The organism is Pseudogemmobacter faecipullorum (genome assembly GCF_020539525.1).
Taxonomy (GTDB): Bacteria; Pseudomonadota; Alphaproteobacteria; order Rhodobacterales; family Rhodobacteraceae; genus Pseudogemmobacter; species Pseudogemmobacter faecipullorum.
Genome location: NZ_JACDXX010000007.1, coordinates 1 through 56,303, shown reverse-complemented (window position 1 = coordinate 56,303; position 56,303 = coordinate 1). Strand labels below are relative to the sequence as shown.

Annotated in this window: 51 protein-coding genes and 2 tRNA genes (1 of these 53 running past the window's edge); 22 read left to right on the top strand and 31 right to left on the bottom strand. The window is 63.4% G+C overall.

Annotated elements, in window-relative coordinates; translation table 11 throughout:
- The 3 genes in view from H0485_RS09070 to soxZ are tightly spaced (at most 13 nt apart) and all read left to right on the top strand, a layout consistent with a single transcriptional unit that may run on beyond the window.
- Positions 1-802, top strand: the 3' portion of a protein-coding gene (locus H0485_RS09070; RefSeq protein WP_226935055.1) for an FAD-dependent oxidoreductase. 557 nt of this gene lie to the left of the window's left edge; the window shows 802 of its 1,359 coding nt (coding positions 558-1,359); its start codon lies off the left edge, out of view; its stop codon occupies positions 800-802.
- Positions 786-1,274, top strand: coding sequence for a thiosulfate oxidation carrier protein SoxY (locus tag H0485_RS09065; protein ID WP_226935054.1), 489 nt, complete (start codon positions 786-788; stop codon positions 1,272-1,274). The genes H0485_RS09070 and H0485_RS09065 overlap by 17 nt, the downstream gene beginning before the upstream one ends.
- A gap of 13 nt (positions 1,275-1,287) precedes the next feature.
- The gene (soxZ, locus tag H0485_RS09060; RefSeq protein WP_226935053.1) at positions 1,288-1,614 is read left to right on the top strand and encodes a thiosulfate oxidation carrier complex protein SoxZ; all 327 of its coding nucleotides are present in this window, start codon (positions 1,288-1,290) and stop codon (positions 1,612-1,614) included.
- Between the two features lie 130 nt (positions 1,615-1,744).
- Here soxZ and H0485_RS09055 read toward each other — a convergent pair whose 3' ends face one another.
- Both H0485_RS09055 and H0485_RS09050 read right to left on the bottom strand, forming a co-directional pair.
- Positions 1,745-2,116 (bottom strand): HIT domain-containing protein, encoded by a 372-nt coding sequence (locus H0485_RS09055; RefSeq protein WP_226935052.1) that lies wholly within the window; start codon positions 2,114-2,116, stop codon positions 1,745-1,747.
- Positions 2,117-2,153: 37 nt separating this feature from the next.
- A complete protein-coding gene (locus H0485_RS09050; protein WP_226935051.1) occupies positions 2,154-3,731 on the bottom strand; it encodes a DUF5928 domain-containing protein in 1,578 nt (525 codons plus the stop codon).
- Between the two features lie 240 nt (positions 3,732-3,971).
- On the opposite strand from H0485_RS09050, the gene H0485_RS09045 reads away from it, so the two are divergent.
- Together H0485_RS09045 and ssuD are read left to right on the top strand one after the other, a co-directional pair.
- Entirely contained in the window at positions 3,972-4,790 is an 819-nt protein-coding gene (locus H0485_RS09045) for a sulfotransferase family protein (protein ID WP_226935050.1), read from the top strand.
- A 263-nt stretch (positions 4,791-5,053) separates the two neighbouring features.
- Positions 5,054-6,205, top strand: coding sequence for an FMNH2-dependent alkanesulfonate monooxygenase (gene ssuD / locus H0485_RS09040; RefSeq protein ID WP_226935049.1), 1,152 nt, complete (start codon positions 5,054-5,056; stop codon positions 6,203-6,205).
- Between the two features lie 108 nt (positions 6,206-6,313).
- Here the strand turns inward: ssuD and H0485_RS09035 are convergent, their stop codons facing one another.
- The 3 genes from H0485_RS09035 to ptsP form a co-directional block, all read right to left on the bottom strand.
- Positions 6,314-7,801, bottom strand: a complete 1,488-nt coding sequence (locus tag H0485_RS09035; protein ID WP_226935048.1) for a carboxypeptidase M32 — start codon at positions 7,799-7,801, stop codon at positions 6,314-6,316.
- The gene (gene ctaA, locus H0485_RS09030) at positions 7,801-8,970 is read right to left on the bottom strand and encodes a heme A synthase (protein ID WP_226935047.1); all 1,170 of its coding nucleotides are present in this window, start codon (positions 8,968-8,970) and stop codon (positions 7,801-7,803) included. Before ctaA ends, H0485_RS09035 begins: the two co-directional genes overlap by 1 nt.
- A gap of 242 nt (positions 8,971-9,212) precedes the next feature.
- A complete protein-coding gene (gene ptsP / locus H0485_RS09025; RefSeq protein ID WP_226935046.1) occupies positions 9,213-11,456 on the bottom strand; it encodes a phosphoenolpyruvate--protein phosphotransferase in 2,244 nt (747 codons plus the stop codon).
- A 219-nt stretch (positions 11,457-11,675) separates the two neighbouring features.
- Here ptsP and H0485_RS09020 point away from each other — a divergent pair, with 219 nt between their 5' ends.
- Positions 11,676-12,371, top strand: coding sequence for a hypothetical protein (locus H0485_RS09020; RefSeq protein WP_226935045.1), 696 nt, complete (start codon positions 11,676-11,678; stop codon positions 12,369-12,371).
- Positions 12,372-12,448: 77 nt separating this feature from the next.
- Here H0485_RS09020 and H0485_RS09015 read toward each other — a convergent pair whose 3' ends face one another.
- Positions 12,449-13,708 carry an aspartate kinase gene (locus tag H0485_RS09015; RefSeq protein ID WP_226935044.1) on the bottom strand — a complete coding sequence of 420 codons (1,260 nt, stop codon included), beginning with the start codon at positions 13,706-13,708 and terminating at the stop codon, positions 12,449-12,451.
- Positions 13,709-13,987: 279 nt separating this feature from the next.
- Here H0485_RS09015 and H0485_RS09010 point away from each other — a divergent pair, with 279 nt between their 5' ends.
- Together H0485_RS09010 and H0485_RS09005 are read left to right on the top strand one after the other, a co-directional pair.
- A complete protein-coding gene (locus H0485_RS09010) occupies positions 13,988-14,854 on the top strand; it encodes an S-methyl-5'-thioadenosine phosphorylase (protein WP_226935043.1) in 867 nt (288 codons plus the stop codon).
- A 13-nt stretch (positions 14,855-14,867) separates the two neighbouring features.
- Entirely contained in the window at positions 14,868-15,407 is a 540-nt protein-coding gene (locus H0485_RS09005; protein WP_226935042.1) for an adenine phosphoribosyltransferase, read from the top strand.
- A gap of 45 nt (positions 15,408-15,452) precedes the next feature.
- On the opposite strand, the gene H0485_RS09000 is transcribed toward H0485_RS09005, so the two are convergent.
- The 10 genes from H0485_RS09000 to coxB all read right to left on the bottom strand — a co-directional run bounded on the left by H0485_RS09000 (position 15,453) and on the right by coxB (position 24,715).
- Complete coding sequence (locus H0485_RS09000) at positions 15,453-16,868, bottom strand: FAD-binding oxidoreductase (protein ID WP_435531490.1); 1,416 nt, start codon at positions 16,866-16,868, stop codon at positions 15,453-15,455.
- Positions 16,869-16,908: 40 nt separating this feature from the next.
- Positions 16,909-17,499, bottom strand: a complete 591-nt coding sequence (locus H0485_RS08995) for a GNAT family N-acetyltransferase (RefSeq protein ID WP_226935041.1) — start codon at positions 17,497-17,499, stop codon at positions 16,909-16,911.
- Entirely contained in the window at positions 17,499-18,758 is a 1,260-nt protein-coding gene (locus H0485_RS08990) for a M16 family metallopeptidase (protein WP_226935040.1), read from the bottom strand. The genes H0485_RS08995 and H0485_RS08990 overlap by 1 nt, the downstream gene beginning before the upstream one ends.
- Before the next feature lie 190 nt (positions 18,759-18,948).
- Positions 18,949-20,337 (bottom strand): threonine synthase, encoded by a 1,389-nt coding sequence (gene thrC / locus H0485_RS08985; protein ID WP_226935039.1) that lies wholly within the window; start codon positions 20,335-20,337, stop codon positions 18,949-18,951.
- A gap of 11 nt (positions 20,338-20,348) precedes the next feature.
- A complete protein-coding gene (locus H0485_RS08980; protein ID WP_226935038.1) occupies positions 20,349-21,014 on the bottom strand; it encodes an SURF1 family protein in 666 nt (221 codons plus the stop codon).
- Positions 21,015-21,086: 72 nt separating this feature from the next.
- Positions 21,087-21,944: a cytochrome c oxidase subunit 3 gene (locus H0485_RS08975; RefSeq protein ID WP_226935037.1), complete on the bottom strand. Its 858-nt coding sequence runs from the start codon at positions 21,942-21,944 to the stop codon at positions 21,087-21,089.
- Between the two features lie 43 nt (positions 21,945-21,987).
- The gene (locus tag H0485_RS08970) at positions 21,988-22,602 is read right to left on the bottom strand and encodes a cytochrome c oxidase assembly protein (protein WP_226935036.1); all 615 of its coding nucleotides are present in this window, start codon (positions 22,600-22,602) and stop codon (positions 21,988-21,990) included.
- A complete protein-coding gene (locus H0485_RS08965) occupies positions 22,599-22,796 on the bottom strand; it encodes a cytochrome c oxidase system small membrane protein (RefSeq protein ID WP_226935035.1) in 198 nt (65 codons plus the stop codon). Before H0485_RS08965 ends, H0485_RS08970 begins: the two co-directional genes overlap by 4 nt.
- 2 nt (positions 22,797-22,798) lie before the next feature.
- Entirely contained in the window at positions 22,799-23,743 is a 945-nt protein-coding gene (gene cyoE / locus H0485_RS08960) for a heme o synthase (RefSeq protein WP_226935034.1), read from the bottom strand.
- Between the two features lie 75 nt (positions 23,744-23,818).
- Positions 23,819-24,715, bottom strand: a complete 897-nt coding sequence (gene coxB, locus H0485_RS08955) for a cytochrome c oxidase subunit II (RefSeq protein ID WP_226935033.1) — start codon at positions 24,713-24,715, stop codon at positions 23,819-23,821.
- A 195-nt stretch (positions 24,716-24,910) separates the two neighbouring features.
- Here coxB and tldD point away from each other — a divergent pair, with 195 nt between their 5' ends.
- Entirely contained in the window at positions 24,911-26,335 is a 1,425-nt protein-coding gene (gene tldD / locus H0485_RS08950; RefSeq protein ID WP_226935032.1) for a metalloprotease TldD, read from the top strand.
- 52 nt (positions 26,336-26,387) lie between these two features.
- Here tldD and murD read toward each other — a convergent pair whose 3' ends face one another.
- On the bottom strand, positions 26,388-27,800 hold the full coding sequence (murD, locus tag H0485_RS08945; protein WP_226935031.1) for a UDP-N-acetylmuramoyl-L-alanine--D-glutamate ligase: 1,413 nt from the start codon (positions 27,798-27,800) through the stop codon (positions 26,388-26,390).
- Positions 27,801-28,011: 211 nt separating this feature from the next.
- Between murD and H0485_RS08940 the strand changes: the two genes are divergently transcribed.
- Together H0485_RS08940 and H0485_RS08935 are read left to right on the top strand one after the other, a co-directional pair.
- Positions 28,012-28,620 (top strand): OmpW/AlkL family protein, encoded by a 609-nt coding sequence (locus H0485_RS08940; RefSeq protein ID WP_226935030.1) that lies wholly within the window; start codon positions 28,012-28,014, stop codon positions 28,618-28,620.
- A 160-nt stretch (positions 28,621-28,780) separates the two neighbouring features.
- Positions 28,781-29,263 carry a hypothetical protein gene (locus H0485_RS08935; RefSeq protein WP_226935029.1) on the top strand — a complete coding sequence of 161 codons (483 nt, stop codon included), beginning with the start codon at positions 28,781-28,783 and terminating at the stop codon, positions 29,261-29,263.
- Positions 29,264-29,355: 92 nt separating this feature from the next.
- Here H0485_RS08935 and mraY read toward each other — a convergent pair whose 3' ends face one another.
- The 7 genes from mraY to mraZ form a co-directional block, all read right to left on the bottom strand.
- Complete coding sequence (gene mraY / locus H0485_RS08930; protein WP_226935028.1) at positions 29,356-30,438, bottom strand: phospho-N-acetylmuramoyl-pentapeptide-transferase; 1,083 nt, start codon at positions 30,436-30,438, stop codon at positions 29,356-29,358.
- A 20-nt stretch (positions 30,439-30,458) separates the two neighbouring features.
- Positions 30,459-31,880: a UDP-N-acetylmuramoyl-tripeptide--D-alanyl-D-alanine ligase gene (locus tag H0485_RS08925; RefSeq protein WP_226935027.1), complete on the bottom strand. Its 1,422-nt coding sequence runs from the start codon at positions 31,878-31,880 to the stop codon at positions 30,459-30,461.
- Between the two features lie 117 nt (positions 31,881-31,997).
- Complete coding sequence (locus H0485_RS08920) at positions 31,998-33,497, bottom strand: UDP-N-acetylmuramoyl-L-alanyl-D-glutamate--2,6-diaminopimelate ligase (protein ID WP_226935026.1); 1,500 nt, start codon at positions 33,495-33,497, stop codon at positions 31,998-32,000.
- 14 nt (positions 33,498-33,511) lie between these two features.
- A complete protein-coding gene (locus H0485_RS08915; RefSeq protein ID WP_226935025.1) occupies positions 33,512-35,302 on the bottom strand; it encodes a peptidoglycan D,D-transpeptidase FtsI family protein in 1,791 nt (596 codons plus the stop codon).
- Positions 35,303-35,305: 3 nt separating this feature from the next.
- Entirely contained in the window at positions 35,306-35,674 is a 369-nt protein-coding gene (ftsL, locus tag H0485_RS08910; protein ID WP_226935024.1) for a cell division protein FtsL, read from the bottom strand.
- Between the two features lies 1 nt (position 35,675).
- Positions 35,676-36,659, bottom strand: a complete 984-nt coding sequence (gene rsmH, locus H0485_RS08905; RefSeq protein ID WP_226935023.1) for a 16S rRNA (cytosine(1402)-N(4))-methyltransferase RsmH — start codon at positions 36,657-36,659, stop codon at positions 35,676-35,678.
- A 3-nt stretch (positions 36,660-36,662) separates the two neighbouring features.
- On the bottom strand, positions 36,663-37,166 hold the full coding sequence (mraZ, locus tag H0485_RS08900; protein ID WP_226935022.1) for a division/cell wall cluster transcriptional repressor MraZ: 504 nt from the start codon (positions 37,164-37,166) through the stop codon (positions 36,663-36,665).
- Between the two features lie 798 nt (positions 37,167-37,964).
- On the opposite strand from mraZ, the gene chrA reads away from it, so the two are divergent.
- On the top strand, positions 37,965-39,212 hold the full coding sequence (chrA, locus tag H0485_RS08895; RefSeq protein WP_226935021.1) for a chromate efflux transporter: 1,248 nt from the start codon (positions 37,965-37,967) through the stop codon (positions 39,210-39,212).
- 21 nt (positions 39,213-39,233) lie between these two features.
- Here the strand turns inward: chrA and H0485_RS08890 are convergent, their stop codons facing one another.
- Positions 39,234-40,355 carry an Mrp/NBP35 family ATP-binding protein gene (locus tag H0485_RS08890; RefSeq protein ID WP_226935020.1) on the bottom strand — a complete coding sequence of 374 codons (1,122 nt, stop codon included), beginning with the start codon at positions 40,353-40,355 and terminating at the stop codon, positions 39,234-39,236.
- Positions 40,356-40,659: 304 nt separating this feature from the next.
- Here H0485_RS08890 and H0485_RS08885 point away from each other — a divergent pair, with 304 nt between their 5' ends.
- Together H0485_RS08885 and H0485_RS08880 are read left to right on the top strand one after the other, a co-directional pair.
- A complete protein-coding gene (locus H0485_RS08885; RefSeq protein ID WP_226935019.1) occupies positions 40,660-40,869 on the top strand; it encodes a DUF1127 domain-containing protein in 210 nt (69 codons plus the stop codon).
- A gap of 699 nt (positions 40,870-41,568) precedes the next feature.
- Positions 41,569-42,726, top strand: a complete 1,158-nt coding sequence (locus H0485_RS08880) for a benzoate/H(+) symporter BenE family transporter (protein ID WP_226935018.1) — start codon at positions 41,569-41,571, stop codon at positions 42,724-42,726.
- Positions 42,727-42,779: 53 nt separating this feature from the next.
- On the opposite strand, the gene H0485_RS08875 is transcribed toward H0485_RS08880, so the two are convergent.
- Positions 42,780-45,251 (bottom strand): ATP-dependent helicase, encoded by a 2,472-nt coding sequence (locus tag H0485_RS08875; RefSeq protein ID WP_226935017.1) that lies wholly within the window; start codon positions 45,249-45,251, stop codon positions 42,780-42,782.
- 51 nt (positions 45,252-45,302) lie between these two features.
- Entirely contained in the window at positions 45,303-46,100 is a 798-nt protein-coding gene (locus H0485_RS08870; protein ID WP_226935016.1) for a pyrroline-5-carboxylate reductase family protein, read from the bottom strand.
- A gap of 209 nt (positions 46,101-46,309) precedes the next feature.
- Between H0485_RS08870 and H0485_RS08865 the strand changes: the two genes are divergently transcribed.
- From H0485_RS08865 to hisH, 4 genes are all read left to right on the top strand, one after another.
- On the top strand, positions 46,310-49,753 hold the full coding sequence (locus tag H0485_RS08865) for a pyruvate carboxylase (RefSeq protein ID WP_226935015.1): 3,444 nt from the start codon (positions 46,310-46,312) through the stop codon (positions 49,751-49,753).
- Between the two features lie 230 nt (positions 49,754-49,983).
- Positions 49,984-50,058: transfer RNA gene (locus H0485_RS08860), tRNA-Gly, on the top strand.
- A 118-nt stretch (positions 50,059-50,176) separates the two neighbouring features.
- Positions 50,177-50,764, top strand: a complete 588-nt coding sequence (gene hisB / locus H0485_RS08855) for an imidazoleglycerol-phosphate dehydratase HisB (RefSeq protein WP_226935014.1) — start codon at positions 50,177-50,179, stop codon at positions 50,762-50,764.
- Positions 50,764-51,405, top strand: a complete 642-nt coding sequence (gene hisH / locus H0485_RS08850) for an imidazole glycerol phosphate synthase subunit HisH (RefSeq protein ID WP_226935013.1) — start codon at positions 50,764-50,766, stop codon at positions 51,403-51,405. Before hisB ends, hisH begins: the two co-directional genes overlap by 1 nt.
- Before the next feature lie 40 nt (positions 51,406-51,445).
- Here hisH and H0485_RS08845 read toward each other — a convergent pair whose 3' ends face one another.
- On the bottom strand, positions 51,446-51,838 hold the full coding sequence (locus H0485_RS08845; protein ID WP_226935012.1) for a DUF2147 domain-containing protein: 393 nt from the start codon (positions 51,836-51,838) through the stop codon (positions 51,446-51,448).
- Between the two features lie 160 nt (positions 51,839-51,998).
- On the opposite strand from H0485_RS08845, the gene hisA reads away from it, so the two are divergent.
- The 3 genes from hisA to H0485_RS08830 all read left to right on the top strand — a co-directional run bounded on the left by hisA (position 51,999) and on the right by H0485_RS08830 (position 53,881).
- Positions 51,999-52,718: a 1-(5-phosphoribosyl)-5-[(5-phosphoribosylamino)methylideneamino]imidazole-4-carboxamide isomerase gene (gene hisA / locus H0485_RS08840; RefSeq protein ID WP_226935011.1), complete on the top strand. Its 720-nt coding sequence runs from the start codon at positions 51,999-52,001 to the stop codon at positions 52,716-52,718.
- 93 nt (positions 52,719-52,811) lie between these two features.
- On the top strand, positions 52,812-53,573 hold the full coding sequence (gene hisF, locus H0485_RS08835) for an imidazole glycerol phosphate synthase subunit HisF (RefSeq protein ID WP_226935010.1): 762 nt from the start codon (positions 52,812-52,814) through the stop codon (positions 53,571-53,573).
- Positions 53,570-53,881: a phosphoribosyl-ATP diphosphatase gene (locus H0485_RS08830; protein WP_226935009.1), complete on the top strand. Its 312-nt coding sequence runs from the start codon at positions 53,570-53,572 to the stop codon at positions 53,879-53,881. The genes hisF and H0485_RS08830 overlap by 4 nt, the downstream gene beginning before the upstream one ends.
- Positions 53,882-53,984: 103 nt before the next feature.
- Here H0485_RS08830 and H0485_RS08825 read toward each other — a convergent pair whose 3' ends face one another.
- Complete coding sequence (locus tag H0485_RS08825; protein WP_226935008.1) at positions 53,985-54,404, bottom strand: CoA-binding protein; 420 nt, start codon at positions 54,402-54,404, stop codon at positions 53,985-53,987.
- A 190-nt stretch (positions 54,405-54,594) separates the two neighbouring features.
- Positions 54,595-55,374, bottom strand: a complete 780-nt coding sequence (gene rlmB, locus H0485_RS08820) for a 23S rRNA (guanosine(2251)-2'-O)-methyltransferase RlmB (RefSeq protein ID WP_226935007.1) — start codon at positions 55,372-55,374, stop codon at positions 54,595-54,597.
- A gap of 133 nt (positions 55,375-55,507) precedes the next feature.
- On the opposite strand from rlmB, the gene H0485_RS08815 reads away from it, so the two are divergent.
- Positions 55,508-55,591, top strand: a tRNA-Tyr gene (locus H0485_RS08815).
- Positions 55,592-56,208: 617 nt separating this feature from the next.
- Here H0485_RS08815 and H0485_RS08810 read toward each other — a convergent pair.
- The coding region (locus tag H0485_RS08810; protein ID WP_226935189.1) for an EF-Tu C-terminal domain-related protein at positions 56,209-56,303 on the bottom strand (95 nt) is incomplete at its 5' end.

Below are 56,303 nucleotides of genomic sequence, written 5' to 3'. Positions count from 1 at the left end.
TTCCGAACATATCGCGCTGAAAAATAAGATCCATAATTTCAAAGGCGGCACCATTGTGATGACGCTGCCGCCGCCGCCGCATCGCTGCCCGCCCTCGCCCTATGAGCGCGCCTGCGTCATGGCCTGGCACTTCAAGACCCATAAAATTCCGGCAAAGATCATCATTCTTGATCCCAAGCCGCAGATCGGGCCGATCGGCCAGGGCTACCGCCAGGCCTTTGAAGAGCTTTATCCCGATATCATCACCCATGTGCCCAATGCGAAGGTGAAAGAGGTCGATCCCTGGAATAAGAAGATCTCGACCGAGGCCGGGGATTTCAGCTTTGACGATGCGGTCTTCATGCCGCCGCATCAGGCCGCCGATATGGTCTGGTATGCCGATCTGATCGGCAGAACCGATGAGGGCAGGCCGACCGGCTGGGCCGATATGGACCCGCGCTATTTCACCGCCCGTGAGGATGAGGATGTCTATATCATCGGCGACAGCATGGGGGCGATCAGCCCGCATTTCGGCCATTATCCGAAATCGGCCCATGTGGCGAATTACATCGGCAAAATCGTCTCGCGCAACCTCGCCCAGAGGGTGCGCGGCGAAGAGGTGCTGGCCGAGCTGCCGGATAATCTGTGCTATATGCTGGTGAACGGCGCGCCGCGCGAAGCGATCTCGGTGCAGTTCACCTACGCGCTTGGTCAGGACAATCAGGTGCATCAGACGCAGATTGATGTCGATGTGCGCACCCCCGATTTGCTGGCCGAGGATTTTGTCTGGGTAGATGGGATGTTCAATGACTTCTTACGCTGATCTGAACCGGCGCCAGCTGCTGGGCAGCGGGGCTGCGCTCGGCGCGGCCGCGCTGCTGGGCGCCCCCCCTGCCCTCGCCCAGACCTCAACCGCCACAGCCCGGGCCGATACAACGGAATCGGACCGGATCGCCCTCGAATTTCTGGCCGGAACCACTGCCGCGCCGGGCGGGCTTGCGCTCGATCTGCCCGCGCTTGGCGATAACCCTGCCGCGGTGCCGGTCCGGGCCTATCTGACCGGAGAGCTGAGCGATGATCTGTGGTGCGAGGAGCTGATCGTGCTGGCCGAGCGCAATCCGATGCCGCTGGCCTGCCGCTTTCGCTTTACCCCTCTGACAGGTACCGCCGATGTCGCGGTGCGGCTGCGGCTGATCGGGAGCATGCATATCCGCGCGCTCGCCCGGATGAGCGACGGGCGCTGCTTTGACATCCGTCAGGAAATCACCGTCGCCGCCGGCGGCTGCGGCCTCTGAAGGGAGAGAGAGAATGGCAAATCCCCCCCGGATCTGGCTGTCAAATGAGGCCCCGGCAAAAGATGAGATCGTCCGGGTCCGCGCCCAGATCACCCATATCATGGAAAGCGGCCTGCGCATTGATGCCGCTGGCCAGAGCATCGCGCGCGATATCCTGACCGCCTTCGAGGCGCATCTGGGCGATGATCTGATCCTCAGCTGGCAGCCCGAGACCGCGATTTCGCAAAATCCCTATCTCGAATTTACCTTCCAAGCGCGCCAGAGCGGCCGGCTGAGCATGGTCTGGTCCGATGCCAGCGGCATCGTGGCCGAGGTCACGCGTGAGATTATCCTGAGCTGATCATGCCGCCTTGCGGCATCCGCAGAGGGGAAAGCCCGGGCGCAAGGCCCGGGCTTTTGCGGTCTTGCCGCAGCCGCTGCAAAGCGCGGCGCGGGGCAGCCGTGCCGTGAAGCCGGGGCCGCTGCGGCACTCAGGCCTTATCGACCAGACGGCCCAGCACCCGGCCGCCCAGAATATGCAGATGGTAATGCGGCACTTCCTGCATGCCCGAGGTGCCGGCATTGGTAATGGCGCGGTAGCCCTCGGGGCCGGACAGGCCCAGATCGGCAATCACTTTGGCCGTGGTGCGGTGGAAATCTACGATCTCGGCCTCCGAGGCCTCAGCCGCGAAATGATCGTAATTCACATAGGCGCCCTTCGGGATCGCCAGCACATGCACCGGCGCATGTGGCGCGATGTCATGGAACACCAGGGTATGCGCGGTCTCGGCCACGGTCTTATTCGGGATCTCGCCGCGCAGGATGCGGGCGAAGATATTCTGCGGGTCGTAAGTCCAGGCCATGGTCGGCTCCTGTCAGATCTGCGACGCGGGGCGCGCGTCAGTCGGTAAAAAGATGGCTTGTCGAGACGATGTTCAGCGCCTGGCCAAGCGGAATGTCGAGGAAATCCGCGAGCGCGCGCGCATTGGCAGCCTCAGACTGTCGCTCTGACATCCGGGTGTAGCCAGGAAAATCACATTCGCGGATCTGCTCGCTTTCAAAGGCCAGATCATAGCGGATGGTCTGCAGCAGCTGATCCATCACCTCGGGTGCCGTGGCGTGACCGGCAAGGCCGGTGCGCCGGGCATGGCCGATCAGATCCTGATCGCTGAAGGCGCATTCAATCTCCAGCAGCCGCACCTCGGCTTTATCCTTGTAGAAATCCTGCATCAGCTCGACCGAGGCCGGATCAATGCAGAACAGCATCCGATCGGTCTGCCAGTAATCATAGAGCATCCTGACCAGGGCCCGGCGATGCCGGGTACGCTTTTCCAGCGTGGTCTGAATGCCGCCCAGATCGGGCAGCGCGGTCTGGTCTTCATTGAACAGATAATCGACGCAATGCAGCCCGGTCACATTGCGGATGCGCGCGCTCAGCCGTTTGGCGACATGCCATTTGCGGCAGGTCACCATCAGCAGCAGCCGCTCCCGCCCGAGGCTGGCATCATTCTCCCAGAAGCGCGGCGCATAGCGCCGGCCGATCCGCCCCCGCCCGGTGACAAAGCGAAACAGATTGCGCCCCTCATCCGAAATCTGAAACCGCTGACCGCGTCGCGTGTAAAGCTCGCCCAGCCGCTGTTTCAGGCTGAGTGCATCGGGGCTGATCTTACGGGCAAAGAGGTAATCCTGGCCCAAAAGCAGCGCGTAATGATCATTATGGAAGCTCACCGGCATGCCGTAATCAGTGAAGATCAGGAAGGTCAGCGTGCGCGAGCGGATTTCGCTGTCAGGCACCAGATGGCGGATCAGGGTCTGGAAAAAGGTCTCATCCGGGATCCAGCTCCGGCGAAAAAAGCGCAGCACATCGCGGCGGCGCGCGATGAAGTCGAGCAGGCTTTCCACGCTGCGCCGGCGCAGGCACCACCACTGGCTGCCAATCTGCATCGCCAGATCCGCCGGCACTTTCCGCTTCAGCCCCAGCCGCTGCTGCCAGGCCAGCGAGCGGTAGAACCATTTCTTCTGGCTGCGCTCATTAAAGAAATGCCGGTAGATCAGCCGCTCTTCGCGAATACCGGTCCTGATCCAGTCCGAGCGGAAGAAATCAAAGCTTTCAATGTAATCAACATCTTCGCGCTCAACAAAGGCCCAGGCGTATTCTGCCGATTTGATCGGCATGCAGTCCCCGGACAGCATGTAAAAATGCGTGGCACGCGGGAAGGCCCCGACCGCGGCCTTCAGGGCCTCAAGCGTGGCCTCAACCAGGCTCCATTCGCCCCAGCCACATTTCTGTCGCCGCCTAGCGAAAACCACCGCAGGATTATCTTTCAGCGCCTCAAAGATCTGACGGTAATCTGCAGCACTGGCGCGGGCGTCAAAATGGATCGACAGGCAATCCCCGGCCGCCGTCAGGCGGTTTGCCTGGGCAATGATCCCCGCCGGATCTTTATGGCACAGCAGAATATAGGCAATTTTCGCCATGCTTTCCTTTCGTAGCCTGCGCTGATCCGGCTGTCATCCCGATGCCCGCCCCGGCCCTGCGGGCCGCCCCCTAAGGTATGGCAGATGAAAATGCCGCTCGCCAGTCCTGTCAGCGCCGGAAATGCCTGCCGGGAAAAGCCCCTGTGCCTCCTTGAAATAGCCGGATTTCTTTGCTTTTTTCGCCCGGTACAGCAATCTGGCCCGGGCAGATCCGGCCCGGCAGTGGTAAGGGGCGGCAGAATGGGATTTCCCGGCACCTGGATGACGGAAAGCGAAAGCGTGGTCTACCGCGTGGTGCCGAAATGTGCCTGCTCGACCATCGGTCAGATCCTGTATTATTCGGATCATGGCCGGTTTTTTGACGGCGATATTCATGACAGCACCGCAGGGCTGCATAAATGGGCCCAGGAGCAGAGCCAGCCGCTGATTGAGCGCAATGTGAAAGCGCATCAGAGCTATGCCTTCACCTGCGTGCGCAATCCCTATACCCGGATCCTGTCGTCATTCTTTGACAAAATCTGCGGCATCCAGCGCAATGGCCGGCGCTATCGCGGCAATCTGGTGCCGCTGCTGATCCAGAAATACGGCATTGAGGTCGGCGGCGAGGATGGCAGACAGGAATTTGACCAGATCCGCAGCTTCCGTCGCTTTCTGCTGTTCGCCCGCGATACCATCCGGTTCAAAAAACCGATGGAGCCGGATATTCACTGGTCGGCCATGTCGGGTCATATCTCGACCTTCATCGTCAATGGCGGGCGCTACGACCAGATCTTCTATACCGAAAAGTTCAATGAGGGGATGCAGAAGGTGCTCGACACTATCGAAGTCAGACATCCCGTCGATCTGAATACCATCCCGCGCTTTAACGAAAGCGAGGGGCATGGCCCGAAGCGGCTGCATCCGGTTGAGGATTATTTCGACGATCTGTCAAAGCATCTGGTCTGGGAAATCTACAAGCGTGATTTCCAGCTGTTTAAATACGACTTTGAAAACCCCGGTAATAAACTGCCAAAGGGCGAGGTGGATCTGGACGAGGTCCATGCCAGGCTGGGCGATTGAGGCAGCGGCTCAGCACAGGGGAAAAGCGCCCTGGCAGGGATGTTTCAGCCAGGGGAAGGCCGACAGAGCGCGCGGGCCGCAGGTGCGCAGAGAATGACATTCTCCCGCAGGGGCCCGCTCCGGTTGGGCTGATCCGCCCCGGCCCCTGGCTTTGGAATGGCCGCAGGCAGGGGCTCGGGGATAAACTTCTGGCTGAGAGGATGCGGGCATTCTGACCGCTTCCGCCAGCGCAGCCCCTGCGCATCTGCCTGAAAGTACAGCCGATGACTGCATCCGCCGACCTGCCCCCGCCCGAGATTTTCTGGTTCCTGCCCACCTCCGGCGATACCCGCTATCTGGGACAATCAGATTTTGCCCGCGCCCCCGATAATGACTATATCCGTCAGATCGCGGTGAATGCGGACCGGCTGGGCTATGACGGGTTGCTGATCCCGACCGGGGCCAGCTGCCAGGACCCATGGATCACCGCTGCCAGCCTGATCACCGAGACGAAACGCATCAGACTGCTGGTGGCTTTGCGGACCTCTATCATGGGGCCGACGGCTTCGGCGCGCCAGGCGGCAACGCTGGATCAGGCACTCGGCGGGCGGCTGTTGCTGAATGTGGTGCCGGGCGGCGATGCCACAGAACTGGCGGCGGATGGGGTCTTTTATACGCATGATCAGCGGTATGAGGCGGCAGATGAATTTCTGACCGTCTGGCGCCGGATCCTCGCCACCGGTGAGCCGGTCAGCTTTGAGGGCAAACATATCCGGGTTGAGGGAGCGAAAAATTATCATGCCCCGGTGCAGCGTCCCTATCCGCCGCTCTATTTCGGCGGCTCTTCTGCGGCGGCGCATGATCTGGCGGCAAAACATGTCGATGCCTATCTGACCTGGGGCGAACCGCCCGAGGCCGTGGGCAAAAAGATCGCAGATGTCCGGGCACGGGCCGCAGCCCTGGGCCGGAGCCTGCGCTTTGGTGTGCGTCTGCATGTGATTGCCCGCGAGACCGAGGCCGAGGCCTGGTCCGAGGCAGAGCGGCTGATCTCGCATCTGAGCGATGAGGATATTGCCGCGGGTCAGGCGCTGCAGGCAAAAATGGACAGCGTCGGCCAGGCGCGTATGGCCGCTTTGCATGGCGGGCGGCGTGACCGGCTGGTGGTCGGGCCGAACCTCTGGGCCGGTGTCGGCCTCGTGCGCGGCGGCGCGGGCACGGCACTGGTCGGCAATCCGGAACAGATCACCGAGCGGCTGCGCGAATATCAGGCGCTTGGTGTCGATACTTTCGTGCTGTCGGGCTATCCGCATCTCGAGGAATCGATCCGCTTTGCCGAGCTGGTCTTCCCGCTTCTGGGTCGCAAAGCCGTGACCGGGCGCAGCCATCAGACCGGCGGCGCCTTTGACATCCGCGCCGACCGGGCTGCGCCTCGCTGAGGCGCGGATCAGCCCCACCTGCGCGCTGAGACCATAGCACCGGATCAAAAAACAGGCGCCCGCTGCCGGGCGCCTGTTCAGCGCAGTCTGCTCTGGCCTGCCGCCGGATCAGAAGCCGTAAATGCCGCCGTATTTATTTTCGAGATAGCTCAGCAAAGGCTCGGCCGAAGGGGCAAAGCCGCAGGCCCGTTCGATGGTTTCGGCAGGCGCATAAAGACCGCCATGCCGGCGCAGCCCGTCGCGCAGCCAGTCATTGGCGCGGTTCAGATCGCCTGCCTGCAGATCCTGATCCAGATCGGGCAGATCGCGACGCAGCGCCTGATGCAGACAGCCGGCATAGAGATTGCCGAGGCTATAGGTCGGGAAATAGCCAAAGAGACCAATCGACCAGTGCACATCCTGCAAGACCCCGTTTGAGGGCCGGTCGACCTTCACCCCGAAATCGGCGGCAAAGCGGTCATTCCAGGCTGCCTCCAGATCGCCGACCGCCAGATCGCCGCGCATCAGCGCCCGCTCCAGATCAAAACGCAGCATGATATGCAGATTGTAATGCACCTCATCGGCTTCGGTGCGGATATAGCCCGGGGCGACGCGGTTCACCGTAGCATAGAAATGCTCGGCCTCGGCAATGCCGAATTCGCCAAAACTTTCGCGCATCTGGCCATGCAGCCAGGCGGTGAAGGCACGCGAGCGGCCAAGCTGATTCTCGCAGATCCGGCTCTGGCTCTCATGCACCCCCATCGAGACGCCGCCGCCGATCGGCGTCAGCAGATAATCGGGATCCACGCCCTGCTCATAGGCAGCATGGCCGGTCTCATGGATCACCGAATAGAAGCAGTTGAAGGGATCAGATTCGGTCACCCGGGTGGTGATGCGGACATCCTGGCCCGAGCCCGAGCAGAACGGATGCACCGCCAGATCCATCCGGCCGCGCTCAAAATCATAGCCGAATACCGCCGCCAGCCGGCGCGAGAGGCGCAGCTGGGTCTCGGCGGTAAACAGCCCCTCCAGCGGCGCAACCACGCGCGAGGAGCCGAGGATTTTCTCGCGCAAGGACACAAGGCGCGGCCGCAGCGCGGCGAACATGCCCTCAATCCCGGCGCCGGTCATACCGGGCTCGTAATCATCAAGCAGTGCATCATAGAGATCGCCGCCCGCGGCGAGGGCTGCCCCCTCCTCGCGTTTCAGCCGCACCACTTCGGCAAGGGTCGGCAGAAAGGCAGCCACATCGTCACGCGAGCGTGCCTCGGCCCAGATGCCCTGCGAGACCGAAGTCACCCGGGCGATCTCCTGGGCGAGGGCAGCGGGCACTTTCTGCGCCCGCTCATAGCCGCGCCGGATCTTTGCCAGCTGGGCCTTACCGGCTGCATCCTGCGGGTCTGCCGCATCCAGCCAGTCACCGAGGCGGGGATCGGTGCGGCGGGCGTGCAGCACGCCCTCCATAGCCGCCATTTCCTCGCCGCGCTGATGCGCCGCGCCGCGCGGCATCATGGTTTCCTGGTCCCAGCCCAGCCGGCCGGCGACCTGTTCCAGCGCCGCAGTCTCGCGGGCATGGCTCAAAAGGGCCTCACAGGCAGCAGCAGCAGTCTCAGTCATCAGGCGGTTCCTTTGCGGATAGAGCCAGCGATCGGATACTGGGAAAGATAGCGCGCGCGCAGGATCAGCACCCAGAGCAGAATTGCCCCGAGCTGATGGGTGATCGCCACATGCAGCTGCGCCAGCGTCAGCGCCGAATAGATACCGAGCAGCATCTGCAGCACCAGCATGATCATCACGGCATGGAAGGCCTGACGGGTTTCACGGTAGACCGATTTGCGGCCGCGCAACCAGACCACCAGCCCAAAACTGATCAGCAGATAGCCCGCCATACGGTGCATGAACTGGGTCATGCCCTGGCCTTCAAAGAAAGCATGCCAGGCTGGCAGCACATTGCCGTCCAGATCGGTAACGTAGAAAATATCCGAGGGGATGAAACTGCCGTTCATCAGCGGCCAGGTCGGGAAGGCCGTACCGGCATCCGTCCCCGCCACCAGGGCGCCAAGCAGGATCTGCAGGAAGGCGAAATGCATCAGCCCGGTCGACATCGAGAACAGCTTCGCCTCGCGGCCACGGCGCGCGGTCATCAGCTGCGCCTCGCTGCGCGAGAGCAGAAGAACATACCAGCCGAGGAAGCCAAGGATGATGAAAGCCAGGCCCAGATGCGTCGCCAGCCGATAGGGCGCGACCGAGATCCGCAGGCTGTCGACGCCGGAATAGACCATCCACCAGCCAATCGCCCCCTGCAGCCCCCCCAGCCCGCCGACCAGCAAGAGGCGTCCGGTCCAGCCTGCCGGAATCTGCCGGCGGATCAGGAAATAGACAAAGCCCAGTGCCCAGATCAGCCCGACCGCACGCCCCAGCTGACGATGACCCCATTCCCACCAGTAGATCAGTTTGAACTCTTCGACCGTCATCGTGGCATTGGTCAGCTGGAACTGGGCAATCTGCTGATATTTGGTGAATTCAGCCGCCCAGTCCGCCGCATTCATCGGCGGGATCGCCCCGGTGAGCGGGCGCCATTCGGTGATCGACAGGCCCGAGCCGGTCAGACGGGTGAGACCGCCGATGATGATCATCGCGGCCACCATCAGAAACAGCAGCGCCAGCCAGATCCGGATCGCGGGCCTTGCACCACGCGCGCCCTGCTCAATCATACCGCCTGCAGGCAGGGCCTGTTTCTGCGGCTGCGCCGCGACTTCTTCGAAAATGCTGCGTTTACCGGCCATCTCGCCTATCCTTCGTGACGCGGGCGACCCTAGGCCGGGCGAGCCGCCGCTTCAAGCCTGCCTGCCGCGGCCCGCCGCCGCAGCGATGCGCAAGCCTGCCTGCCGCGGCCCGCCGCCGCAGCGATGCGCAAGCCTGCCTGCCGCGGCCCGCCGCCGCAGCGATGCGGCCGGGGGCCGCGCAGTCAGGGCCTCCGGCGGGGATATTTAAGGACAGATGAAACCAGCCCGGGCCCGCGCGGCACCTATTCGGGCAGCTCTGCCAGATAGGCCATCAGCCGCGCCCGGGCGCTGTCCTCGCCCGCCGCCCGCGCCGCCTCGATCACACCGCGCACCGCCTCAAGATCAACGCGCCGGATCAGCGCTTTCACCGGACCGATCGAGGCCGGGCGCATCGAGAGCGTGTCAAAGCCCAGCGCGGCCAGAACCAGGGCCTCAATCGGGCGTCCGGCATCCTCTCCGCAGAAGGAGAGCTTTGTCCCGGCCCCGGCGCAGCGGGCCACGATCACCTCAAGGAAACTGAGGAAACTGAGGTTCAGCGTATCATAGCGCCGGCGCACCCGCTCATTCTCGCGGTCGGCGGCGAAGAAGAACTGTTTCAGATCATTGCCGCCAACCGAGATGAAATCCGTCGCCTCAAAAAAGGCCTGGGGCGCATAGGCGAGCGAGGGCGTCTCGCACATCGCCCCGATCTCGAGCTGCGACGGGATGGCATGGCCGAGCGATTTCTCGCGATGGATCTCGCGCAGCACCAGCGCCCGCGCCTCGATGAATTCGCGGTGCTCGGCGATGAAGGGGAACATGATGGTCAGCGGCCGGCCATTGGTGGCGCGCAGCAGGGCCTGGACCTGCATCCGCAGCACGCCCGGCTTGTCCAGCCCGACCCGGATCGCCCGCCAGCCCATCGCCGGGTTCGGCTCATCATTGGGCTTCATATAGGGCAGGACTTTATCCGAGCCGATATCAAGGGTGCGGAAGGCAACACGGCGGCCCTTTGCCGCTTCCATCACCCGGCTGTAAAGCGAGGCCAGCTCGGCCCGTTTCGGCATTTTATTGCGGATCAGAAACTGCAGCTCGGTGCGAAACAGCCCGACGCCCTCGGCCCCCGAGCCCTCGAGGCTGGGCAGATCCGCCATCAGCCCGGCATTCATATGCAAAGCGATGGTGCGGCCGCATTTCGACTGCGCCGGTAGCCCCTTCAGCGAGGCATAGCGCTTCTGAGCCTCGGCCTGCATGGCGATTTTATCGCGGAAAGCGCGGGCCACGGTTTCCTCGGGCCGCAGATGCACGATGCCCTGATCGCCATCGACCAGGATATGATCGCCGTTCAGCGCCTCAGAGGCGATGCGTTCGGTATGGATCACCAGCGGGATCGCCAGCGCCCGGGCCACAATCGCGGCATGGCTGCCAACCGAGCCCTCCTCCAGCACCACGCCCTTCAGGCGGCGGCCATATTCCAGCAGTTCCGCCGGGCCGATATTGCGCGCGATCAGAATCGGGTTCTCGGGCAGAGCCGAGCCGGTATCGGTGCCCTGGCCGGTCAGAATGCGCAAAAGCCGGTTCGAGAGATCATCGAGATCCTGGAGCCGCTCGCGCAGATAGGCATCGGGCACCTGTTCAAGCCTGGCGCGGGCGGCAGACTGCTCTTTCTCGACCGCCGCCTCGGCCGAAAGGCCAAGCGCGATATCCTCTTCCATCCGCCGCAGCCAGCCGCGCGAATGGGCAAACATGCGGTAAGCCTCAAGCACCTGCTTTTGTTCTTTGTCGAGCTGCTGGGCCGCCAGAAGATCATCAATCGAGATCCGCAGCTGGCCCACGGCCTCGCGGATACGGGCAATCTCGGTCAGCGGATCATCGGCAACCGGATTGGTCACCACCACCCGCGGCTCATGCAGCCAGACCTTGCCTTCGGCCGCTCCCTCCTGGGCGGCGCTGCCCCGGAACATCAGCGACTGACGATGCAGCGGCCGGCCCGTGCCGTCATCACCGGCAAACACCCCCAGTTCGGTCATTTCGGCCAGCACCATGGCCACCACTTCCAGCGCGTCCAGCTCATCTTCCGAGAAGACCCGCGCCTCTTTCGACTGCACCACCAGAACCCCAAGTCGCTCACCCACCCGCTGCAGCGGCACGCCCATGAAAGAAGGGTAAATCTCCTCGCCGGTTTCCGGCATGAAACGGAAGCCTTTTTCGGCAGGCGCATTGGCGGTGTTCACCGGCAGGCCGGTGCGCGCGACGCGCCCCACCAGCCCCTCGCCCAGCCGCATCCGGGTCTTATGCACCGCGCTTTTGCGCAGCCCCTCGGTGGCGAAAAGCTCAAGCGTCTCCGCATCGCGGAACAGATAGATCGAGCAGACCTCGGTCGCCATCGAATCGGCAATCAGATGGGTGATACGATCCAGACGCTCCTGCCCCTTGCCGGGCATAGCCAGGTCATCACGCAACCGCCGCAACAACCGCCGGCTCTCGCTCTCGCTCCGCTCGTTCATCGTCCGGGGCGGCCTCTCTCACAGGTGTTTCGCCCCTTAGACCACAGGCTGCGCCCGAGGGAAACGTCCAGGATGCGCCGCAATGCAGCATCCGGGACGATTTGCCCGGAATTCGGGCAGATCGCAGCGATCTGTCAGCGGATGCCACTGGCAAAGGCAAGCCCGATTTCCGTCTTGCCCGGAGTGTACCACAGCGCTAGCACAGTAGAGAGGTGCGCTATGTATCAAGATAAAATTACCATGTGCCTGACCATCGGGCGCCGTCCCGATCTGCTGCGTCAGACGCTGGAGACCCTGCGCGGCCTGCCGCCGCTTCCCGTCATCGCCATCAATGATTTCCGCGATGAAGAGACCAATGCGGTTTTCCGTGAGTTTTACCCCGAGGGCCTGCTGCTCGATCCTGGCCGCCATCTCGGCCATCACGGCGCGGTTGATGCGATGTATGCCGAGGTGAAGACCCCCTATATTCTGCATGGCGAGGATGACTGGGGCTTTACCCGCACCGATTTTCTTGCCGATGCGCTGAAGCTGCTCGCCGCCGATCCGCAGATTTCAGTGATCAGCCTGCGCGCCACGCAAGATATTCCGCTGACCGATGCGGACCGGGCCAGGATCACCACCGATCAGCGCGACGGCGTGGCATTCCAGCGCATGGAGCATCTGCATGAGCAATGGCACGGCTATACGCTGAACCCGCATCTGGCCCCGAAAGCGCTCTGGGAAAGCCTCGGCGGTTTTTCCGGCTTTGAGAAAGAGCGCCATCTGTCGCGGCATCTGCGCGCGAAAGGCATGTTCGTCGCCTATCTGCTGCCCGAAGCCTGTCGCCATATCGGCGAGGGGCGCGGCGCTGATATCCGGCGTCATTCCTTATTCCGCCGTTTCAAGAAATGGCTGCGCGGCATCAAAGCGGCCTGATCCCGCCAGCCCCGCCCCCCCTGAAATGCAAAACGCCCCGTCACTGACGGGGCGTTTTATTCAGATCCCGGGCCCGATCAGGCTTTTTCCAGCTCGAAAGCATCATGCAGCGCCTGCACGGCCAGTTCGAGATATTTACGGTCAATCAGCACCGAGATTTTGATCTCAGAGGTCGAGATCACTTTGATATTGATGCCTTCGGCGGCCAGAGCCTCGAAGGTCCGCGCCGCGACACCAACCTGGCTGCGCATACCGATGCCGACGACCGAAACCTTGGCCACTTCGGTATCGATGATCAGCTCATCATATTTGATCTCGCCACGGGCCTGAGCCTGCTCCAGGGCCTTCTTCGCACGCTCGACCTGGTTGATCGGGCAGGAGAAGGTCATATCGGTGACCGCGCCCGGATGCTCATCATCGTAATCTTTTTCAGAAATATTCTGAACGATCATATCGACATTGACCCCGGCCTCAGCCAGCGGCCCAAAGATCGCCTGGGCGACACCGGGGCGGTCTTCGATGGTGAAGAGGGTGATCTTTGCTTCCTCGCGCGAGAAAGCAACGCCGTTAACGACTTTCGATTCCATGATTTCTTCCTCGTCGCAGACCAGTGTCCCGGAGTTTTCGTCGGTTTCCTCAAAGGAGGAGAGCACCCGCAGCCGCACTTTAAAGCGCATCGCCAGTTCGACCGAACGGGTTTGCAACACTTTCGCCCCGAGCGATGACAGTTCCAGCATCTCTTCAAAGGCGATTTTATCAAGCTTGCGCGCTTTTGAGCTGACGCGCGGATCGGTGGTATAGACGCCATCGACATCGGTATAGATATCGCAGCGCTCTGCCTCAAAGGCAGCGGCAAAGGCGACAGCCGTGGTATCCGAGCCACCGCGGCCGAGCGTGGTGATGCGGCCCTCAGGGCTGAGGCCCTGGAAACCCGCAACCACGGCAACCTTAAAGCCCTCGGCGAATTTCGCATCCATATTTTCGCGCGGAATCGAGACGAACCGGGCCGAGCTATGCACCGAAGTGGTGTTGATCGGCACCTGCCAGCCCTGCCAGGAGCGGGCCGGAACCCCCATTTCCTGCAGACGCAGCGCCATCAGACCGGCGGTCACATTCTCACCCGAGGCGACGACAGCGTCATATTCGCGGGCGTCATAGAGCTTGGAAGTGCCTTCGACCCAGCCCACCAGCTCATTGGTCTTGCCCGACATCGCCGAAACGATCACGATCACATCGTAACCGCGCTCAACCTCGCGCTGTACTTTTTTGGCGGCATTCGCGATGCGGTCAAGATCCGCAACCGAAGTGCCTCCGAATTTCATCACCAGAAGCGGCATCTGACCCCCCCGCGCCCCATAAAGGGCATTCAAATCGCGCGCTTCCTAGCCCCTGACCCTTTCCTGCGCAAGGGGAGGTGCGCAGCCCAGGCAAAGAAGCTTGCGCCAGAAAGGGATCTGCGGAATTTTCCGGCAATCCGCCTGGGGCTTTCGCGGGCAAATGCTGCGTGACTGTTTACCTGTCGCCGCAAAAGATCCGGCCCCCTGCCAGAGGCTTTGCGCGAATCCTGCCCGGCGCTATCGTCGCGGCGAAAACAGGTCAGCAGCAGGAAGCCATCCGTGCAGAGAAAAATCGGAATTATCGGCGGGTCGGGGGTCTATCAGATCTCCGGGCTGGAAGCGGCGCAATGGCAGGAGGTCGCCACCCCCTGGGGCGCGGCTTCAGACCAGATCCTGACCGGGCGGCTGAACGGTACTGAACTGGCCTTCCTGCCGCGCCATGGCAGGGGCCATGTCCACAGCCCCTCCTCACTGCCCTACCGCGCCAATATTGATGCGCTCAAACGCCTCGGCTGCACCGATATTCTGGCGGTCTCGGCGGTGGGTTCGCTGCGCGAGGATCTGCCGCCCGGAGATTTCGTGCTGGTCGATCAGTATATCGACCGCTCTTTCGCCCGCGAGAAAAGCTTCTTCGGCGAGGGGCTCGTCGCCCATGTCGGCTTTGCCCATCCGACCTGCGCAAGGCTCGGCGCAGAAGTCCTCAGCGCAGCAGCCTCGGCCGGGGTGAAGCTGCATCAGGGCGCCACCTATCTGGTGATGGAGGGGCCGCAGTTCTCGACCCTGGCGGAAAGCAGGCTCTACCGGCAATGGGGCGCGGATGTGATCGGCATGACCGGCTGCCCCGAGGCGAAACTCGCCCGCGAGGCCGAGCTTTGCTATGCCAGCCTCGCCATGGTCACCGATTTCGACTGCTGGCATCCCGGCCATGATGCGGTGGATGTTGCGGCGGTGATTGCCACCCTGAGCGCCAATGCCGATAAGGCCCGCAATGTGATCGCTGCTCTGCCCGCTGCCCTTGAGGCGCGGCCCGGCGCCTGCCCCTGTGGTTGCGACCGGGCGCTGGATACGGCACTGATCACCGCTTCGGAGAAACGAGATCCGGCCCTGGCTGCGAAACTGGATGCCATTGCCGGGCGGCTGTTGTGAGAAAGCCTGAGACATGCCTGTGAAGAAAACTGTGCGCGACTATATCCGCACCATCGTGGATTTCCCGCATGAGGGGATCCTGTTTCGCGATGTGACCACGCTCTTCGCCGATCCGCGCGGCTTCCGCCTCTGCGTCGATCAGCTGGTTGAGCCCTGGGCCGGCAGCCGGATTGATAAGGTGGTCGGGCTTGAGGCGCGCGGCTTCATCCTGGGCGGCGCGGTGGCGCATCAGCTCTCGACCGGCTTCGTGCCGGTACGCAAGAAAGGCAAACTGCCGGGCGCCACGGTGTCGCAGGCCTATAGTCTCGAATATGGCGAGGCGGTGGTTGAGATGCATCAGGATGCCTTGCAGCCGGGTGAGAAGGTGCTGCTGGTCGATGATCTTCTGGCCACCGGCGGCACCGCCGAGGCCGGAATCTCGCTGATCCGCAAACTTGGGGCCGAAGTTCTGGCCTGCGCCTTCGTCGTCGATCTGCCCGAGCTGGGCGGGCGTAAACGGCTGGAGGCCATGGGTATGGCGGTTCATACGCTTTGCGAATTTGAGGGGCTCTGAGGCCCCGGAACCACATAAAGGGGGCCGCTGGCCCCCGGTTTCGCCTCATTCCAGCGGCAGCACCGCGCCCGGGTTCAGAATGCCAAAGGGATCGAGCGCGGTTTTCACCGCCCGCATTGCCGCCAGCCGTGCCGGATCGCCAAAGCGCTGCAGTTCGCCCACTTTCAGCCGGCCGATCCCATGTTCAGCCGAGATCGAACCCTCGCGCGCGACCACCATCTCATGCACCAGATCCGACAGCGCCCGGGCCTCGGCGGCATAGTCTCCGCGCTGGCGGCCTTTGGCCGGGAAAAGATTGAAATGCAGATTGCCATCGCCCAGATGGCCAAAGCAGTTGATGCGGATATCGGCCAGCTGGCGCAGCCGCGCCGGGGCGGTGTCGATAAATTCCGCGATCTCGCTGATCGGCAGCGAAACATCATGGCTCGAGATCGAGCCGACGCGGCGATTGGCATCGGGAATGCTCTCACGCAGGGCCCAGAGCTGATCAGCCTGAGCTTCGGAATGGGCAATCACCCCGTCGAGGACAAGGCCCTGCTCCGCCCCCTCCTCATAGATCGCGGCCAGCACAGCCTCGCCCTCCATCGCCCGCGGCAGGCCCAGCTCGATCAGCACCATCCAGTCTGGCACTTCGGCAAAGGGCGCCCGGCCCGGCAGGCCGGTTTCCACCATAAAATCAAAGCCCTGGCGCGAGATCAGCTCAAAGCCTGACACAAGGCCCCCGGCGCGTGCCTCGGCAAGGCGCAACAGGCGCAAAGCAGCGGCGGGCGAGGCTATGGCCAATACAGCGACAAGACGCTGATCGGGCTGCGGGAAAAGGCGCAGCGAGGCGGCGGTGATCACGCCAAGGCTGCCCTCGGATCCGATCACCAGGTCTTTGATATCATAGCCGGTATTGTCTTTGCGCAGGCGCTTCAGCCCCGACATGATCTGGCCATCGGCAAAGACCGTCTCAATGCCGAGGCAAAGCTCACGCGCCGTGCCATAGCGCAAAACCTGCGTGCCGCCGGCATTGGTCGCCAGATTGCCGCCGATCGTCGCCGTGCCCTGCGAGGCCAGCGACAAGGGGAACAGCCGCCCCACCGCTGCGGCCGCCTCCTGCACCGCCTGCAGGGTCATCCCGGCCTCAACCGTGAGGGTGTTTTCCCCGGGCCAGATGCCGCGCAGCCGGTTCATCCGCTCAAGCGACAGCACCAGCGGCAAAGGCCCTTGCGCCATCACCTGCCCCGAGACGAGGCCGGTGCCGCCGCCCTGGGGCACCACGCCGACCCGCGCCGCATGGCAGTGGCGCAGAATGACCGAGACCTCGGCGGTGCTGCGCGGCAGGGCCACCATGCCCGGCCTGCCCTGCCATTTGCCGCGCGGCTCGGTCAGATGGCGCGGCTCTGCCTCGCGCAGCGTGCCTTCGGGCAAAGCGGCGGCAAGGCGGGCGAGGAAGGCGGGGGCGCAATCATTCAGCACTGGTCTGTCCCGGAATTAATCTGGTCTGAAAAATCTGGCCTCAGGCCGGGCCAACATCGGTCCGGCCCCGGCGGTCGGCGCGCAGGCAGGAGTAAAGCACATGGTTGCGCCAGCGGCCATTGATCTGCAGATAGGCCTGGGCCACGCCCTCATATTTGAAGCCGCTTTTTTCCAGCACCCCGCGCGAGGCGCTGTTTTCCGGCAGGCAGGCCGCCTCGATCCGGCTCAGATCCATGCGCTGGAACGCGTAATTCACCAGCGCCTGCAGCGCCTCACGCATATAGCCCTGACGCGCATAGGGCGCGCCGATCCAATAGCCGACCGTGCCGGCCTGGGCCGGGCCACGGCGGATATTATCAAGGGTTATGGCCCCGATCAGCGCCTGATCCTCGCGCCGGATCAGCATCAGCGGCAGCGCCGTTCCCTGGGCCTCGGCCCGCCGGGCCCAGTAGACCCGGCTGGTGAAATTGCGGCGCGACAGATGGTTCTCGGACCAGACCGGCTCCCATGGGGTCAGGAAAGCCGCGCTGGCCTCGCGCAGCCCGCTCCATTGCCGCCAGTCATCATGCACCGGCAGGCGCAGGCTCAGCCGCTGGGATTCAATCCGGACCTTGCGCGCCAGGCCAAGCATCAGGCCGCCATCTCGCTCCTGAGCGCCGCCAGCGAGGGCGCCAGCGAAACCGGACCATAGACCGCGAGCGCCACCGGAGCTTTCAGCATCTGCGCGGCAGTGTCGCGGACATCGGCGGTGGTCACCGCCTCGACCTTGCGCACGGTCTCATCAAGATCGGGCACCCGGTTCCAGACCGAGAGCATCCGCGCATTGCGCTCGGCGCGCGACGACGGGCTTTCCAGCCCCATCAGCATTCCGGCTGAAAGCTGCGCCCGGGCCCGGGCCACTTCGGCATCGGACATATCCCCGGCGGCGCGTTTCAGCTCGGCCACGGTCAGCTCGGCCAGTTCGCCGATCTCAGCCGCCGAAGTACCGGCATAGATCGTGACATGGCCGGTATCATCATAGGCCGAGCTCTGGGCATGGATCGAATAGCACAGGCCGCGCTCTTCGCGGATCTTCTGGAACAGGCGCGAGGACATACCGCCGCCCATTGCCGTCGACCAGACCTGAGCCGCATAGACCGCCGGATCGCGATAGGAGGGCGCCTCAAGGTTCAGCGCGAAATGCGCCTGCTCAAGGTCTTTCTCCTCGCGCCGCTCCCCCACCAGGAAGCGTGCACCTTCGGCTTTGAAGCTGCCGACCGGCGTCAGATCGCCAAAGACCTTTTCCGCCTCGGCGACGATGCTGTCGTGATCCACGCCGCCCGCAGCCGAAAGGATCATCCGGTCCGGGCCATAATGGCGCGCAACGAAGCGGCGGAAGTCATCGGCGGTGAAGGAGGCGACTTTTTCCTCCGGCCCGAGGATGGTGCGGCCAAAGGCCTGGCCCGGATAGGTCACCTCATGCAGCCAGTCGAAAATGATATCGTCGGGCGTGTCATTGGTCTGGCCGATTTCTTGCAGGATCACATGACGCTCGGTCTCGATATCCTCCTGGCTGAACAGCGGATTGAGCACGATATCCGAGATCACCGACAGAGCACGCGGCACATCAACCGAAAGACAGCGGGCATAATAGGCCGTCATCTCGCGCGAGGTATAGGCGTTGATATAGCCGCCGACATCCTCAATCTCTTCGGCAATCCTCAGCGCCGAACGCGTGGGCGTGCCCTTGAACGCCATATGCTCAAGGAAATGCGCAATGCCGTTCTCGGACGCGCCCTCATGGCGACCGCCAGCGCCGACCCAGATCCCGACCGTGGCTGATTTCAGCCCGGGCATGGATTCGGTGACGATGCGAAAACCGTTGGAAAGCGTGTGAATGCGGACTGACAAGCTGTGACTGCTCCGACAGGGGCCGCGCAGGGCCCGGGAAAAGATAGCCAGGCGCTTTTAACGCTTTGGCAGGCGGCGCGAAAGAGGGAGGCGCTCGCCCCTCCGCTTTCCCGGGCACCGCAGCTGGCCCGGAGGTGCAGTGCCCGGGCGGTTTTTCTCCGCCCGGGCAATTCCGGTCGCACCGGAGAGGTTATTTGCCCAGCCGCTCGCGGATCAGGCTGGTCAGCGCGCCAAGATCGTTCGGCACGCGGGTGACGCGCTCTTCACGCCCGAACAGATCGGCCATGCGCGGCGGCAGCGCCGGACGGAGGCCCGAAGCCTTTTCAACCGCATCGGGGAATTTGGCCGGATGCGCGGTGGCAAGGGTGACCATCATGCCCTGTCCGGCATTTTCATGCGCGACTTTCACCGCCACCGCCGAATGCGGGCAGAGCAGCTCACCGCTGGCCGCCAGTTCCGAGCGGATGGTGGCGAGGGTCTCTTCCTCGGAGGCGCGCCCCGAAAGGAAGGTCTCGCGCAGCATTTTCAGCGCTTCTGCCGGAATGGTGAAACCACCCGATTGCTTCAGACTATCCATCAGCGCCTGAACCGCCGCCCCGTCGCGGCCGAGCGCGTCAAACAGCGCGCGCTCAAAATTCGACGAGATCTGAATATCCATCGAGGGCGAATAAGAGGGATCAACCCCGGTCATGCGGTATTCGCCGGTTTTCATCGCCCGGTCCAGAATGTCATTCTGATTGGTGGCGATCACCAGGCGCTCAATCGGCAGCCCCATTTTGCGGGCAATATAGCCGGCAAAAATATCGCCGAAATTGCCGGTCGGTACGGTGAAGCTGACTTTACGCCCCGGCGCGCCGAGGGCGAGACCGGCATGGAAATAATAGACCACCTGGGCCAGAACCCGGGCCCAGTTGATCGAATTGACCCCGGCGAGGCGCACGCCATCGCGGAAGTCAAAATCATTGAACATGTCTTTCAGCCGCGACTGGCAATCATCGAAATCGCCTTCCAGCGCCAGAGCATGGACATTGGATTCAACCGGGGTGGTCATCTGACGGCGCTGCACCTCTGAGACCCGGCCATGCGGGAACAGGATGAAGACATCGACATTGGCAAGGCCGCGGAACGCCTCAATCGCCGCCGAACCGGTATCCCCCGAGGTCGCGCCGACGATGGTGATACGCTCGCCGGTTCTGGCAAGGGCCGCCTGCATCAGCTGACCGATCAGCTGCATGGCGAAATCTTTGAATGCCAGCGTCGGGCCGTGGAACAGTTCCATCAGGAAATGATCGGTGCCGAGCTGTTTCAGCGGCGCACGGGCGGCATGGCCGAAGCCGGCATAGGCCTTAGCGATCAGGCCTTTCAGCTCATCCTCAGCGAAGAAATCCCCGATGAAAGGGCTGATCACCTTAAAGGCCAGCTCCTCATAGGACAGGCCCGCCATGGCGGCGATCTCTTCCCGGGTGAAGGCCGGAACCCTCTCGGGGACGTAAAGCCCGCCATCCCGGGCCAGGCCCGTCATCATCGCTTCGCCAAAGCCCAGGATCGGTGCCTGGCCGCGTGTCGAAATATATCGCATCTCTTCGCCCCTCAGTCCTTGCGCGCTCTGATACGCCAGAGCCAGTAGCCTGTCATCCCCAACCAGACAGCTGCGAGACCAAACCAGGTCACTGCATAGCCAAGATGGTCATTGCGGAAGGCGGCCGTGGCGGGCATCGGCAGGATCTGATCCCCGGTTTCGGAGCCCGCGATCAGCATCAGCGGCTCGGTCTTCAGCACTTCGGACATCTGCGTGACATCGCGGGCAAACCAGAAATTCTTGGCCAGATCCGGTTCGGGCGTGGCCGAAGTCTTGTCATCGGGCCAGTTCAGATTGCCGCTGACCCGCGCCGCATGGCCCGGGCGCGGCGTGTCGCGGTCGGTTTCGCGGATATAGCCGCGATCGACCAGGATCCGGCGGCCATCGCTGGTCTCAAAAGCCGCAATCACCAGAAAGCCCGGACCATAGTCGCGGGTCGAGGATAAAACGAACAGTTCCTCGCCGGTGAAACGCCCCTCGGCAAAGGCCGGGCGATAGCGGTCAGCCAGCGGATCCGGGCGGAGGGGCAGCGGTTCCGGCGGCAGGGCCATCATCGCCTCGGCCTCGGCAATCCTGCCCTCTTTCCAGTCCAGCCGCTGCAGCTGCCAGAACCCCAGAGAGAGCAGGACCGCGAGACCGGCGAGACCGATCGCCAGCGGAAAGATCAATTTACGCATATCAGCACCCGGCAATGAGAAACGCGGGCCCGGTGAGGGGCCCGCGCGGAATGTCAGGATCAACGCGGCGGCTTACTGGCCCCAGACGTAGATCACGAAGAAGAGGAACAGCCAGACCACGTCCACGAAGTGCCAGTACCAGGCAGCGGCCTCAAAGCCGACATGCTGCTCCTGGGTGAAGTGACCGGCACGGGCACGCATCAGGCAGACGAACAGCATGATGGTTCCCATAAGCACGTGGAAGCCGTGGAAGCCGGTCGCCATGAAGAACACGCCGCCATAGAGCGAAGGCTCGCCGTCGATATTGGTGGCAAAGCCGAAGGAGGCATGGCTGTATTCATAGGCCTGCAGGAAGGTGAAGATCACCCCGAGCAGCACACCGATGGTCAGGCCCTGGATCAGGTCTTTACGGTTGTTCTCATGCGCGATGGCATGATGCGCCCAGGTCACTGCACAGCCCGAAAGCAGCAGGATCAGGGTGTTCATCAGCGGCAGGTGCCAGGGATCAAAGGTCTCGATACCAGCCGGCGGCCAGGTGCCGTCAACCCAGGGGCTGCCCTCGGTCATCGGATAGAGACGGGCTTTGAAGAAAGCCCAGAACCATGCCACGAAGAACATCGCCTCCGAGGTGATGAAGAACAGCATGCCGTAGCGCAGGCCGATGCGGACCACCGGGGTATGATCACCGGTCTGGCCTTCTTTGACCATATCCGAGAACCAGCCGAACATGGTGTAAAACACCACCAGAACACCGATCATGAAGACCCAGGGCTGGTGTCCGAACACTGCCATCAGCGGCGTCGAGGTGTCGATCTGCGGCGAGATCCACAGCACGAGGCCGAAGGCCATGATGAATGCCCCGACAGCGCCAAGGAAAGGCCAGACCGACGGTGGCAGAATATGGTAATCGTGGTTCTTTGCGTGAGCCATAGCCGTTGTTTGTCCCTCGTATCCCTTGCAGGCGTCGTTATTCTCAGTTTGCCAGTACAGGGGGTTGGCCCCCGGTGCTGGTGGTGCCGGCCGCGGTTCCTGCGGAAGCCTGACCTTCAGGCATCTCGGTGGTATGGAACGTATAGCTCAGCGTGATTTCTTTCAGAAGCCGTCCCTCATCATCATCAAGGATTTCAGGATCGACATAGAAGCTGACGGGCATCATGACCCGCTCGCCCGGTTGCAGCACCTGCTGCTCAAAGCAGAAGCAATGCACTTTGACAAAATAGCCACCCGCCGCATTGGGGGCGACATTATAGCTGGCCGTACCGGCAATCGCCTGGTCGGTCGGGTTATAGGCCTCATAAAACGCCAGGGCGTTCTGGCCAAGCTTAACCGTCATCTGCCGGACTTCGGGTTTGAACTTCCACGGCATACCTGCCGCCAGCGAAGCGTCAAAACGGATCACGATTTCACGGTCGAGAACTTCCTGCGATTCCTCAGAGGCGACCAGAACCGTGCCTCCGAAGCCGGTCACCCGGCAGAACAGATCGTAAAGCGGCACGGCGGCATAGGCGGCACCGAGCATCATCACCACGACTCCGGCGAGAATAGCGGCGGTCCTGGTCTGTTTACGGCTGGCGTTCGGAGCGTTCACTGCGAGGCCCCCTCTTGGGTCACAGCCATCTCGGGGCGCACCACATGGTCAAAGCCCTGCACCGAGTCACCGTTCTGGATTTTCACCACGGTCAGCGCAAAAACTATGCCAACGAAGCCAAGCAGCAGCGCCGCGACGCCGATATTGCGCCCCAGACGACGCGCATGCAGATCATGCAGCGGTTTAAGAGCCATGATTACCACCCACCCATACCAAAGGGACGCAGACCCATCTCAACCAGATAAGAGCCGAAATGCAGGAACAGCCACAGGATCGAGAAATAGAAGAACCTGCGTTCAACCCTATACCCATCCGCCTCGGCCTGAACCTCATCGCGGCGCCAGATGCAGAAGGCTCCGAAGAGGAAGATTGCGTTCAGCACAACAGCAACAGCCAGGCTGAACGGCCCGCCGATCGAGGTCATCGCCGTCCAGATCGGGAAGGGCGTGAGCAGGACCGAATAGGCAAGAATATGATTGCGCGTCGTTTTTTTACCGTGGGTCACGGTCAGCATCGGCACTTTGGCCTTGGAGTAATCGCTGTTGATGAACAGCGCCAGCGACCAGAAATGCGGCGGGGTCCACATGAAGATCAGCGCGAACATCAGCCCTGCCTCAAGCGAGACCGAGCCGGTCGCTGCCACCCAGCCCACCATGGGCGGGAAAGCCCCGGCCGCACCGCCAATCACGATATTCTGCGGCGTCGAGCGCTTCAGCCACATCGAGTAAATGACGGCGTAGAAGAAAATCGTAAAGGCCAGCAGCCCGGCGGCCAGCCAGTTGGTCGACAGCCCCAGCATGAGCACCGACAGACCCGACAGCGCCATGCCCAGACCCAGCGCCTCGCCCGGGGCAACCCGGCCCGAGGGGATCGGGCGGCTCTGCGTCCGGCGCATCACCTGATCGATATCGGCATCCCACCACATATTCAGCGCGCCCGATGCCCCTGCCCCAAGCGCGATGAACAGCACCGCACAAAAGGCCTCAACCGGGTGCAGCCGGACCGGGGCGACCAGCAGGCCAACCAGCGCGGTAAACACCACCAGCGACATGACGCGCGGCTTCAGCAGCTGCACATAGTCATTGAAGCCGCCCTCACCGGGAGCCGTGTCTGCACGCTCATATGAGCCGATATCGCTCATCTCATCCTGCCTTTGCCTTGAATGATGACCCCGCCGCAACGGGCGGGATCAGCACAGATCTGAGGTCAGCAGGCTTCAGTTAGAAGCCAGTGCAACCGGAGTATGGGCCAGGGTCACATCGCCTTCCTTGGCGCGCTCAACCCAAGCGCGGTAATCCTGCTCGGACACCACTTTCACCGTAATCGGCATATAGGCATGGTCCTTGCCGCAAAGTTCCGAGCACTGACCAAAGTAGATGCCCTCACGCTCGGCAGCGAACCAGGCCTGCGCCAGACGACCGGGGACCGCATCCTGCTTCACCGCGAAAGCCGGCATAGCCCAGGAGTGAATCACATCGGTTGCGGTGATATGCAGCAGCACTTTCGCGCCGACCGGAACCACGATTGCGGTATCGGTTGCCAGCAGGAACTGCTCTTTTGAATAGCCGGCCTCAACCAGAGCGGCTTCGGTTTCCGGGGTCAGGGTGTTGTTGCCACCCCAGTTCAGGCCACCGATCATATAGGAGGCATATTCCTCGATACCCTCTTCCGGATATTCATAGGACCAGTACCACTGGTTGCCGGTCACCTTCACCACCACATCGCCTGCCGGGAAGGTCTGCTGCTTGTTCAGCGCCGGGATCGAGAACACGCCGATGAAGATCAGCAGCACGACCGGGATGATGGTCCACGCGATCTCGAGCGGGGTGTTATGGGTGAATTTGCGCGGCACCGGATTGCTGCGCTGATTGAAGCGCAGGATCACCACCAGCAACAGCAGCAGCACAAAGGCCGTCACAATGCCGATGATCCACAGCACGAGGTTATCCAGCCAGTGCTGCTCGTGGGCAATTTCCGTAACCGCAGTCTGCAGATTAATGCCATCCGGAATGGGCTGGCCAACAATCTCAAGGCTCTGGGCGAGGGCTGAACCCGAGGCCAGTGCCGTAAAGCCTGCCAGGGCCGCGCCCTTCAGAGAGGTCATCAAACGCATATCTCATCCCGCTTTTGGGTGCGGCTTCGTGCCGCTGCCTTACGGACCCCTGAATTAACGCGCCAGGAATCCCTTTGTTTCCGCCCCCGTTCAAACCATATTGGGGGGGAAACGACAAGAGAAACCGTCGCGGCAAAAGGCCCCGGTTGATCCGGGTCAAAGACAGGAAAGCGACGATGAACAGGACTGCAGACCATGGCTGACGCCCCCTTCCGCCCGTTTGAGCAAAATCTTGATGAGGCTATGGCTCTGCAGCTGCTGCGCGAGGCCACTGCCGGTGCCGATGACGGCGAGCTGTTCCTCGAGCGCCGGCGCGGCGAAAGCCTGGTGCTCGATGACGGCCGGATCCGCAATGCCAGCTATGATGCGACCGAGGGTTTTGGCCTGCGCGCCGTGCGTGGCGAAGTGGCCGGATATGCGCATTCTACCGAGATTTCCGAGGCTTCTTTGCGCCGCGCCCTGGATACAGCCCGGCTGGCGGTGGGGTCGGGCGGCGGTATCATGGCCCCTCCCCCGCCCGGCACCAACCATCATCTCTATGCTGCGGTGAACCCGCTGGAGGATACCGGCTTCGCGGCAAAGATCGACATTCTCAAAGAGATTGACGCCTTTGCCCGCGACCAGGATCCGCGCGTGGTCCAGGTCACCGCCGCGCTTTCCGCCAGCCTGCAGGAAGTCGAGATCCTGCGCCCCGAAGGGCTGCGTTTCAGCGACATCCGGCCCATGGCGCGGCTGAATGTCTCAGTCATACTTGAGGCTGATGGCCGCCGCGAAACCGGCTCGGCCGGCGGCGGCGGACGATATGGGCTGAGCGGCCTGCTCGATCCGGCCCATTGGAAGGAACAGGTGCTGGAGGCGATCCGCATTGCCCGGGTCAATCTTTCGGCCCTGCCCGCCCCCGCCGGAATGATGGATGTGGTGCTTGGCCCGGGCTGGCCCGGCATTTTGCTGCATGAAGCCATCGGCCATGGGCTGGAGGGCGATTTCAACCGCAAACAGACCTCGGCCTTTGCCGGGCTGATGGGCCAGCAGATCGCCGCGAAAGGCGTGACCGTGCTTGATGACGGCACCCTGCCCGACCGCCGCGGCTCGCTGACCTTCGATGATGAGGGCACGCCCTCGGCAAAGAATGTGCTGATCGAGGACGGGGTGCTGACCGGCTATATGCAGGACCGCCAGAATGCCCGGCTGATGGGGGTGAAGCCCACCGGCAACGGCCGGCGCGAAAGCCATGCCCATATTCCGATGCCGCGCATGACCAATACCTATATGCTGTCTGGCCAGGATGAGCCTGCCGCCATCCTCGGCGATCTGAAAGACGGGATCTGGGCCGTGGGCTTTGGTGGTGGTCAGGTCGATATCACCAGCGGCAAATTCGTCTTCTCCTGCACCGAGGCCTACCGCGTCCGCAATGGCCAGCTCGGCGAGGCGATCAAGGGGGCAACCCTGATCGGTGACGGTGCCACGGCGCTGAAAGGCATCCGCGCCATCGGCAATGATCTGAAGCTCGATCCCGGTATCGGCAATTGCGGCAAGGCCGGGCAATGGGTGCCGGTGGGCGTGGGTCAGCCGACATTGCTGATCGGCGGGCTGACGATTGGTGGCCAGCAGGCCGCCTGAAGAAAACCGGCCGGGGGAGGCAGCGCCTGCCCCCCCCGGCCTGTCAGACCTGTCAGGCCAGCGCAATCCCGGGAAGGGCGGCGACCAGGCGGGCGAAATCCTCGCCGCGCTTCTCGAAATTCGGATATTGATCAAAGCTGGCTGCTGCCGGTGCCAGCAGCACCACCTCGCCCGGCTGGGCCTCGGCTGCGGCCCGCGCCACCGCCTGCTCCATGGTCTCGCTGATTTCATGTGGCACATCACCGAGCTGCAGCGCGAAATCCCGGGCCGAATGGCCGATCAGATAGGCTTTGGCCACCGTGCCCAGATGCGGCACCAGATCCGCAATCCCGCCATCCTTGCCCATGCCCCCCGCGATCCAGCGGATCTTCGGGAAGGCCTGCAGCGCCTTGGCGGCGGAATCGACATTGGTCGCCTTGGAATCATTGATGAAGCGCACGCCCTCGCGGCTGGCAATCAGCTGGCTGCGATGCGGCAATCCGCGGAAACTTTTCAGTGCCTGTTCAATCAGCCTGGGCGGCAGGCCAATCGCCCGCGCCGCCGCCCAGGCGGCACAGGCATTTTGATGATTATGCGCGCCGGGCAGCCCGGCAATATCGCGCAGATCAACCGAGGCCATCTGCCTGCCGCGCCGGTATTCGGCAAGAAAGCCCTTGCGCGCAAAGACCGACCAGCCGAACAGTTCGAGCTTTTCACCCGAGGAAATCCGGATCACCCGGTCATCCTGCGGCCCCTGCGACATCTGCCCGGCGAGGAAACGCCCCTCGGTCTCATCCACGCCAATCACCGCCCGGTCCGGCCCGCCTTCGGCAAAGAGCCGGCGCTTGGCGGCGAAATAACCGCCCATGCCATTGTGACGATCAAGGTGATCGGGCGAGAGATTGGTGAAAACCGCAACATCCGGGGTCAGCGCCCGGGCCAGATCGGTCTGATAGGAGGAAAGCTCGAGCACCAGGATCTCGCCCTCCTGCGGCGGCTCGATCGACAAGACACCGGTGCCGATATTTCCCGCCATCTGACAGGGCCGCCCGGCACTTTCAACGATGTGATGGATCAGCGCCGTGGTGGTGGATTTGCCATTCGAGCCGGTGACGCAGATCACTTTCGGCATCTGGTCGAAATGATCCCAGTCGGAACTGCCCCAGGACTGGAAGAACAGCCCGATGTCATTATCCACCGGCACGCCCAGCTCCAGCGCCCGGGCGATGATCTTATGCGGCTGCGGATAGAGATGCGGAATGCCCGGCGAGGTGACGAGACAGGCCACGCCGTCAAAGGCGCCATGGCGGCTGAGATCGGTCATGCCAAAGCCTTCAGCCTCGGCCTTTTGCCGCGATTCCGCGCTGTCATCCCAGAGCAAAACCTCGGCCCCGCCCGCGCTCAGCGCCCGCGCCGTGGCCAGACCCGAGCGGCCAAGCCCGAGCACCGCTACTTTTTGTCCCTGATAGCCCCGAACCGGAATCATCCGCCCTACTCCTGCATAGATCTGGCGCGAACCTGGTGCAGAGGCGCCGCCGCTGCAAGCCTGGCTGCGGCCTGCCCCCCGCCGCCCTGCCACTCGCCGCCCGGGGCGGCGATTTTGTCGCAGGCCGCCCCGGCCCGGTTTTGACCGAGGTCAAGGCCGGTCCCTCCCCCGGCCGGGTACGAGGGTGGCGTTGAAACTGAAAGTGTCCCAGATGAAAAAATCTCTCCTTTCCCTGTTCGCCGGCAGCCTTATTGCGCTTTCCTCCCTCAGCCCCGCACTGGCACAGGAGGCCGGCAGCCTGACGCTTGGCTTTGGTCTTGGCGGTGTGATGCCAAAAGATAACAACGGCACCCTTGCCGGGATGCAGGCCGATATCGGCAATAACATCCGCCCGATCGTAACCCTGGAATATTTCATCCGCGACAATATCGGCATCGAGCTGCTGGGCGCGGCACCGTTCAAACATAAGATCAGCCTCGCAGGCCCGGGCGAGATCGGCGAGACCAAACATCTGCCGCCGACGCTGAGCGTGAACTGGCATATCCCGACCGGCGGCGCGCTGACGCCCTTCCTCGGTCTGGGCGTGAATTATACCAAATTCTTTGAGGAGCGCTCGGGCCTCGGTCAGCTGAAGATCAAAGACAGCTTCGGCCTCGCCGCCACCATCGGCGTCGATTACGCGATCAGCGACAAATCCGCCCTGCGCGCCGATCTGCGCTATATCGACATCGACAGCGATGTGTATCTCGACGGCGCCTATATCGGCAAAACCTCGGTCGATCCGCTGGTGACCAGCATTTCCTATGTGATGAAATTCTGAACCCTGCTGCGGGTGGCGCTGCCCTGCCGCCGCCCGCAACTCTCCCGCCGGGGGCGCGCCGTGCTGCCCCCGGTCAGGAAAACCCCATCAACCCAAGATTGTACTTGCCTGAAATCGCAGCGCCTGCCAGGAACGCCGCTATTCAACGGAGTTCCCGAAAATGTCCTTCAGATCCACTCTTTTCAGCGCTGGCCTGCTGGCCCTGCTTCCCTTTGCCGCTCCGGCACAGGAGCTGATCACCGAAGCCGGCGGCTGGAGCGTCTACCGCGATGCCTCGATGGGCAATGGCTGCTATATGATGACCTCATTCGAGGACGGCTCCATCGTCCAGCTGGGCCATGATGCCAGCGAGGATATTACCTTCCTCACCTTGTTCAGCACGGACTGGACCGCACTGGAAAATGACAAGGTCTATCCGATCACCTTTGATCTCGACGGCCAGGTCTGGACTGCCGATGGCCATGCGGTCAGCGATGCCGAAATCGGCGGCATTCTGGTTCAGATCGAGGATGAGGATTTCATCGTCGATCTCGCGCTTAAAAACACCCTCACCATGTCCTATGAGGGCGAAGAGGTCGTAGCCCTCGACCTTGCCGGAACCAATGACGCGGTTCAGGCCACGATCGCCTGTATGGGCGGCTGAGCGCCCTTCGGGACCTCCGCGCTGCAGATCCAGACAAAAAGCCCCGCAAGTTGCGGGGCTTTTTCGTTTCACGTGAAGAGGTTAACCTCTGATCAGCGCACTTTCAGCGTCGCAAGGCCGATCATCGCCAGGATCAGCGAGATGATCCAGAAGCGGATCACGATCTGCGGCTCGGCCCAGCCCTTTTTCTCAAAATGATGATGGATCGGCGCCATCAGGAAGATCCGCTTTCTGGTGCGTTTGTAATAGAGCACCTGGATGATCACGCTCATCGCCTCGACAACGAAGAGGCCGCCCACGATGGCCAGAACAATCTCATGCTTGGTGCAGACCGCCATCGCGCCGAGCGCGCCGCCCAGTGCGAGGCTGCCGGTATCGCCCATGAACACCGCCGCCGGAGGGGCATTATACCACAAAAAGCCCAGACCGCCGCCGATCAGCGCCGAGGCAAAGACGATCAGCTCGGCCGTGCCCGGCACCGAATGGACACCGAGATAACTGGCAATATAGCCCGAGCCGACGACATAGGAGATCACCCCGAAGGTCGCGCCTGCGATCATCACCGGCATGATCGCCAGCCCGTCGAGGCCATCGGTCAGATTGACCGCATTGGCCGAGCCGACGATGACCAGCATACCAAAGGGCACGAAGAAAATCCCCAGATCGAACAGGGCATCCTTGAACAGCGGGAAGGCAAGCCGGCCGGTCAGCGCCTCGGGGTGGAACTGCGCCGCCGCCCAGGTGGCCAGAGCCGCAATCACCAGGCCGAGCAGGATCCGCACCCGCGACGACACGCCCTTGGTATTCTGCTTCGTAACCTTGGCATAATCATCGGCGAAACCGATCAGACCAAAGGCCAGGGTCACCAGCAGCACAATCCAGGTATAGGGATTGTCGAGCCGGGCCCAGAGCAGGGTCGAGAAGGTCAGCGCCGAAAGGATCAGCAGCCCGCCCATGGTCGGCGTACCGGCCTTGGCGAAATGGCTCTGCGGCCCGTCATCACGGATCGGTTGCCCCTTGCCCTGTTTGCGGCGCAGAAAATCAATCAGCGGCCGGCCGAAGACAAAGCCGAAAATCAGCGCGGTGACGAAAGCCATACCCGCCCGGAAGGTGATATAGCGAAACAGGTTGAAAAAATCGCCACCGTCGGAATATCCGGCAAGCCAGTATAGCATTCACTCAGTTCCTTCGGTTCTCAAACACTCTGACCAAGGCGGCGCAAAGCCTCGGCCACCAGGCTGACCTTTGAGCCTTTAGAGCCCTTGACCAGCAGAATATCACCCGGATCCATCAGCATACGCGCTCTGGAGGCCAGTTCTGACGCCGTTTCCACCCATTCGCCGCGCTGTGCAAGGGGCAGTGCAGCGTGAAGGTGACGCATCAGCGGCCCGACGCAGTGAATGATCCTGACCGAAGCCAGCCCGGGCTGGGCGGCAATGGCGCGGTGCATCGCTTCGGCCTCGGGGCCCAGTTCCAGCATATCGCCCAGAATGGCGATCCGGCGCCCGGCGCCGAGCGCGCCGATACCGTCAACCGGACGCGCCCCGATCAGCACCTCAAGGCTGGCGGCCATCGAGCTCGGATTGGCGTTAAAAGCGTCATCGATCAGATCGAAATAGGTCTCATCCACGCTGTCGACCACGATCCGCTCGCGCGTGCCGCGCCCGGCGGGCGGGGCCCAGCGGCCCAGATCATGCGCCGCGATGACGGTATCGGCGCCAAGGGCGGTGGCCGCTGCCAGCGCGCCAAGCGCGTTCAGGGCGAAATGCCGCCCCGGCGAGGCCACTTTGAACAGGACCGGATCCGCGCCGTGATGGGCCCGCACCACGGTGGTTTCCTCATGGCTGCGGCTTTCATCAAGACGCCAGTCCGCTGTGCTGGCCGCGCCAAAGCCGATGACCTGCGCGCCTCTGGCCTGCGCCATCCCGAGCAGCACCGGCGTGGTTTCAAGATCCAGATTGATCACCGCCGCGCCGCCGGGTTCGAGCCCGTCAAAAATCGCCCCCTTCTCGCGGGCAATGCCCTCAAGCGAGCCGAAAGCGGCCAGATGCGCCGCTGCGACCGTGGTGATCATCGCCACATGCGGCCGGGCCAGCCGGGCCAGCGGGGCAATTTCTCCGGGGTTCGACATGCCGATCTCGATCACCGCATATTCGGTATCGGCCGGCATGCGCGCCAGGGTCAGCGGCACGCCCCAGTGATTGTTATAGCTGGCCTCGGCGGCATGGGTTCTGCCCTGACCCGAAAGCATGGCGCGCAGCATTTCCTTGGTCGAGGTCTTGCCGACCGAGCCGGTGACACCGATCACCCTCGCCCCGGTGCGGGCCCGGGCAGCGCGGCCCAGATCCTCAAGGCCTTTGAGCACATCGTCTACGATCAGCAGCGGCGCGGTCTCATCCAGCCCTTCGGGAATATGCGAGACAAGCGCCGCTGCCGCGCCCTTTTCCAGCGCCTGGGCGACGAAATCATGGCCATCCCGCGCCGCCGCGAGCGCGACGAAGAGATCGCCCGGCCGGAGCGTGCGGGTATCGATCGAAACGCCGCTCACGCTGAAAGCGCGGGTGGCGTGGCCAAGGGTGGCGGCTTCGGCCTCGGCTGAGGTCCAGAGGGCGGTCATGAGCCTTTGCTCCTGGTTGACGGAAGGCGGCCGGGGGCTGCCTGCCCCCTGCGGGGCCGGGCGGCCCCTCCCCCCGGGGATAATTTCAGACAGATGAAAAGCGCGGCGCAGCGCATTTCAGATCAGACCGTCGAGCGCGGCCACCGCGATGGAGGCCTGTTCGACATCATCAAAGGGGAAGATATCGCCTTTGATGATCTGGCCGCTTTCATGCCCCTTGCCCGCGATCAGCAAAGCATCCCCTGGCTGCAGCGCATCAACCGCGCGCAGGATGGCCTCGGCGCGGTCCCCAACCTCATTGGCCTCCGGGCAGGCGGCCATGATGGCCGCGCGGATGGCGGCTGGCTCTTCCGAACGGGGATTGTCATCGGTGACAAACAGCACATCGGCATGTTCCCGCGCCGCCGCGCCCATCAGCGGGCGTTTACTGCTGTCGCGGTCGCCGCCGGCGCCGAAGACCACGATCAGCCGCCCCATCACATGCGGGCGCAGGGCCTGGAGCGCGGTGGCAATGGCATCGGGCGTATGGGCGTAATCGACAAAGACCGCCGCGCCGTTCTGGCGGGTCGCGGCATGCTGCATCCGGCCCCGCACGCCTTTCAGCTCGGGCAAAGTCGCCAGCACTTTCGTCGGAGCCGCGCCGCAGGCAATGGCAAGCCCCGCCGCAAGCGCCACATTCTCGGCCTGGAAAGCGCCGATCAGCTCAAGCCGGGTCTGGAAGGGCTGGCCCTGCCAGATCAGCCGCAGCTCCTGGCCCGTCGCATCCGGGCGCTGAGCGGCGATCTGCAGATCGGGCTTTGTGCCGCCCGCCTGGCCCTTGCCTACCGTCATCACCGCCAGGCCGCGACCGAGTGCGCGCCCGGCCATTTCCGGCCCCATCGCCCCGTCGAGATTGATCACCGCCACGCCATCATCGGGCAGTAGCCGGGTGAAAAGCGCGGCCTTGGCCTCAAAATAGGCCTCCATCGTGCCGTGATAATCGAGATGGTCCTGGGTGAGATTGGTGAAACCTGCGGCTTTGAGGCTAACCCCCTCCAGCCGGCGCTGATCGAGCCCATGCGAAGAAGCCTCCATCGCGCCATGGGTCACGCCCTCGCCCGCCGCTGCGGCAAGGATCTTCTGCAGCGTCACCGGATCGGGGGTGGTATGGGCCGAAGGCGCCTGCCAGTCGCCCTCAATCCCGGTGGTGCCGATATTGATCGCTTTCAGGCCCATGAGCTGCCAGATCTGGCGGGTGAAGGTCGCGACCGAGGTCTTGCCATTGGTGCCGGTCACCGCCGCCATCACCTGGGGCTGGGCGCCAAACCACAGAGCCGCGGCCCGGGCCAGCGCCTCGCGCGGCTCATCGACAATCACCAGCGCCACATCCGGGAACAGGCCGATGGCCTCAGCCCCGGCAAGGGCCCCGGCGGGATCGGTCAGGATGGCAGCAGCGCCGCGCTCGAGCGCGGTGGCGATGAAATCGGCACCATGGCGCAGGCTGCCGGGCAGTGCGGCAAACAGGAAGCCGGGCTGAACCGCCCGGCTGTCGAGGGTCACGCCGGTGATGACAGGATCGCGCGCCTGACGCGCCTTCAGCCCGAGATCCGGGAGCCGTTTATCGCCCGTCTGTGCCATGCCGCCCTCATCCTTCAGTTTGCGGCGGCTGTTAACGCGAAACCGGCCCTGGGTTCAACCTTCGGCCGGATCCCGAGCAGGGGCGCGATCCGGCGGATCACCTCGGCCGTCACCGGAACCGAGGTCCAGCCTGCGGTCCGTTTTGGCCTCGGACCACTGTTATCCGAGGGCTCATCCAGCGTCACCAGCACCACATAGCGCGGATCCGATGCCGGGAAGACCGAGGCGAAAGTATTGATCACTTTGTCTTTATAATATCCGCCCGACTTTTTGGGCTTATCTGCCGTGCCGGTTTTGCCGCCCACCTCATAGCCTGGCACCTCGGCGAGGCTGGCGGTGCCGGTGGTGACAACGCCGCGCAGCATGGCCACGGAATCACGCGCCACCCGCTCGCTCATCACCCGCACACCCGAGGCGCGGCCCTCCTGTCTGATCAGCGTCGGCTTCAGATAGATCCCGCCATTGGCGATCGCGGCATAGGCGGCAGCCAGATGCATCGGGCTGGCCGACATGCCGTGACCATAAGAGGTGGTGATCGTGACAATCTCGGGCCAGCGTTTCGGGATCAGCGGCTTGGCGCCCGGGGCCTCGATCAGCTCAACCGATGTCGGCTCAAAAAAGCCCATGGATTTCAGAAAGGCCTGCTGGCGCAAAGGCCCGATCATCAGCGCGATATGCGCGGTGCCGACGTTCGAGCTTTTCTCGATCACCTGGCGCACGCTGAGCAGCGGGCCGTAGTTTTTGCCCTCAAACTCTTTGATCTTATGCTTGCCCCAGACCATCGGTGCATTGGCATCCACCATGGTATCGGGCGAGACCAGGCCAAGTTCCATCGCCTGGGCGGCGGCAAAGATCTTAAAGGCCGAGCCGAGCTCATAGACGCCCTGCACGGCGCGGTTGAACAGCGGGCTGTCGGAGGGCTCATCATCCTTGCCCACCAGCGGCACCGGGCGGTCATTCGGATCAAAGGTCGGGGCCGAGGCGAGGGCGATGATCTCGCCGGTGCGCACATCCATGACAATCGCCGCGCCACCCCGGGCATTCAGCATGGTGATACCCGCCCCCAGCACCTCCTCAACCGCCGCCTGGACGGTGAGGTCAATCGAGAGCTGCAGCGGCTCGCCCGCCCGGGCCGGATCGCGCAGACGCGCATCCATGGCTTTCTCAATCCCGGCGGTGCCGATCACCTCGGCCGAATGCACCCCCTCGGCGCCGAAGGAATAGCCGCCTAGGATATGCGCCGCGAGGCTGCCATTGGGATAGAGGCGCATCTCGCGCGGGCCAAACAGCAGGCCCGGATCGCCGATTTCATGCACCGCCTGCATCTGTTCCGGCGAGAGGATCTTGCGCACCCACATGAAGCGCCGCCCGTCGGTGAAGCGACGCTCGAGCATCGCCGCATCCAGCTCGGGGAATATTTTCGCCAGCTTCTGCGCCGAAGCCCTGGGATCGACCATATCATGCGGATGGGCATAGAGCGCCGAGGTCGACATATTGGTCGCCAGCAGCCGGCCATTGCGGTCGGTGATATCGGCGCGCTGCGCCACGATCTCGGCGCCCGGGGCCGAGCTGACCGGCTCGGCCGGTTCCGAAGCCGCGAGATGGCCCATGCGGATGCCGATGGTCATATAGGCACAGCCAAAGGCCAGAGCCAGCAGGCCCAGCCGGGCCGAGGCGCGCGGCGCGCTGCGCTCGCGGATCTGTTCATGGCGCTTTTCGAGATTTTCACGCTCGATAAAGGCGGGATCAGCGCCCTGGTTGCGGGCCTGAAGCACACGGGCAAGGGGTCGCAGCGGTGTACGCATCGGTTAAAGTCCCTCTCCCTGGCCGCCAGAGGTGCTGACCACCCCGCCGAGCGCCGCATCCGGCGCGTCGATTGCCGGCAGTTCCGGCACCGGGAACACCACCTGGGCAGCATCGCCAAACTGACCCGGCTCCATCGGCATCAGCGGCACCCGCTCAAAATTCAGATCCACCAGCTCGCGCAGCCGCTGCGGCCGGTTCAGCCAGGCCCATTCCGCCTTCTGCACCAGCAAAGCCTCGCGCAGGCTGGAAATTTCACGCTGCAATCCACGCACCTGCCGCAACGACGCCTGGGTGGCGTAGTTTTCCCGATAGGCCCAGAACCCGAGCGCAATCACCGAGAGAAAGGTCAGCACATAAAGCACAGCGCGCATTTCAGTTTCGTCCTTTACGCTCCGGTCGTGGCAGTCCGAGGGCAGCCGCATCCGCGGCAATGGCGGCGGCTTCGGTGCGGATGCCCACCCGCAGTTTGGCCGAACGCGACCGCGGATTCAGCGCCAGCTCTTCCTCCGAGGCGCTGATCGCCTTCTTCGAAAGCAGCCTGAAGCGCGGCTCGACCATGGCTTTGGCCGGGGCGTAGCGGTTCGCGGCCGGCTCCGAACCCGAGGCCAGCTGAAAGAAACGCTTGGCGATCCGGTCTTCGAGCGAATGGAAGGTGACCACGGCCAGCCTGCCGCCCGGCTTCAGCGCACGCTCGGCGGCGGCCAGACCCTCGGCCAGCTGGTCAAATTCGGCATTCACCGCAATGCGGATTGCCTGGAAAGACCGGGTGGCCGGATGGCTTTCATGTGGCTTCGGGCGCGGCAGCTGTTTGGCGATGACCGAGGCCAGCTGCAAAGTGGTGCGGAACGGCTCCAGCTCACGCGCCGCAACAATCGCGCGCGCGATGCGGCGCGAGGCGCGCTCCTCGCCGAAAAGATAAAGAATATCAGCGATCTGCTCATCTGACGCCGTATTAACCAGATCGGCCGCCGAAGGTCCCTCCTGGCTCATCCGCATATCGAGCGGCCCGTCTTTCTGGAAGGAAAAACCGCGCTCGGCCTGATCGAGCTGCATCGAGGAAACGCCAAGGTCGAGCACAACGCCATCGACCTTCTCGCCCGCCAGAATATCGAGATCCGAGAAGGTGCCGAGCCGCAGCTCGATCTTGCCGCCGTAATCCGGCAGCCAGGGCGCGGCCATCTCATGCGCCAGCGGATCACGGTCAATGCCGATCACCTTCGAGGCACCGGCCCCGATCAGGCCACGGGCATAGCCCCCTGCCCCGAAAGTCCCGTCGACCCAGACACCCTCCACCGGCGCGACTGCCTGCAGAAGCGGGGTCAGCAGCACCGGGATATGCGGTGCAGTCCCACTCATAGCTTAAGCTCCGTTATGCGGCAGCAGTGAGAGCAGATCGGCGCCATCGGGCAGGTCCAGATCAAATTCCTCCTGGGCTGCCATTTCAGCATCGTAATCTTCACGTTTCCAGATCTGGAACGTATCCAGGGCCCCGGCGAAACAGGCCTCGCCTGCATCACTCATCCCGGTTTTTTCACGCACTTTCGCGGGCAGGACGATGCGGCCATCCTCATCCACCTCAACCGTCTGCGACAGGGTGATGTAATTGCGCTCCAGCGCCTTACGCGCCGGGGTGCCCGAGGCCATATTGCGGATCCTGTCTTCAAGCAGGCGCATCTGGCTGATGGTATAGCATTCGACAAACTGCCGCGAGGCACCACCGCCATAGACCATGACCACCCGCGGGCGCGCACCGTCAAAAGCAGGATCACCGGCCTCCAGAACACGGCGAAAAGACGCAGGGATCGAGACCCGCGCCTTAGCATCTACCTTCTGGTAGAATTCGCCTCTGAATGCCTCAGCCATTGCTCTGTGACGGCCTCTGTTGTCCCGGGGGCCAAAAGGCCCGTTAATAATCAAACACCTGCCCGGAAATGAAATGGGCGGACCGGACTGCTGCCACTGTCCGATCCGCCACTGTCCCATCGCTGGGCGTCCAGCTGCGCGCGCCACCTGGGGGAGATGTCTGCTCGCTCGCGCGCCGGATCTCTCGAAAGAACGAAGGGTTCTTGCCTGTAAGCTGCCTTATATCGCCTTTATTCGAGGTCTTAGTCCGCCTCTGACGTTTGTTTTGCCCGCTTCGTCTTTCGTAGGCTTAATTTGCCTGGGATTTCATGGGCTGGCAAGGGAAATCTTGGAGACGATCGGCAATATCTTGTTCCAGCCGAGCCCTAGATCCAGGATCTAGTGGTAAAAAAACGCCCCGCAATCCAATATCTATGCGTCACGCCAGCATGAACTCCCAGATCTAGTGAGTCCCATCCGATTCCATGGCTACCCATTTTTTTATTCGAATTGGCAAGAGAGCAATCGCAGGTTGCGATATAAAAGCTGTCAACCCCTCATATTTCTGTGGAATCTGACAAATCTGTGACGATGCTTCGCAACACACCCGGCAGATTCCATAAAATCCCGCCATGCGATTCGCACGCCTCGGTCAGTCCCATCCCATCCCGTCCCATGCGCTTTGCACCCATCTCTCCCATGCAATCCCAGGCCTGCAGCCCCCCCTTACGGCCAGGAGGCTGTCGCAAAGCCGTCACCCAAACGTCACCGCAATGCGGTATAGCCGCCCGGCGCCCCATCCTGAGAGACTGATCCGCCATGCACAGAGACAATGACCCGACCACCGCCCGGGCTGACGAGAAGCAGGGCGGGCCGGCGGGCCGCGCCGCCGAGGTTTTTCTGGTCTTCCTGCGGCTTGGCCTGACTTCGTTCGGCGGGCCGGTGGCGCATCTGGGCTATTTCCACGCCGAATTCGTCAGCCGCCGCCGCTGGCTGTCAGAAGCCGCCTGGGCCGAGCTGGTCGCACTTTGCCAGTTTCTGCCCGGCCCGGCCTCAAGCCAGGCCGGCTTCGCGCTCGGCCTGCTGCGGGCGGGCTGGCGCGGCGCCTTCCTCGCTTTTCTCGGCTTCACCTTGCCCTCGGCCCTTTTGCTGTTCTGCCTCGCGCTCAGCGCCAGCCGGATGGAGGGCCCGCTCGCCAGCGGCGCCTTTCACGGGCTGAAGCTGGTGGCGGTGGCGGTGGTGGCCCAGGCCGTGCTTGGCATGGTGCGCAGCCTCTGCCCCGACCGCGCCCGAGCCGCGATAGCGGTGCTGGCGGTGGCCCTGATCGCTGCCGCCCCGCCGGTTCTGGGGATGAGCCTCGCCATCCTCGCCGGAGGGGCTATGGGTCTGACCTTTTTACGCGGCAGCGCCGCGCCCCTGGCGGCAGAGGGGATCGCCAGCCTGGCGGCCCGCATTCCGCGCCGCCTTGCCATCGGCGCGGCCATCGCGCTGGCGCTGATCCTCTTTGCCCTGCCGCTGCTGCCCCAGACCGCGCCGGGCCTTAACCTGGCGGTGACTTTCAGCCATGCCGGAGCGCTGGTCTTTGGTGGCGGGCATGTCGTGCTGCCGCTGCTCGAAGCCGGAACGGTGGGCCAGGGCCATATCAGCGAGACGCAGTTTCTTGCCGGCTACGCCGCCGCCCAGGCTGTCCCTGGGCCATTGTTCACCTTTGCCGCCTGGCTCGGCGCGCTGCATCAGCCCGGGCCGGACGGGTTCACCGGCGCGCTGATCGCGCTGATCGCGCTTTTCACCCCAGGCTTTCTGATCCTGATCGCTGCCCTGCCATTCTGGAGCCGGTTGCGGCGTGCCAGGGGCGCATGTGCCGCGATCTCGGGCGCGAATGCGGCGGTCACCGGCCTGCTCGGTGCCGCGCTATATGACCCGGTTTTCACATCAGCCGTGGCGAACCTGCAGGATCTGGCACTGGCACTCGCCTGCTTCGCGGCGCTGAGCCTGTGGAAACTGCCGCCCTGGGCGGTGGTGCTGGCCGGGGCGGCGGGGGGCATGGCGCTCAGCCTTATCCCCTGACGCCCGGGCCGGTAGCAGGGCTCAGGCGATACCGCCTTTGATCAGCCGGTCAGCAAGGCGGGCATAGGCCGCGGCCACCGGGCCTTCGCCAAGCGCGATCGGCCTGCCCTCATCGCCCGCCACCCGCACTTCAAGCGCCAGCGGCAGCGCACCGAGGAAGGGCAGATCCAGCGCCTTTGCCTCGGCCTCAACCCCGCCATGGCCGAAGATATGCGCCTCATGGCCACAGTTCGGGCAATGATAGCTCGACATATTCTCGATCAGACCCAGCACCGGGGTCTTGAGCTTATTGAACATATCCAGCGCTTTCAGCGCATCGAGCAGCGCCACATCCTGCGGTGTCGAGACCAGGATCGCGCCGGTCAGCTGCGCGCGCTGCGCCAGGCTCAGCTGCACATCGCCAGTGCCGGGCGGCAGGTCGATCAGCAGCACATCCAGCTCGCCCCATTGCACCTGGGTCAAGAGCTGCTGCAAAGCCCCCATCAGCATCGGGCCGCGCCAGACCACTGCCTCGCGCTCTTTCATCAGCAGGCCCATCGACATCACGGTCACGCCATGTGCCTTCAGTGGCTCGATGATTTTCCCGTCAACCGAACGCGGGCGCTCGCTCAGCCCCATCATCCGCGCCTGGCTTGGCCCATAGATATCAGCATCGAGCAGACCGACCCGGCGCCCCTGCTTTGCCAGCGCCACCGCGAGGTTCGACGAGACCGTGGATTTTCCGACCCCGCCCTTACCCGAGCCGATGGCAATGATGCGGTCGATGCCCGAAAGTTTCTCCGGCCCGCCGGGCTGGGGCGTCGGATGGCCGCCGATCTTCAGCGAGGGCGGCGCAGAAGCCGCAGCACCCGGTGCCGCCGAGCTGCGGATCACTTCCGGCGGCGGCGCCTTGGCTGCCGGGCCATGCGCGGTCAGCACCGCCTGAACCGAAGCCGCGCCCGCCTGTTTCAGTGCCGCCTCCGCCCGGGCCTGCACCGCCACGAGCCCACGCGCCTCATCCGGCGATCCGGCTTCGATCACAAAGCGCACCACTCCGGCCTCTACTGAAAGCGCCCGGATCAGATCACGCGAGATCAGGGTGCCACCATCGGGCAGGGCAAGGGTGGCGAGAATCTCAGTTACCTGGTCACGCGTGAGGGACATATCGCGGATCTCCTAAGCCTGCAGCGCCTGGCTGTCTGCGCTGGTTTTCGGCAGTTTTCAGCGAAAGGGCAAGAGTCAGCAGCACCCCGGTTTGCGGAGCGCCTGAAATGCGGGCAGGCCTGTCCCTTTTTGTAACAGTTCAACCCTCTCAGATATGCGGGTGCTGCATGGCAGCATTGCCGAGGCTCCCTATTGTGCAACTGCAGAAAAAATCGCATCTTCCTCTCAACCGAACGGGGCAGATGAAACGCTCCGAATAGCCGCAAGGGGCAGCTCTTCAGCCCCGCATCCGAGAGCAAACGCAATGTCTTATACCAATACCTCCAGCGCAGCCCTGCGCCCCTCGCTGATCAGCGACCTGACCCAGGCCTTCAAAGCCGCATTCACGCGCCGCAGGATTTACATCCGCACGCTGTCCGAACTGCGCAGCCTGTCGGATCGCGACCTGAATGATCTCGGCCTCTCGCGTTCCGGCATCACCTCGGTGGCCCGCGAAGCGGCTTACGGCAAATAACATTCCGCCCGGGCTCCATTCCTCCTCCCCCGGAGCCTGATGCGAAAGCGGCGCTGCCCCCTCCTCCCTGGTGGTGCCGCAACAATAGCGGGGCAAATGCTCCGGCAGAATTCGGCGGCCCTCTTCTCCTCCTCCCCTGGGCCACTGAATCAGCGACGGCTCTCTCCTCCTCCCTGGAGTCGTCGCGCAAATACCGGCCCTGAACGGGCCAGATCTTCGCCGGTATCACCTCCTCCCGATACCTGCGGATAGTGCGGCGGCTCCTTCTCCTCCTCCCTCGGAGTTGCCGCACCCTCCCCTTCGGGCCAGATGGCCCAACCGGATTTCGAGAGCCCTTCTCCTCCTCCCTCGGGCTCCCGGAACTGCGGCGGTTCCTCTCCTCCTCCCCGGAACCGCCGCCCTCCCTTTCCGGGCCAGATGGCCCAGCCAGATTTCGAGAGCCCTTCTCCTCCTCCCTCGGGCTCCCGGAACTGCGGCGGTTCCTCTCCTCCTCCCTGGAACCGCCGCCCTCCCCTTCCGGGCCAGATGGCCCAACCGGATTTCGAGAGCCCTTCTCCTCCTCCCTCGGGCTCCCGGAACTGCGGCGGTTCCTCTCCTCCTCCCATGGAACCGCCGCCCTCCCTCCCCCTCCTCTTCTCGCTTGCCTTCCCGCACAGCCCGCGCATAGCTTGCCGCAACAACCGGCAGCGGGCAGGACAGATGCGAATTTCGATGGTTATGGCAGCGCTGGTCGCCAGCCTGGTCGGCTACGGCTCAAGTATTGTCATCGTGCTCTCCGCAGCGCAGGCCCTTGGGGCGAGCCCGGCGCAGACCGAAAGCTGGGTGCTGGCGCTCTGCCTTGCCAAGGCCATCGGCTCGGCCTTTCTCTCCTGGCACCACCGGCTGCCGGTGGTGCTGGCCTGGTCCACCCCGGGTGCGGCGCTGATCGCTGCCAGCCAGGGGCTGAACATGGCGCAAGGCGCGGCCGCTTTCATCCTCGCCGGCATTCTGGTGGCCCTGACCGGGCTGATCGGCCCGCTTGGCCGGCTGATCGCGCGTATTCCTGACGGGATTGCAGCGGCGATGCTGGCCGGGGTGCTGCTGCCCTTCTGCCTCAAAGGCGCGCTGGCGGCAGAAGCCGCGCCTTTGCTGGTGCTGCCCATGCTGGGCACTTTCGCCCTGGTGCGCCTGTTCAATCCTGCTCTCGCGGTGCTCTCGGCGCTGACCATAGGCCTCGCTCTGGCCTTTGGCCTCGGGGCGGCGAGCCTCGAAGGGCTGGCACTCAGCCTGCCACAGCCGGAATTCATCCCGCCCGAGTGGAATTTCGGCGCCCTTATCGGCCTCGGCCTGCCGCTCTATCTGGTCACAATGGCCTCGCAGAACCTGCCGGGCTTTGCCACGCTGCGCGCCGCAGGATATGAGCCGCCGGTGCGCAGCGCACTGGGGGTGACCGGTGGCCTGTCGGCTCTGTCAGGATTTTTTGGCGCACACGGTGTCTCTATGGCGGCGATCACCGCGGCAATCTGCATGGGGCCGGATGTCCATCCCGACCCGAAACAGCGCTGGAAGGTCGGCCTGGCCTATGGGTTTATCTGGCTGCTGCTGGGTCTGGCCGGGCCGGTGCTGCTGAGCTTTTTGACCGCGCTGCCGGGCGAGGTGATGGCGGCTCTGGTGGCGCTGGCGCTGCTTGGGCCCCTGACCGGGGCGCTCGCCACGGCCATGGCCGATCCCGGGCAGCGTTTCGCCGCCGCAATGACCATCACCGTCACCGCCTCGGGCCTTGCCCTTCATGGCATCGGCGCGGCCTTCTGGGGTCTGATCGCCGGGCTGGGGTTTTATGCGATAGAACAGCTGAGAAACCGCCCGGCGCGCCGCTGAGCGCCGGGAGCGGTGAACAGACAGGGCAGTGAGCCGCGGGGCGCGCAGCCCGCTCAGAACGGCACTTCGTCCTGGGCGGCTGCCGCGGTGACAAAGCCCGCTTTCACATGTTTGACGCCGGCTTTCTCAAAATCGACCTCAAAAGTATCGCCCTCCATGGCAAGGATCGTGCCATAGCCGAATTTCTGATTGAACACCCGCTCACCCAGGGTGAAGGCTGACAAGGCCTCGGCATCAATCGTGATCGAACGACGCGGCTGAGCCTGGGACCGGCGCGGGGCCTGATTATTCTGCAGCCGCTGCCAGCCCGGCGAATTATAGACATCGGCCCTGGTCGCGCGCTCTTCCACATCCGAGCGGCCGTAACCCATGGCCGCCGCGCCATAGCCGCCGCCCATCAGTCCGGGAGGTGTCACCTCTTTCACATGCTCGGCGGGCAGCTCGTCAATGAAACGCCCCGGCATCTGACTTTGCCAACGTCCATAGACCCGGCGGTTTGAGGCGAAGGAGATGATGCAGAGCTCCTCAGCACGGGTGATGCCGACATAGGCGAGGCGGCGCTCCTCCTCGATGCCTTTCAGGCCAGCCTCATCAATCGAGCGCTGGCTCGGGAACAGACCCTCCTCCCAGCCGGGCAGGAAGACCACCGGGAATTCGAGGCCCTTGGCGGCGTGCAGCGTCATGATCGAGACCTTTTCGCCGGCCTCGTCGCTGTCATTTTCCATTACCAGCGAGACATGTTCGAGGAAGCCCTGCAGGCTGTCGAACTGTTCCAGCGCCTTGATCAGTTCTTTCAGGTTTTCAAGCCGCCCCTCAGCCTCGGGCGTCCTGTCATTCTGCCACATCGAAATATAGCCCGATTCCTCGAGGATCAGCTCGGCCAGGCGGACATGGCTCAGATCATTCGCCGCAGGCGTCTCGGGCAGAACCGGCTCGATCACCGCATCGGCCGGGGCATCAGGCCCCGCCAGCACGGTTTTATGCCAGCGGTCGATATTCTCGACAAACAGCCGCAGCTGCCCTGCGCCCTTGCCGGTGATCCCGCCCCGCGCCAGCAGGCTGCGCGCGCCTTCGAGCAGGTTCACGCCAAGGCGGCGCGCCTCAAGCTGGATATTCTGCACCGCTTTATCGCCAAGGCCGCGTTTGGGCGTGTTCACCACCCGCTCAAAGGCCAGATCATCATCGGGCGAGACCGCGAGGCGGAAATAACCCATGGCATCGCGGATCTCGAGCCGCTCATAAAAGCGCGGGCCACCGATCACCCGGTAGGGCAGGCCGATGGTCAGGAAACGATCCTCAAAGGCGCGCATCTGATGGCTGGCCCGCACGAGGATAGCCATGGAATCCAGCCCCATCGGATCACGCCTGGCATTGCCACGCTGCAGGCTTTCCACCTCTTCGCCGATCCAGCGCGCCTCTTCCTCGCCATCCCAGTGGCCGATGAGGCGAACCTTCTCGCCATCGGGCACATCGGTCCAGAGCGTCTTGCCCAGACGCTCGGCATTGCCGCGGATCAACCCCGAAGCGGCGGCGAGGATATGCGGGGTCGAGCGGTAATTCTGCTCAAGCCGGATCACTTTCGCGCCGGGAAAATCCTTCTCGAACTTCAGGATATTGCCGACCTCGGCGCCGCGCCAGCCATAGATCGACTGATCGTCATCTCCGACGCAGCAGATATTCTGATGCCCCTGGGCCAAGAGCCGCAGCCAGAGATACTGGGCGACGTTGGTATCCTGATATTCGTCAACAAGAATATAGCGAAACCAGCGCTGATACTGGGCCAGCACATCCGGATTGGCGCGGAAGATCGTCACGCAATGCAACAGCAGATCGCCGAAATCGCAGGCATTCAGGCTGCGCAGACGCTCCTGATACTGCGCATAGAATTCGGTACCACGATTGTTAAAGGCCGCCGCTTCCGAGGCCGGAACCTTATCCGGCGTCCAGGCGCGGTTTTTCCACTGATCGATCAGCCCGGCCAGCATCCGGGGCGGCCAGCGCTTGTCATCAATGCCCGTGGCCTGGATCTGCTGCTTCAGCAGCCGCAGCTGGTCATCGGTATCGAGAATGGTGAAATTCGACTTCAGCCCGACCAGCTCGGCATGGCGGCGCAGGATTTTTACGCTGAGCGAGTGGAATGTGCCCATCCAGGACATCGGCGCTTCCAAGCCAAATGGATTTACGGCCAGCCTTGTTTTCATTTCCTTGGCGGCCTTGTTGGTAAAGGTCACCGCGAGAATATTTTTGGTCGGCACACCAAGTTTGAAATGAAGCGCCGCAATCCGCGCCATGAGCGTACGCGTCTTACCCGTGCCAGCCCCTGCAAGCACCAGAAGAGGCCCCTCAAGAGCCTCTACCGCATCACACTGCGCTGCATTTAGACCAGTCAGCCAAGGTTGCCCTTCACCAAGTGTCTGGCGAGGACGTGAGGCCATGGCGCGCTGCGAAAGCGGCACTGCTGCAGGAGCCGGGGCCGATTGCGCGGCGGCGGCCTCGAAGGCCTCGAAATCATCATCGCTGTTCATGGCGAAAACTTAACAAGCAGCGGTGCTGTGTTCAAGGAATGTTCTGGCCTTTCAGCCTTTCTCCTGCCCCATGGCAGCGGCCTTTGCCACCGCCGCCTCCAGCGCCGCCGCAACCGCCTGACTGAACCCCGCCGCCTCGGCCGCCTGCAGCCCCGCCGAGGTGATGCCGCGATAGCTGTGCATTGCCTTGAGGATCTCTGCGGCTGCCTCGGGCCCCTGCCCGAGAGCGGGGGCTGCGCCGGTGAGGATCGAGCGCACCGCAGGCCAGGCGATCGCGGGCTGCAGCCCCATGGCGAGGGCTTTAGTATAAAGCGCCCCGACCAGCAGCGCCGGATAGGCCGGGCCCGAGCCGGAAAGCGCGCTCAGCAGATCAAGCTGCGCCTCGCTTTCGATCCGGACCTCGTCTCCCATGGCCGAAAGGATACCGCGCACCAGATCCGCATCGCCGGGCTGCAGCCCCTCGCCCAGCCAGGGCGTCCAGGAGGTGCCGCTGACCGCGCCGCCATTCGGCATTGCGCGCACCAGCCGCGCCCGGGGCGCCAGCGCGCGCAGCTGCGCCAGCGTCACCCCGGCCATGAAAGAGATCAGCAGCTGCTCTCCGGGCGCGAATCCCGCAGGCGGAAAGTCCTCGGGACGCAGCGAAAGCACGATCAGATCGCAGTTTTCCTGCAGATCGGCCAGATCTTTGGCCATCCGCACTCCAGGCCAGGCTTTATAGGCCGGAGCCTCGCCCGAGCGGTTCAGCAGCAGCAAATGCTGTTCAGGCCAGAGATTGCGACGCAGCAATCCAAGGCCCAACCCCTGCCCCAGCCAGCCGGTTGCGCCCAAAATGCCAAGATTATGTGTCATTTTTGTAAAATTCCCCGCCCTGCCCCTGGTCCCGGCGCAACCGCAATCCCTGCCTTTGCCGGGGATTATGCAACTGCAAAGCCTGGTTGAATATTTCGCAAACTTTGCAATTCAGCCCTTGTTCCGCCTTGCGCCGCAGTGCAGCGCCCATAGAGTGCGGCCCAGACTGCAGAATTACGCAGGAATAATCACTGCCTGGGAGTTTTGTCTTGCCCGAATTTCGTAAAATCCTCGTCGCCAACCGTGGCGAAATCGCGATCCGCGTGATGCGCGCCGCCAATGAGATGGGTAAAAAGACCGTCGCGGTCTATGCCGGGGAAGACAAGCTCTCGCTGCACCGCTTCAAGGCGGATGAGGCCTATCTGATCGGTGAGGGGCTGTCGCCGGTCGGCGCCTATCTCTCGATCCCGGAAATCATCCGTGTCGCCCGCATGGCCGGGGCGGATGCGATCCACCCGGGCTATGGCCTTCTGTCCGAGAATCCGGATTTCGTCGATGCCTGCGATGCGGCAGGCATCACCTTCATCGGCCCGCGGGCCGAAACCATGCGCGCGCTTGGCGATAAAGCCTCGGCGCGGCGCGTGGCCATGCAGGCCGGTGTGCCGGTCATTCCGGCAACCGAAGTGCTGGGCGATGATATGGATGTGATCCGGGCCGAGGCGGCCGCAGTCGGCTATCCGCTGATGCTGAAAGCCTCCTGGGGCGGCGGCGGTCGCGGTATGCGGCCGATCCTCTCGGAGGATGAGCTGGAGGTCAAAGTCCGCGAAGGCCGTCGCGAGGCCGAAGCCGCCTTTGGCAATGGCGAGGGCTATCTGGAAAAGATGATCCTGCGCGCCCGCCATGTTGAGGTGCAGATCCTCGGCGATAAATCGGGCGATGTCTGGCATCTGTGGGAGCGCGACTGCTCGGTGCAGCGCCGCAACCAGAAAGTGGTCGAACGCGCCCCCGCCCCCTATCTCTCGCAGGAACAGCGCGAGGCGGTCTGCGAAATGGCGCGCCGGATCTGCAAACATGTGAATTACGAATGCGCCGGCACGGTCGAATTCCTGATGGATATGGACAGTGAGGAATTTTACTTCATCGAGGTAAACCCCCGCGTCCAGGTCGAGCATACCGTCACCGAGGAAGTGACCGGCATTGATATCGTCCAGGCGCAGATCCTGATCGCCGAGGGCCAGAGCCTGGCCGATGCCACCGGCGTGGCGGATCAGGCCGGGGTGCAGCTGAACGGCCATGCATTGCAATGCCGCGTCACCACCGAAGATCCGCTGAATAATTTCATCCCCGATTACGGTCGCCTGACCGCTTACCGCTCGGCCACCGGCAATGGCATCCGGCTTGATGGCGGCACGGCCTATGCCGGCGGCGTCATCACCCGCTATTACGACAGCCTGCTGGTCAAGGTCACCGCCCATGCCCAGACGCCGGAAAAGGCGCTGAGCCGGATGGACCGCGCACTTCGCGAATTCCGCATCCGCGGCCTTGCGACGAATATTGAATTCGTCATCAACCTGCTGAAGCACCCGACCTTCCTCGACAGCAGCTATACGACCAAATTCATCGACACGACGCCCGAGCTGTTCCGCTTTAAAAAGCGCCAGGACCGGGCGACGCGGATCCTGACCTATCTGGCCGATATCACCGTCAATGGTCACCCCGAGACCGCCGGTCGCCCGAAACCCCATGCCGAGGCGAAAGCGCCGAAACCCCCGGCGCTGCGTTCCGGCCAGCCGGCCTATGGCAGCCGCAATCTGCTCGAGCAGAAGGGCCCTCAGGCGGTTGCCGACTGGATGAAGGCGCAGACCCGGGTACTGCTGACCGATACCACCATGCGCGACGGTCATCAGTCGCTGCTGGCCACCAGGATGCGCTCGATCGATATGATCAAGGCCGCCCCGGCCTATGCCGCCAATCTGCCGCAGCTGTTCTCGGTCGAATGCTGGGGCGGGGCGACTTTTGACGTGGCCTACCGCTTCTTGCAGGAATGCCCCTGGCAGCGGCTGCGCGATCTGCGCGCCGCTATGCCCAATGTGATGACGCAGATGCTGCTGCGCGCCTCAAACGGCGTCGGCTATACCAATTATCCCGATAATGTGGTGCAGAGCTTTGTGAAGCAGGCCGCCCTCACCGGGGTCGATGTCTTCCGCGTCTTCGACAGCCTGAACTGGGTCGAGAATATGCGCGTCGCCATGGATGCGGTGCAGGAGGCGGGCAAGCTCTGCGAAGGCACGATCTGCTATACCGGCGATATGCTCGACCCCGAGCGCTCGAAATATGATCTGAAATATTACCTCGACCGCGCGCGGGAACTGCAGGCGGCCGGCGCGCATGTGCTGGGGCTGAAGGATATGGCGGGGCTGCTGAAGCCCGCCGCCGCCCGCGTGCTGATCAAGGCGCTGAAGCAGGAGATCGGCCTGCCGGTGCATTTCCACACCCATGACACTTCCGGCGCGGCCTCGGCCACGGTGCTGGCGGCCTGTGATGCGGGGGTTGATGCGGTGGATGCGGCGATGGATGCCTTCTCGGGCGGCACTTCGCAGCCCTGCCTCGGCTCGATCGTTGAGGCGCTTCGCCATACCGAGCGCGATACCGGCATCGATATCGCCGCCGTGCGCGAGATGTCGAATTACTGGGAACATGTCCGCGCGCAATATGCCGCCTTTGAGACCGGCACCTCGGCCCCGGCCTCCGAAGTCTGGCTGCATGAAATGCCTGGTGGCCAGTTCACCAATCTCAAGGCCCAGGCCCGTTCGCTGGGCCTGGAAGAGCGCTGGCCGGAAGTGGCCCAGGCCTATGCCGATGCCAATCAGATGTTCGGCGATATCGTCAAAGTGACGCCCTCGTCGAAAGTGGTCGGCGATATGGCCCTGATGATGGTGGCCCAGGGGCTGAGCCGGGCCGAGGTCGAGGATCCGGCGGTTGATGTTGCCTTCCCCGATTCGGTGGCCGATATGCTGAAGGGCAATCTGGGGCAGCCGCATGGCGGATGGCCTGCGGGCATTCAGAAAAAGGTGCTGAAGGGCGAGACGCCGCTGACCGGGCGCCCGGGCAAATCGCTGCCGCCGGTCGATCTGGAGGCGACGCGGGCCAGGCTCTCGGCCGAGCTGAACGGCAAACATGTCGATGATGAGGATCTGAACGGATATCTGATGTATCCCAAAGTCTTCCTCGATTACATGGGCCGCCACCGGAGCTATGGCCCGGTCCGCACCCTGCCGACGCTTGCCTTCTTCTACGGCATGCAGCCCGGCCAGGAGATCGCGGTCGAGATCGACCCCGGCAAGACGCTGGAAATCCGCTTCCTCACCCTTGGCGAGGTGGATGATGCGGGCGAGGTGAAGGTGTTCTTCGAGCTGAATGGCCAGCCCCGCACCATCCGCGTCATCAACCGCTCGGTGAAGGCGAAATCGGCGGCACGGCTGAAGGCGAAAGACGGCGATGCCAGCCAGATCGGCGCGCCGATGCCGGGCTCGGTCGCAGGCGTGGCGGTCAAGGCCGGGCAGAAGGTCCGCGCCGGGGATCTGCTCCTGACCATCGAGGCGATGAAAATGGAGACCGGGCTCCACGCCGATCGCGAGGCCACGGTGAAGGCGGTCCATGTCAGCCAGGGCGCGCAGATCGAGGCCAAGGATCTGCTGGTCGAGCTGGAGTAAATCCGGCGGGGGCTGCCAGCCCCCGTCCCCCCCCGGGGGGATCTGAAGACAGATGAAAGACCAGGCCCGCGCGCCGCCCCTTTCCCTTTCTGAAACTATCCCCGCCGGAGGCCCTTCACATTTACAAATGAAATCAACGCCGAAGCTATTGCGAAGATTTTCGGCTGGTTTGTGTTTTTCCTCTTGCGCCCCCGGTTGGCCTGACCTAAATACCGCCTCACCGAAACGGCGCGGGCGTAGCTCAGGGGTAGAGCATAACCTTGCCAAGGTTAGGGTCGGGCGTTCGAATCGCCTCGCCCGCTCCATTTCGGTCAAAAGCAAGGGCGCCTCAGGGCGCCCTTTTTGCTTTTCGCCCGCCGCTGTTCTTGCCGTAGCTGCCGGGGCCGTTTATGGCCTTCGGGAACAAAGCCGGAGGCGAGAGAGATGCGTAAAGCCAGCGTAAGCCGTAAAACTGCCGAGACCGGGATTGAGGTCGAGATCAATCTCGACGGCACCGGCCGATATGACTGCCAGACCGGCATCGGCTTTTTCGACCATATGCTCGACCAGCTGGCCCGCCATTCGCTGATCGATATGACCATCCGCGCCAATGGTGATCTGCATGTCGATGATCACCATACCGTGGAGGATACCGGCATTGCGATTGGCCAGGCCCTGGTCAAAGCCCTTGGCGATAAAAAGGGCATCCGGCGCTACGGCCATTTCCGCCTCGCGATGGATGATACCCAGATCGGCGCCGCGCTTGACCTTTCGGCCCGGCCCTTCCTTGTCTGGAATGTCGATTTCCCCAGCCAGAAAATCGGTACTTTCGATACCGAACTGGTGCGCGAATTCTTCCAGGCGCTCTCGACCCATGGCGGCATCACTTTGCATATCGACCGCATCCATGGCTTTAACAGCCATCATATTGCCGAAGCCACCTTCAAAGCCGTGGCCCGCGCCTTGCGCGAGGCGGTCGAACCCGATCCGCGCATGGCAGGCGTGCTGCCCTCGACCAAGGGCGCGCTCTGATGGCCCTGACCGTTCTTGTCGATTACGACAGCGGCAATCTGCATTCGGCGCAGAAAGCGTTTCAGCGCATGGCCACCGAGACCGGCGCGGGTGAGGTGATCGTCAGCTCACGCCCCGAGGATGTGGCCCGCGCCGACCGGGTGGTTCTGCCAGGTGATGGCGCTTTCCCCGCCTGCCGCGCCGCGCTGAAGGCCTCTGCCGGGCTATATGAGGCAATCACCGAGGCGGTGACGGTTCAGGCCCGGCCCTTCCTCGGCATCTGTATCGGCATGCAGATGCTGGCCAGCCGCGGGCTGGAATATAGCGAAACCGAGGGGTTTGACTGGATCCCCGGCACGGTTGAGAAGATCAGCCCTGCAGATCCGGCGCTGAAAGTGCCGCATATGGGCTGGAACAATCTGGTGATTGAACGGGCGCATCCGGTGCTGGAGGGGATCCGCTCGGGCGATCACGCCTATTTCGTCCATTCCTGGCAGTTCCGCACCGCCCATGCGGCCGAGCGCATCGCCTATGTCGATTACGCGGGCGATGTCACGGCGATTGTCGGCCGCGATAATATCATCGGCACCCAGTTCCACCCCGAGAAAAGCGCGGCAACCGGCCTCAGGCTGATCGCAAATTTCCTCAGCTGGAAGCCGTGAGAGTGACAGGGCGGCCCGGATGCGGAGCCGCCCCCTGCGGTCACTTCACCTTGCTCCAGGTGCCGCCGTCGCGGCAGATCCCCAGAACGCAGCCATAGACGGTCATCTTGCTGCCCGAGAGCTTCAGCTCGCCATTATAGGTCTTATTGCGGTCCGGCGACCAGATTTTGCCATCGTCATAGACGCCATCTGCATAGGCCTTCATATCCCAGATGATCGGCTTGCCGACATTGGGAGATGAGATCTCTTTTCCGGCACCGTCAAAAGCCCGGATCAGCGTGCCGCAGAACAAGGCACCGCAGGGCTTCACTTCGACATGACCGAAATTGCCGTTATCATCCTTTTTGGTCTGCCAGATGCCGAGGATCGGATCCGCAGCCATGGCCACCGAGCCGAGCGAGGCAAAGGCAGCCGCCAGTATCAGCTTTTTCATCACAGGTCTCTCCTCCCCTGGAACAATGCAAAAATCCTTGCCCTGCCCCTCAGACCAATCAAGCGTGACGTCGGGTCGCGGCTGCGGCGCCATTGCCCTTCCCTTCCGTCACAGTGCATGGCAAAGCGACGCGACGGCCTGAAATGTGACGGAGAGACTGATGATCCTCTACCCCGCCATCGATCTGAAAGACGGCAATTGTGTGCGGCTTTTGCGCGGTGAAATGTCTGCCGCCACGGTTTTCGGCGATGACCCTGCCGCCCAGGCTGCCAAATTTGAGGCCGCAGGCTGCGAATGGATCCATCTTGTCGATCTGAACGGCGCCTTTGCCGGCCAGCCGGTCAATGGCGCGGCGGTTGAGGCGATCCTTGCGAAACTCAAAGTCCCGGCCCAGCTTGGCGGCGGTATCCGCGATATGGCGACCATCGGCATGTGGCTGGAAAAGGGCCTGAGCCGGGTCATCCTTGGCACGGTCGCCGTCGAGAACCCCGATCTGGTGCGCGAAGCGGCAAAAGCCTTCCCGGGTCAGGTGGCGGTCGGTATTGACGCCCGCAAGGGCCGGGTTGCGACCAAGGGCTGGGCGGAAGAGACCGATGTCATGGTCACCGATCTGGCGAAAAGCTTTGAGGATGCGGGCGTTGCCGCCATCATCTATACCGATATCGACCGCGACGGCGCCATGCAGGGCCCGAATATCGAGGCCACCGAAGCCCTGGCCCGTGCGGTCTCGATCCCGGTCATCGCGAGCGGTGGTGTCAGCCGGATGGAAGATCTGATCGCGCTGCGCGATACCGGCGTGATCGCCGGGGCAATCTCGGGCCGCGCGCTTTACGATGGCGCGATTGATCTCGGCGATGCGCTTGCGAAACTGAAGGCCTGAGGCTTTCATCTGTCCTTAAATATCCCGGGGGGCCTGCAGCGCAGGCGGGGGGCAGCGCCCCCTCCCCCTTCCGGCCAGAGAGGAACCGGCCCGATGCTGAAGACCCGCCTGATCCCCTGCCTCGACGTGGCCGATGGCCGCGTGGTCAAAGGCGTGAACTTCGTCAATCTGATTGATGCCGGTGATCCGGTTCAGGTCGCCAAAGCCTATGATGCGGCAGGCGCGGATGAGATCTGCTTCCTCGATATTCACGCGACCCATGAGAACCGCGGCACGATGTTTGACCTCGTGACCCGCACCGCCGAGCAGATCTATGTGCCACTGACCGTCGGCGGCGGCGTGCGTACGCATCACGATGTGCGGGCATTGCTGCTGGCCGGCGCCGATAAAGTCTCGTTCAACTCGGCCGCGGTGGCGGATCCCGATGTCGTGGCCGGGGCGGCCGACCGCTTTGGCAGCCAGTGCATCGTGGTGGCGATTGACGCCAAGACCACCGCCCCCGGCAAATGGGAAATTTTCACCCATGGCGGACGCAAACCCACCGGCATTGATGCGGTGGAATTTGCACAGCTGGTCGCATCAAAGGGCGCGGGCGAGATCCTGCTGACCTCGATGGACCGCGATGGCACCAAAGACGGCTATAACCTGCCGCTGACCCGGGCCATCTCGGATGCGGTTTCGATCCCGGTGATCGCCTCGGGCGGGGCGGGCAATCTTGACCACCTGGTCGAAGGGATCACAAAGGGCGGCGCTTCGGCGGTGCTGGCGGCCTCGATCTTCCATTTCGGAACCTATACGATTGCCGAGGCCAAGGCTCATATGGCGGCGGCCGGTATTGCAATGAGGCTGGAATGAACGCGCTCGAACGGCTGGCGGCCACCATTGAACAGCGCCGGGGCGCAGATCCGGAAAGCTCCTGGACGGCTAAGCTCTTTGCCAAGGGCCCGGAAAAATGCGCCGAGAAATTCGGCGAGGAAGCCGTCGAGGCGATCATCGAGGCGATAAAAAATGACCGCGCGAAGCTGACCGCCGAGGCCGCCGATGTCCTCTATCATCTGCTGGTGATGCTCGCGGCGCGCGATGTCAGCCTCGGGGATGTCATGGCCGAGCTGGAGCGGCGCGAGGGCACTTCGGGCATCGCCGAGAAGGCTGCGCGCAAGTAAAACGGCTGCCCCCTGGCATGGCCGCACCTGCCTCCGGCGGGGATAGTTAACAGGAAGGGGAAGCCGGGAGCCGCGCTTCCCCTTTTGCCTCTCTGCCCGGGGCTCAGAGCCCGAGGCGCGGGATCTCAATCGCCGGGCAATGGTTCATCACCACATCAAGCCCCGCCGCCTCTGCGCGCTGCGCTGCCGCCGGATCCGAGACCCCAAGCTGCATCCAGACCGCCTTGGCGCCAATGGCAATCGCCTGATCCACCACCGCGCCCGCCTCTTCCGAACGGCGGAAGATATCGACCATATCAATCGCCCCCTCAGCCGCCACAGCCTCGGCAAGCGAGGCATAGATCAGCCCATGCGGCCCCTGCTGCCCGGCCTGGCCGGGATTGACCGCAATCACTTTATAGCCGCGCGACGCAAGAAAGCGCGCCACGCTGTGACTGGGGCGATCGGCTTTGGGCGACCATCCAACCACCGCAATTACCTCTGACCCGGTCAGGATCTTACGAATCACACTTTCCTCAGACATCCGCTTTTGCCTCGCGCTAAGAAAAAGGCGCCCCGCGTAAACCGCCGGGCGCCAGGTACGGAACGAGGGACAGTGCAAAGAGGGGCGCGGGGGTTCCGGTCCCGGCCCTCTGCATCAGAGATAGAAAGGCGCAGCGCTGATAAAAGACCAGGTCGCGCATTCGTGATTCCCCTGCCCCTTTTTTTCGGGCTCAGCCGCGCTGGCTGGCCGCATAGAGCGCCACCGCCGCCGCATTTGAGACATTGAGACTGCCGAAGCCCCCCGCCGCCGGGATCGCCGCGATCACATCACAGGTCTCGCGGGTCTTTTCGCGCAGCCCCGGGCCTTCGGCCCCCATCACCAGGGCAATCGGCCGGCTGCCGGCACTGGCCACCGCACCGGCCAGCTGGTGATCAGCCTCGCCATCCAGCCCGATCAGATAGAAGCCCATCTCGCGCAGCTCCTGCATCGCATCCGAGAGATTGGTGACCCGCAGATAGGGCTGACGCTCCAGCGCGCCGGAGGCGGTTTTCGCGAGGGCCCCGGTTTCCGGTGCCGAATGGTGCCGCGGTGCAATCACCGCCCGCGCTCCGAACACCTCAGCCGAGCGCAGCACCGCGCCGACGTTATGCGGATCGGTCACCCGGTCGAGCAGCACCACCAGCGGTGCGCCGGCGCCCGAGATCGCCACCTCATCAAGGCGGCCCCAGTTCAGTGGCTTTACTTCCAGCGCCGCCCCCTGATGCACCGAGGCCGGATCGATCGGCGCGCTGAATTTGCGCGAATCAACCACCTCGGGGGTGATTCCCGCGGCAGCCACCGCATCCTCAAGCTTATCGAGCGCGTTTTTGGTAATGATCAGCTTCAGCTTCTCGCGTTTCGGGTTGAGAAGCGCATCACGCACCGCATGCAGACCAAAGAGCCAGACGGTCTCTTTCGCCTCGGCCCGTTTATTGCGTTCTTTATCGACGACCCAGGCCGGCTTTTTCATGATTTCCTCAGAATTCTGCGTATCCCGTGTCATAGCCTGAGAGTGCGGCAGACAAAAGCCTTTCACTTTCCTCACAAATTTCTGCCGCAGGCCCTTGACCCTCCCCGCACCCTGGCTTAAATGCACCCTCAGTGGGCGACGTGCTGCAAGGTGCGGCAGCGGACTGTAACTCCGCCGAGGCGACTCATGCCTGGTTCGATTCCAGGGTCGCCCACCATCTGCCTCTAAGGCACTGAAAAACCTCCGCTCTTCTGAGCGGAGGTTTTCTGTTTTCAGCACCCGGCTCAGCCCGGCCTGCCCGCGCCGATCGTAATGGCGCAGCTTCAGACCGCCCTCTGCAGCGCCCCAGCCCGCTCCGCCAGAGCCTTGCGTCAAAAGCCCTGAGCGGCACCGTAACGGCGCAGGGTGAAGCCTGTCAGCGCCACAGCGCGGGCTCTGCCCGGCATCACACAGCTACGCCGCGAATCTCTCCCCCTCCCCGCAACAGCGCAGGAGTGCAGGAGCGCCCCTCCGGGCCTTGGATGCTGCTTAGCCCGATGAAGCGCCCCCTGGGCGAAAGCAGGCGGATCAAGAAAACGGCTCTCAGAGCGGATCCGGGCCGCAGCAGCCAGCACCTCCCCGGCACAGGTCCCGCCAGAGCAACCTCAGCCCCGCACAGAGCCGCTCCAGGCAAGCCCGCAGAGGCAGAAAAGCCCTGCAGGCGGGGTGCCCCCTCACCGCCAGAACAAACGCTCTCGTCCGCCCCTCCCCATCAGATCCAATACGAAAGGCCGCCCCCGGGGGAGCGGCCTTCCTGTCTTCATCCGTCAGCGCCGCTGCAGCAGCGCTTTCAGATCACTTGATGATTTTCGCCACGACGCCTGCACCAACGGTGCGGCCGCCTTCACGGATAGCGAAGCGCAGCTTCTCTTCCATGGCGATCGGTGCGA

Excerpts from the sequence above, each read along its gene's own strand:
- H0485_RS08920 (WP_226935026.1), bottom strand. The coding sequence starts at position 33,497 with ATGGCACAGACGGGCGATAAACGGCTCCCGGATCTCGGGCTGAAGGCG.
- hisA (WP_226935011.1), top strand. The coding sequence starts at position 51,999 with ATGATCCTCTACCCCGCCATCGATCTGAAAGACGGCAATTGTGTGCGG.
- H0485_RS08995 (WP_226935041.1), bottom strand. The coding sequence starts at position 17,499 with ATGCTTGGCCTGGCGCGCAAGGTCCGGATTGAATCCCAGCGGCTGAGC.
- H0485_RS09055 (WP_226935052.1), bottom strand. The coding sequence starts at position 2,116 with ATGGCCTGGACTTACGACCCGCAGAATATCTTCGCCCGCATCCTGCGC.
- H0485_RS09050 (WP_226935051.1), bottom strand. The coding sequence starts at position 3,731 with ATGGCGAAAATTGCCTATATTCTGCTGTGCCATAAAGATCCGGCGGGG.
- H0485_RS09020 (WP_226935045.1), top strand. The coding sequence starts at position 11,676 with ATGTATCAAGATAAAATTACCATGTGCCTGACCATCGGGCGCCGTCCC.
- mraY (WP_226935028.1), bottom strand. The coding sequence starts at position 30,438 with ATGCTATACTGGCTTGCCGGATATTCCGACGGTGGCGATTTTTTCAAC.
- H0485_RS08830 (WP_226935009.1), top strand. The coding sequence starts at position 53,570 with ATGAACGCGCTCGAACGGCTGGCGGCCACCATTGAACAGCGCCGGGGC.
- H0485_RS08935 (WP_226935029.1), top strand. The coding sequence starts at position 28,781 with ATGTCCTTCAGATCCACTCTTTTCAGCGCTGGCCTGCTGGCCCTGCTT.
- murD (WP_226935031.1), bottom strand. The coding sequence starts at position 27,800 with ATGATTCCGGTTCGGGGCTATCAGGGACAAAAAGTAGCGGTGCTCGGG.
- ssuD (WP_226935049.1), top strand. The coding sequence starts at position 5,054 with ATGACTGCATCCGCCGACCTGCCCCCGCCCGAGATTTTCTGGTTCCTG.
- H0485_RS08825 (WP_226935008.1), bottom strand. The coding sequence starts at position 54,404 with ATGTCTGAGGAAAGTGTGATTCGTAAGATCCTGACCGGGTCAGAGGTA.
- soxZ (WP_226935053.1), top strand. The coding sequence starts at position 1,288 with ATGGCAAATCCCCCCCGGATCTGGCTGTCAAATGAGGCCCCGGCAAAA.
- rsmH (WP_226935023.1), bottom strand. The coding sequence starts at position 36,659 with ATGAGTGGGACTGCACCGCATATCCCGGTGCTGCTGACCCCGCTTCTG.
- H0485_RS09035 (WP_226935048.1), bottom strand. The coding sequence starts at position 7,801 with ATGACTGAGACTGCTGCTGCTGCCTGTGAGGCCCTTTTGAGCCATGCC.
- H0485_RS09065 (WP_226935054.1), top strand. The coding sequence starts at position 786 with ATGACTTCTTACGCTGATCTGAACCGGCGCCAGCTGCTGGGCAGCGGG.
- H0485_RS08965 (WP_226935035.1), bottom strand. The coding sequence starts at position 22,796 with ATGGCTCTTAAACCGCTGCATGATCTGCATGCGCGTCGTCTGGGGCGC.
- H0485_RS08940 (WP_226935030.1), top strand. The coding sequence starts at position 28,012 with ATGAAAAAATCTCTCCTTTCCCTGTTCGCCGGCAGCCTTATTGCGCTT.
- hisF (WP_226935010.1), top strand. The coding sequence starts at position 52,812 with ATGCTGAAGACCCGCCTGATCCCCTGCCTCGACGTGGCCGATGGCCGC.
- H0485_RS08980 (WP_226935038.1), bottom strand. The coding sequence starts at position 21,014 with ATGCGTAAATTGATCTTTCCGCTGGCGATCGGTCTCGCCGGTCTCGCG.
- H0485_RS08845 (WP_226935012.1), bottom strand. The coding sequence starts at position 51,838 with ATGAAAAAGCTGATACTGGCGGCTGCCTTTGCCTCGCTCGGCTCGGTG.
- H0485_RS08925 (WP_226935027.1), bottom strand. The coding sequence starts at position 31,880 with ATGACCGCCCTCTGGACCTCAGCCGAGGCCGAAGCCGCCACCCTTGGC.
- rlmB (WP_226935007.1), bottom strand. The coding sequence starts at position 55,374 with ATGAAAAAGCCGGCCTGGGTCGTCGATAAAGAACGCAATAAACGGGCC.
- H0485_RS08890 (WP_226935020.1), bottom strand. The coding sequence starts at position 40,355 with ATGTCCCTCACGCGTGACCAGGTAACTGAGATTCTCGCCACCCTTGCC.
- H0485_RS09005 (WP_226935042.1), top strand. The coding sequence starts at position 14,868 with ATGCCTGTGAAGAAAACTGTGCGCGACTATATCCGCACCATCGTGGAT.
- H0485_RS09015 (WP_226935044.1), bottom strand. The coding sequence starts at position 13,708 with ATGCCGCTTCTGGTGATGAAATTCGGAGGCACTTCGGTTGCGGATCTT.
- H0485_RS08975 (WP_226935037.1), bottom strand. The coding sequence starts at position 21,944 with ATGGCTCACGCAAAGAACCACGATTACCATATTCTGCCACCGTCGGTC.
- mraZ (WP_226935022.1), bottom strand. The coding sequence starts at position 37,166 with ATGGCTGAGGCATTCAGAGGCGAATTCTACCAGAAGGTAGATGCTAAG.
- H0485_RS09045 (WP_226935050.1), top strand. The coding sequence starts at position 3,972 with ATGGGATTTCCCGGCACCTGGATGACGGAAAGCGAAAGCGTGGTCTAC.
- H0485_RS08875 (WP_226935017.1), bottom strand. The coding sequence starts at position 45,251 with ATGAACAGCGATGATGATTTCGAGGCCTTCGAGGCCGCCGCCGCGCAA.
- coxB (WP_226935033.1), bottom strand. The coding sequence starts at position 24,715 with ATGCGTTTGATGACCTCTCTGAAGGGCGCGGCCCTGGCAGGCTTTACG.
- H0485_RS08870 (WP_226935016.1), bottom strand. The coding sequence starts at position 46,100 with ATGACACATAATCTTGGCATTTTGGGCGCAACCGGCTGGCTGGGGCAG.
- ctaA (WP_226935047.1), bottom strand. The coding sequence starts at position 8,970 with ATGGCCGGTAAACGCAGCATTTTCGAAGAAGTCGCGGCGCAGCCGCAG.
- chrA (WP_226935021.1), top strand. The coding sequence starts at position 37,965 with ATGCACAGAGACAATGACCCGACCACCGCCCGGGCTGACGAGAAGCAG.
- cyoE (WP_226935034.1), bottom strand. The coding sequence starts at position 23,743 with ATGAGCGATATCGGCTCATATGAGCGTGCAGACACGGCTCCCGGTGAG.
- H0485_RS08880 (WP_226935018.1), top strand. The coding sequence starts at position 41,569 with ATGCGAATTTCGATGGTTATGGCAGCGCTGGTCGCCAGCCTGGTCGGC.
- H0485_RS08915 (WP_226935025.1), bottom strand. The coding sequence starts at position 35,302 with ATGCGTACACCGCTGCGACCCCTTGCCCGTGTGCTTCAGGCCCGCAAC.
- H0485_RS08885 (WP_226935019.1), top strand. The coding sequence starts at position 40,660 with ATGTCTTATACCAATACCTCCAGCGCAGCCCTGCGCCCCTCGCTGATC.
- hisB (WP_226935014.1), top strand. The coding sequence starts at position 50,177 with ATGCGTAAAGCCAGCGTAAGCCGTAAAACTGCCGAGACCGGGATTGAG.
- ptsP (WP_226935046.1), bottom strand. The coding sequence starts at position 11,456 with ATGAACGAGCGGAGCGAGAGCGAGAGCCGGCGGTTGTTGCGGCGGTTG.
- tldD (WP_226935032.1), top strand. The coding sequence starts at position 24,911 with ATGGCTGACGCCCCCTTCCGCCCGTTTGAGCAAAATCTTGATGAGGCT.
- ftsL (WP_226935024.1), bottom strand. The coding sequence starts at position 35,674 with ATGCGCGCTGTGCTTTATGTGCTGACCTTTCTCTCGGTGATTGCGCTC.
- thrC (WP_226935039.1), bottom strand. The coding sequence starts at position 20,337 with ATGCGATATATTTCGACACGCGGCCAGGCACCGATCCTGGGCTTTGGC.
- hisH (WP_226935013.1), top strand. The coding sequence starts at position 50,764 with ATGGCCCTGACCGTTCTTGTCGATTACGACAGCGGCAATCTGCATTCG.